At 65.3% G+C, this 57671-nt stretch carries 53 protein-coding genes and 1 pseudogene (2 of these 54 cut by a window edge); 23 read left to right on the top strand and 31 right to left on the bottom strand.

Translation table 11 applies throughout. The features are described 5' to 3' along the window. The 4 genes from EH209_RS06515 to EH209_RS06500 all read left to right on the top strand — a co-directional run. On the top strand, positions 1–28 hold the final stretch of the coding sequence (locus EH209_RS06515; RefSeq protein WP_126662084.1) for an endonuclease dU. Its footprint begins 560 nt before the window's first position; only the last 28 of its 588 coding nucleotides appear in the window; the start codon falls outside the window, past its left edge; its stop codon occupies positions 26–28. A 290-nt stretch (positions 29–318) separates the two neighbouring features. Next, positions 319–924, top strand: a complete 606-nt coding sequence (locus EH209_RS06510; protein WP_126662083.1) for a uracil-DNA glycosylase — start codon at positions 319–321, stop codon at positions 922–924. Between the two features lie 112 nt (positions 925–1036). Beyond that, positions 1037–1699 carry an imidazole glycerol phosphate synthase subunit HisH gene (gene hisH, locus EH209_RS06505; protein WP_126662082.1) on the top strand — a complete coding sequence of 221 codons (663 nt, stop codon included), beginning with the start codon at positions 1037–1039 and terminating at the stop codon, positions 1697–1699. A gap of 1398 nt (positions 1700–3097) precedes the next feature. Continuing rightward, positions 3098–4297 carry a Cdc6/Cdc18 family protein gene (locus EH209_RS06500; protein ID WP_049914409.1) on the top strand — a complete coding sequence of 400 codons (1200 nt, stop codon included), beginning with the start codon at positions 3098–3100 and terminating at the stop codon, positions 4295–4297. A gap of 347 nt (positions 4298–4644) precedes the next feature. On the opposite strand, the gene EH209_RS06495 is transcribed toward EH209_RS06500, so the two are convergent. Continuing rightward, positions 4645–5001: a zinc finger SWIM domain-containing protein gene (locus EH209_RS06495; protein ID WP_008893943.1), complete on the bottom strand. Its 357-nt coding sequence runs from the start codon at positions 4999–5001 to the stop codon at positions 4645–4647. A gap of 103 nt (positions 5002–5104) precedes the next feature. On the opposite strand from EH209_RS06495, the gene EH209_RS06490 reads away from it, so the two are divergent. Further along, positions 5105–6331, top strand: a complete 1227-nt coding sequence (locus EH209_RS06490; RefSeq protein WP_126662081.1) for a sensor histidine kinase — start codon at positions 5105–5107, stop codon at positions 6329–6331. A gap of 48 nt (positions 6332–6379) precedes the next feature. Here EH209_RS06490 and EH209_RS06485 read toward each other — a convergent pair whose 3' ends face one another. Beyond that, the gene (locus tag EH209_RS06485) at positions 6380–7204 is read right to left on the bottom strand and encodes a type 1 glutamine amidotransferase (RefSeq protein WP_126662080.1); all 825 of its coding nucleotides are present in this window, start codon (positions 7202–7204) and stop codon (positions 6380–6382) included. A gap of 356 nt (positions 7205–7560) precedes the next feature. Here EH209_RS06485 and EH209_RS06480 point away from each other — a divergent pair, with 356 nt between their 5' ends. Beyond that, on the top strand, positions 7561–8682 hold the full coding sequence (locus EH209_RS06480; RefSeq protein ID WP_126662079.1) for a tRNA (guanine(26)-N(2))-dimethyltransferase: 1122 nt from the start codon (positions 7561–7563) through the stop codon (positions 8680–8682). Between the two features lie 37 nt (positions 8683–8719). On the opposite strand, the gene EH209_RS06475 is transcribed toward EH209_RS06480, so the two are convergent. Continuing rightward, positions 8720–8920: a hypothetical protein gene (locus tag EH209_RS06475; protein ID WP_126662078.1), complete on the bottom strand. Its 201-nt coding sequence runs from the start codon at positions 8918–8920 to the stop codon at positions 8720–8722. Between the two features lie 66 nt (positions 8921–8986). Then, entirely contained in the window at positions 8987–13957 is a 4971-nt protein-coding gene (locus EH209_RS06470) for a multicopper oxidase domain-containing protein (RefSeq protein ID WP_249038756.1), read from the bottom strand. A gap of 692 nt (positions 13958–14649) precedes the next feature. Here EH209_RS06470 and EH209_RS06455 point away from each other — a divergent pair. Then, positions 14650–15966, top strand: coding sequence for a YihY/virulence factor BrkB family protein (locus tag EH209_RS06455; RefSeq protein WP_126662077.1), 1317 nt, complete (start codon positions 14650–14652; stop codon positions 15964–15966). 95 nt (positions 15967–16061) lie between these two features. Here the strand turns inward: EH209_RS06455 and EH209_RS06450 are convergent, their stop codons facing one another. From EH209_RS06450 to EH209_RS06430, 5 genes are all read right to left on the bottom strand, one after another. Then, entirely contained in the window at positions 16062–16859 is a 798-nt protein-coding gene (locus EH209_RS06450; RefSeq protein WP_126662076.1) for an alpha/beta fold hydrolase, read from the bottom strand. Positions 16860–16942: 83 nt separating this feature from the next. Then, entirely contained in the window at positions 16943–17839 is an 897-nt protein-coding gene (locus EH209_RS06445) for a hypothetical protein (RefSeq protein WP_126662075.1), read from the bottom strand. Positions 17840–17950: 111 nt separating this feature from the next. Then, positions 17951–18271, bottom strand: coding sequence for a hypothetical protein (locus EH209_RS06440; RefSeq protein ID WP_126662074.1), 321 nt, complete (start codon positions 18269–18271; stop codon positions 17951–17953). A gap of 81 nt (positions 18272–18352) precedes the next feature. After that, positions 18353–18769: a response regulator gene (locus EH209_RS06435; RefSeq protein WP_126662073.1), complete on the bottom strand. Its 417-nt coding sequence runs from the start codon at positions 18767–18769 to the stop codon at positions 18353–18355. A gap of 153 nt (positions 18770–18922) precedes the next feature. Then, on the bottom strand, positions 18923–19999 hold the full coding sequence (locus tag EH209_RS06430; RefSeq protein WP_126662072.1) for a Vms1/Ankzf1 family peptidyl-tRNA hydrolase: 1077 nt from the start codon (positions 19997–19999) through the stop codon (positions 18923–18925). 306 nt (positions 20000–20305) lie between these two features. On the opposite strand from EH209_RS06430, the gene EH209_RS06425 reads away from it, so the two are divergent. Both EH209_RS06425 and EH209_RS06420 read left to right on the top strand, forming a co-directional pair. Then, positions 20306–21829 (top strand): aldehyde dehydrogenase family protein, encoded by a 1524-nt coding sequence (locus tag EH209_RS06425; protein ID WP_126662071.1) that lies wholly within the window; start codon positions 20306–20308, stop codon positions 21827–21829. Between the two features lie 9 nt (positions 21830–21838). Then, positions 21839–22291, top strand: coding sequence for a hypothetical protein (locus EH209_RS06420; protein WP_126662070.1), 453 nt, complete (start codon positions 21839–21841; stop codon positions 22289–22291). A 45-nt stretch (positions 22292–22336) separates the two neighbouring features. Here EH209_RS06420 and EH209_RS06415 read toward each other — a convergent pair whose 3' ends face one another. Further along, the gene (locus EH209_RS06415; RefSeq protein WP_126662069.1) at positions 22337–23326 is read right to left on the bottom strand and encodes a DMT family transporter; all 990 of its coding nucleotides are present in this window, start codon (positions 23324–23326) and stop codon (positions 22337–22339) included. A gap of 270 nt (positions 23327–23596) precedes the next feature. Here EH209_RS06415 and EH209_RS06410 point away from each other — a divergent pair, with 270 nt between their 5' ends. The 3 genes from EH209_RS06410 (at position 23597) to EH209_RS06405 (ending at position 26258) form a co-directional block, all read left to right on the top strand. Continuing rightward, positions 23597–24394: a helix-turn-helix transcriptional regulator gene (locus EH209_RS06410; protein WP_126662068.1), complete on the top strand. Its 798-nt coding sequence runs from the start codon at positions 23597–23599 to the stop codon at positions 24392–24394. Positions 24395–24437: 43 nt separating this feature from the next. Further along, a complete protein-coding gene (locus EH209_RS24940) occupies positions 24438–24560 on the top strand; it encodes a hypothetical protein (RefSeq protein ID WP_282957085.1) in 123 nt (40 codons plus the stop codon). Between the two features lie 165 nt (positions 24561–24725). Next, on the top strand, positions 24726–26258 hold the full coding sequence (locus EH209_RS06405; protein ID WP_126662067.1) for a TrkH family potassium uptake protein: 1533 nt from the start codon (positions 24726–24728) through the stop codon (positions 26256–26258). 123 nt (positions 26259–26381) lie between these two features. Here the strand turns inward: EH209_RS06405 and EH209_RS06400 are convergent, their stop codons facing one another. Then, a complete protein-coding gene (locus EH209_RS06400) occupies positions 26382–27722 on the bottom strand; it encodes an FAD-dependent oxidoreductase (RefSeq protein ID WP_126662066.1) in 1341 nt (446 codons plus the stop codon). Positions 27723–28180: 458 nt separating this feature from the next. Here EH209_RS06400 and EH209_RS06395 point away from each other — a divergent pair, with 458 nt between their 5' ends. Further along, positions 28181–28747, top strand: a complete 567-nt coding sequence (locus tag EH209_RS06395; RefSeq protein ID WP_211338327.1) for a metal-dependent hydrolase — start codon at positions 28181–28183, stop codon at positions 28745–28747. Positions 28748–28952: 205 nt separating this feature from the next. On the opposite strand, the pseudogene EH209_RS06390 reads toward EH209_RS06395, so the two are convergent. Further along, positions 28953–29318 (bottom strand): annotated as a pseudogene (locus tag EH209_RS06390) (DUF389 domain-containing protein); the annotation flags it as partial. A gap of 217 nt (positions 29319–29535) precedes the next feature. Between EH209_RS06390 and EH209_RS06385 the strand changes: the two are divergent. Both EH209_RS06385 and EH209_RS06380 read left to right on the top strand, forming a co-directional pair. Then, positions 29536–30840 (top strand): aryl-sulfate sulfotransferase, encoded by a 1305-nt coding sequence (locus EH209_RS06385; protein ID WP_126662064.1) that lies wholly within the window; start codon positions 29536–29538, stop codon positions 30838–30840. A 314-nt stretch (positions 30841–31154) separates the two neighbouring features. Further along, positions 31155–32918, top strand: a complete 1764-nt coding sequence (locus tag EH209_RS06380; protein WP_164722005.1) for an ArnT family glycosyltransferase — start codon at positions 31155–31157, stop codon at positions 32916–32918. A gap of 389 nt (positions 32919–33307) precedes the next feature. Here EH209_RS06380 and EH209_RS06375 read toward each other — a convergent pair whose 3' ends face one another. Continuing rightward, positions 33308–33841 (bottom strand): hypothetical protein, encoded by a 534-nt coding sequence (locus EH209_RS06375; RefSeq protein WP_126662062.1) that lies wholly within the window; start codon positions 33839–33841, stop codon positions 33308–33310. A gap of 851 nt (positions 33842–34692) precedes the next feature. Then, positions 34693–34914: a hypothetical protein gene (locus tag EH209_RS06370; protein ID WP_126662061.1), complete on the bottom strand. Its 222-nt coding sequence runs from the start codon at positions 34912–34914 to the stop codon at positions 34693–34695. A gap of 254 nt (positions 34915–35168) precedes the next feature. Between EH209_RS06370 and EH209_RS06365 the strand changes: the two genes are divergently transcribed. After that, entirely contained in the window at positions 35169–35876 is a 708-nt protein-coding gene (locus EH209_RS06365; protein WP_126662060.1) for a glycosyltransferase, read from the top strand. A gap of 57 nt (positions 35877–35933) precedes the next feature. Here EH209_RS06365 and gvpA read toward each other — a convergent pair whose 3' ends face one another. Next, positions 35934–36221, bottom strand: coding sequence for a gas vesicle protein GvpA (gvpA, locus tag EH209_RS06360; RefSeq protein WP_008893968.1), 288 nt, complete (start codon positions 36219–36221; stop codon positions 35934–35936). Positions 36222–36420: 199 nt separating this feature from the next. On the opposite strand from gvpA, the gene EH209_RS06355 reads away from it, so the two are divergent. Continuing rightward, positions 36421–36819 carry a pyridoxamine 5'-phosphate oxidase family protein gene (locus EH209_RS06355; protein ID WP_126662059.1) on the top strand — a complete coding sequence of 133 codons (399 nt, stop codon included), beginning with the start codon at positions 36421–36423 and terminating at the stop codon, positions 36817–36819. A gap of 246 nt (positions 36820–37065) precedes the next feature. On the opposite strand, the gene EH209_RS06350 is transcribed toward EH209_RS06355, so the two are convergent. After that, positions 37066–38229, bottom strand: a complete 1164-nt coding sequence (locus EH209_RS06350) for an NAD(P)/FAD-dependent oxidoreductase (RefSeq protein WP_126662058.1) — start codon at positions 38227–38229, stop codon at positions 37066–37068. Positions 38230–38345: 116 nt separating this feature from the next. Here EH209_RS06350 and EH209_RS06345 point away from each other — a divergent pair, with 116 nt between their 5' ends. After that, positions 38346–39272, top strand: coding sequence for an MBL fold metallo-hydrolase (locus tag EH209_RS06345; protein WP_126662057.1), 927 nt, complete (start codon positions 38346–38348; stop codon positions 39270–39272). Between the two features lie 389 nt (positions 39273–39661). Then, complete coding sequence (locus EH209_RS06340; RefSeq protein WP_229380089.1) at positions 39662–39808, top strand: hypothetical protein; 147 nt, start codon at positions 39662–39664, stop codon at positions 39806–39808. Positions 39809–40003: 195 nt separating this feature from the next. On the opposite strand, the gene EH209_RS06335 is transcribed toward EH209_RS06340, so the two are convergent. The 10 genes from EH209_RS06335 to EH209_RS06290 form a co-directional block, all read right to left on the bottom strand. Further along, positions 40004–41077, bottom strand: a complete 1074-nt coding sequence (locus tag EH209_RS06335; protein WP_126662056.1) for a deoxyhypusine synthase — start codon at positions 41075–41077, stop codon at positions 40004–40006. Between the two features lie 118 nt (positions 41078–41195). Then, on the bottom strand, positions 41196–41480 hold the full coding sequence (locus tag EH209_RS06330; RefSeq protein WP_126662055.1) for a hypothetical protein: 285 nt from the start codon (positions 41478–41480) through the stop codon (positions 41196–41198). A 139-nt stretch (positions 41481–41619) separates the two neighbouring features. Continuing rightward, positions 41620–42387: a Nif3-like dinuclear metal center hexameric protein gene (locus tag EH209_RS06325; RefSeq protein ID WP_126662054.1), complete on the bottom strand. Its 768-nt coding sequence runs from the start codon at positions 42385–42387 to the stop codon at positions 41620–41622. A gap of 103 nt (positions 42388–42490) precedes the next feature. Then, entirely contained in the window at positions 42491–44950 is a 2460-nt protein-coding gene (locus tag EH209_RS06320) for a cbb3-type cytochrome c oxidase subunit I (RefSeq protein WP_126662053.1), read from the bottom strand. 176 nt (positions 44951–45126) lie between these two features. Further along, positions 45127–45906, bottom strand: a complete 780-nt coding sequence (locus EH209_RS23935) for a hypothetical protein (protein WP_164722004.1) — start codon at positions 45904–45906, stop codon at positions 45127–45129. 135 nt (positions 45907–46041) lie between these two features. Continuing rightward, positions 46042–46890: an agmatinase gene (gene speB, locus EH209_RS06310; protein WP_126662052.1), complete on the bottom strand. Its 849-nt coding sequence runs from the start codon at positions 46888–46890 to the stop codon at positions 46042–46044. Further along, positions 46890–47264 carry a translation initiation factor IF-5A gene (locus EH209_RS06305; RefSeq protein WP_126662051.1) on the bottom strand — a complete coding sequence of 125 codons (375 nt, stop codon included), beginning with the start codon at positions 47262–47264 and terminating at the stop codon, positions 46890–46892. Before EH209_RS06305 ends, speB begins: the two co-directional genes overlap by 1 nt. Before the next feature lie 157 nt (positions 47265–47421). Continuing rightward, positions 47422–48504, bottom strand: coding sequence for a hypothetical protein (locus EH209_RS06300; RefSeq protein ID WP_126662050.1), 1083 nt, complete (start codon positions 48502–48504; stop codon positions 47422–47424). Positions 48505–48546: 42 nt separating this feature from the next. Continuing rightward, entirely contained in the window at positions 48547–50241 is a 1695-nt protein-coding gene (locus EH209_RS06295) for an ABC1 kinase family protein (RefSeq protein ID WP_126662049.1), read from the bottom strand. Positions 50242–50317: 76 nt separating this feature from the next. Next, on the bottom strand, positions 50318–50680 hold the full coding sequence (locus EH209_RS06290) for an Hsp20/alpha crystallin family protein (protein ID WP_126662048.1): 363 nt from the start codon (positions 50678–50680) through the stop codon (positions 50318–50320). Positions 50681–50836: 156 nt separating this feature from the next. Here EH209_RS06290 and EH209_RS06285 point away from each other — a divergent pair, with 156 nt between their 5' ends. Both EH209_RS06285 and EH209_RS23930 read left to right on the top strand, forming a co-directional pair. Beyond that, positions 50837–52162, top strand: coding sequence for a molybdopterin molybdotransferase MoeA (locus EH209_RS06285; protein ID WP_126662047.1), 1326 nt, complete (start codon positions 50837–50839; stop codon positions 52160–52162). 55 nt (positions 52163–52217) lie between these two features. Further along, a complete protein-coding gene (locus EH209_RS23930; protein ID WP_008893985.1) occupies positions 52218–52361 on the top strand; it encodes a hypothetical protein in 144 nt (47 codons plus the stop codon). 14 nt (positions 52362–52375) lie between these two features. Here the strand turns inward: EH209_RS23930 and EH209_RS06280 are convergent, their stop codons facing one another. Next, positions 52376–53509, bottom strand: coding sequence for a serine hydrolase domain-containing protein (locus EH209_RS06280; RefSeq protein ID WP_126662046.1), 1134 nt, complete (start codon positions 53507–53509; stop codon positions 52376–52378). Positions 53510–53787: 278 nt separating this feature from the next. Further along, entirely contained in the window at positions 53788–54267 is a 480-nt protein-coding gene (locus tag EH209_RS06275; RefSeq protein ID WP_126662045.1) for an RNA-binding protein, read from the bottom strand. A 122-nt stretch (positions 54268–54389) separates the two neighbouring features. Between EH209_RS06275 and EH209_RS06270 the strand changes: the two genes are divergently transcribed. Further along, on the top strand, positions 54390–54683 hold the full coding sequence (locus EH209_RS06270; RefSeq protein WP_126662044.1) for a DUF7562 family protein: 294 nt from the start codon (positions 54390–54392) through the stop codon (positions 54681–54683). Between the two features lie 119 nt (positions 54684–54802). Continuing rightward, positions 54803–56101 (top strand): RNB domain-containing ribonuclease, encoded by a 1299-nt coding sequence (locus EH209_RS06265; protein WP_126662043.1) that lies wholly within the window; start codon positions 54803–54805, stop codon positions 56099–56101. Positions 56102–56377: 276 nt separating this feature from the next. Here the strand turns inward: EH209_RS06265 and EH209_RS06260 are convergent, their stop codons facing one another. The 3 genes from EH209_RS06260 to uvrA form a co-directional block, all read right to left on the bottom strand. Then, a complete protein-coding gene (locus EH209_RS06260; protein ID WP_126662042.1) occupies positions 56378–56971 on the bottom strand; it encodes a GNAT family N-acetyltransferase in 594 nt (197 codons plus the stop codon). 136 nt (positions 56972–57107) lie between these two features. Continuing rightward, positions 57108–57527 (bottom strand): hypothetical protein, encoded by a 420-nt coding sequence (locus tag EH209_RS06255; protein WP_126662041.1) that lies wholly within the window; start codon positions 57525–57527, stop codon positions 57108–57110. Positions 57528–57644: 117 nt separating this feature from the next. Further along, on the bottom strand, positions 57645–57671 hold the 3' end of the coding sequence (uvrA, locus tag EH209_RS06250; RefSeq protein WP_126662040.1) for an excinuclease ABC subunit UvrA. It continues 2937 nt past the right edge of the window; the window shows 27 of its 2964 coding nt (coding positions 2938–2964); its start codon lies off the right edge, out of view; its stop codon occupies positions 57645–57647.

Genomic DNA, 57671 nt, shown 5'->3' with positions numbered 1-57671 from the left:
CGAGACCGAGGAAGGGGACTCGACGTAGCTCGACTGAAATTGGACGTACGGTAGCAGCCGCGACTGGTCACCGCCGGTGGGACTGAAAGGGGCTTTTGCGCTGGACGAACCCGGACGACGGACGGACCGCAGGGAGCGAGTGAAACGAGCGACTGAGGACCGCAGCGAGTCCCGGGAATCGAGCGCAAAAGGGGCTTTCATCACGTTTACGGTCACGAATTCTACGATGACGGACCCCACGCGAGTGAACGAGCCGATAGCCTCGAGTACGAGGTGTATCCCGAAAGACGTAGGAGGCGACCGCCTGTCTCAGACCGTATGGACGAGTCGGAAGCGATGGACGGGCTCTGCGTGACCGAGTGTACGCGCTGTCCGAAACTCGTGGACTCACGGAGCCGGATCGTCAACGGCGTCGGGCCCGGGGACGCCGACCTGCTGTTCGTCGGCGAGGGGCCCGGCGCCAACGAGGACGAACAGGGCGAACCGTTCGTCGGACGCAGCGGCACCGTCCTCGACGACGGCCTGCGGACGGTCGGTCTGGATCGGACGGACATCCGCATCACCAACTGCGTGCGCTGTCGGCCGCCGGAGAACCGCGACCCCACGAAAGACGAACTCGCGAACTGTCGGGGCTACCTCGAGACCGAGATCGACCGGCTGGATCCCGACGTGATCGTCACACTGGGGAAGGTCCCCAGCGAACACCTGCTCGGGCGCTCGGTGGCGGTAACCAAGGAAGCCGGCTCGCTCGAGGAGGTCCGAATCAACGGGACGCCACAGCGAGTCCTCCTCTGTGTCCACCCGGCGGCGACGCTGTACGACCGCAGCCAGGAGGAGACCTTCGAGAACGCGCTCGAGCGGGCGGCGGAACTGGCGGACGTCGGCGACGGCGACAGCGGGCAGACGCGACTCGACGGCTTCTGAGCGGCTGTACTCCCGACCGCTGGAACAACACGCCAGCGTTCGAGCAGACGGAATTTGTACTCGAGACTGCGCGAACAGTAATTGACTTCAACGCGCCGCACCGAGTACCGGTATGAGCACGCTTTCGACTTCTAGCGAGCAGTCCCTCGCCTCGGTCGTCGTCGTCGACTACGGCCTGGGGAACCTCCGGAGCGTCACCCGCGGTCTCGAGCGCGCGGGCGCCGATGTCGAAATCACCGACGATCCGGTCGCCTTCGCCGACGCGGACGGCGTCGTCCTCCCTGGCGTCGGCGCGTTCCGCGAGGGCGTCGAGAACGCCGATCCGCTCCGCGAGGACCTCCTGGAGGTCGCCGAGGACGGTACCCCGCTGTTCGGGATCTGCCTCGGCATGCAGATGCTGCTGACGACCAGCGAGGAGGGCGAGAACGACGGCGAGTCGGCAGTCCAGGGACTGGATCTGATCCCGGGCACCAACGTCCGGTTCGCGGAGGGCCAGAAGGTGCCCCACATGGGCTGGAACGAACTGGATGTCCAGCGAGACCACCCACTCGTCGAGGGGGTCGACGGCCAGTACGCCTACTTCGTCCACTCCTATTACGCCGTCCCTGACGACGAGAACGCGGCGGTCGCGATGACCGACTACGAACGCGAGTTCCCCTCGATCGTCGCCAACGAGGAGGGGACCGTCTTCGGCACGCAGTTCCACCCCGAAAAGAGCGGTGAGACGGGGCTGCAGATCCTGCGGAACTTCGTCGAGATCTGCAGTCGAGAATAATCGGCCGCGAACAACCAGCGGGAGTGAGCGGTTTTTGGTCCAGATTTTTGCGCGAGTGGTGAGTGAGCAGCGCGAACGAACCCGAGCGGAAAAAGGTGGGCGGGCGAGACAGGGTTGCAGATCCTGCGGAACTTCGTCGAAATCTGCAGTCGAGGAGTAATCGCGACTCGACTGCTCGAGTTCTCTCGAGCGATTGTTGCTCGCTTGTCTGCTTGCCGGTCGGCTATCCGGTTGCCGTTCGTTGGTGTTTGGTCTCCGTTCTTGATCTACACGAGAGCAGTAGGTGGACTCGAGAGACACACCCCTCGTTGCCGCTGTATAGATCCGAGAGATCCCGCGTCGCTCGAGAAAATGCCGGAATCCGTTGAGAGCAACTGCTGGACCGCTTCCAGTTACTGTTCGAAGCCAAAGCTAATCACCACTACTAAATACTATATCTGTGTCAACGTCCATTGAGTGTATTGGACAAATTATCGTCCAATTGGTATTGGACGAGGGCTCGCCGCTCGAGGCGAACTCCACCCCTCGTTCTGGATCAGCCCCCCGTTCCGGATCAGCGCCCAGTTCTGAATCAGCCCCCAGTTCTGAATCAGCCCCCCGTTTTGAATCAGCGGCCGAGACCGTCGATCCTCTCGTTGTTTCGGGCACTGCCTCGAGCGGCGAGTTCGTCGCGGTACGTTGACCAGCAGTTCTGTGGGACGCTCTATGGTGGAGTCTCCCGGAACTGGCGCTGTCGAGTCGATTGTCATTCCCGTTGCCGTCCGTGTCGGCACGCTCGCCGCGCGTCAGTGACTGTCCCACACCGCGGTGGGTCCGTGAGTGCCCCCTCCCGACCTCCGCTTCGAGTCGACACCCACCGCCACACCGTTACAGCGGCACCGCGGGGTGTGTGTGTCCGCATACAGCGGCACCGCGGTCTGGAAACCGACCGGTGCAGTTCCTATAGAAACCCTTTTTATCCGATACAGCGGAACTACGGTATCCGCCCTGTTCGTCAGGTCGTTCCCGATCTTCCCGATAACGGCCGTGTGACTCCGTCTCCGTTCCGGTCGAGCGGGCGCCAGCCGTCGCGTGTGACCTACCGGCATACAGCGGCACTCCGGGGTCCCCCGACGGGTGACCCGGTAACTCGACGTGGCTATACAGCGGAACCGCGGGGTGTGGCCACAGCTATACAGCGGCACTCCGGGGTTCCCCGCGCGGCTGTCCCTCGACGGTCGCCCCGGGACGGTCCGAAATCGATACAGCGGAACCAAGCGATGTATCGCCGCCTATACAGCGGCACTCCGGGGTGTGATTGTTGCATTTCAGAAACGCTCTCGACGGAATCCTGTTTATACAGCGGCACTGCGGTTCCGAGCGTTTAAGGTGCTCCGGCGTCCTGTCCCTAGTACCTGAATGTCGGATTCGATGGATTACTTCGGCAGCGAGAACGAGATCTTCCGAAACAAGGAACTCCTGCAGGTCTCGCATCTCCCGGACGGCGACCGGATCATCGGCCGCGAGGACGAACTGACGAACCTCGCGAACGCGATCAAACCGGCCACGCGGGGGAACACGCCGAACAACGTGCTCGTCTACGGGAAGACGGGAACCGGGAAGTCCCTCTGTTCGAAATTCATCACGAACCAGGCCATCGAACGTGCGGAGGGTAACGACGTCTCGATCGGCGTCGCGTACGTCGACTGCCTGCAGGAATCGACGGAAACCCAGGCCGTCCAGTCGGCCGGCCATCAGCTCAACGACCACGCCGAGACCGACGTCTCGATCCCCCACTCGGGGCTGAGCACGGCTGAGTACTACCGGCGGCTGTGGCACATCGTCGACACCCGCTACGACGTCGCTCTGATAATCTTAGACGAGGTCGACAAGATCGAGGACGACGACATTCTGATGCAACTTTCGAGAGCCGTCGAATCCGGCAAGCTCACCGAGAGCACGGTCGGCGTCATCGGTATCTCGAACAAGGTTCGCTACAAGGACTCGTTAGACGAGCGGATCAAGTCCAGCCTCTGCGAACGCGAGTACGTCTTTTCGCCCTACGATGCGACCCAGATTCGCGAGATCCTCCGCTCCCGGTCGGACGCGTTCCACGAGGGCGTTCTCGAGGACGGCGTCATCCCGCGCGTGGCCGCGCTCGCTGCTCGCGAACACGGCGACGCGCGGAAGGCGATCGACATCCTCCGCTTCGCCGGCGAGATCGCCGAGGAGAACGCCCTCGAGACCGTCACGGAGTCCTGCGTCGATCAGGCCCACGAGCGCGAGGAGACCAGCCGGCTGGCCGAACTCATCTCCAAGAGCCCCAGCCACGCGAAACTCGTCCTCGAGGCGATGGCGCTGCTGACCCAGCAGAAGGAGGGCGACGACGCGCCCGTGACGACCAACGAGGTCTACGACCTCTACAAGCGCCTCTGCGACCGCGACGGCTCCGAACATCTGAAGCTGCGCCGCATCCGGGACATCCTCTCGGAACTCGAGTTCCTCTCGATCATCGACCAGGAGCGCAAGTGGGCCGGGAAGGGGAAGGGCAACTACATGGAAAACCGGTTGATCGACGACCCCGAGGTCATCATTGCCGCCTGTAACGAGTCCGATTAGCAGCGATTTTCGGCGGTACGTCTCGAGGCGAACGAAAACCTATCGGACGAGACTCGAGACGAACGGCGGATGACTCGAGAAGTATCCTACTACCGTGGCAACGGGGATTGCCACTTCCTCCCCAACCGATTCACTCACTGCTCACGGTTCCCGTTGGTCACCGTTCGCTTCCGAGGGATTCACTCCGTTCATCCCTCGCACCGCTCGCTCATCCCTCGCACGGCTTCGAACTGCGTCTCACCCTTCGTTCGACGCAGTTCAGCGCGCGCCACCGCACGGTAGTAAACCTGAGGCGATAGTGGGCGTCTGACAGGGTGCTCTGAGAGAAGACTAACTTGGCACGAGTTTCAGAGCAGTTCGCGAACCTCCGAGTACCACATGTCGTGGTAGTCGACGTGGCCGACCCGGCGGGCGATGGCGACGGCCAGGGCGTGCCAGCACTGCTCGGTCGGATCGTCGGCGTCTAAGTTGTACTCGCTGTCCTTGCAGGTACAGCCCCCGTCCTCGACGATGTACTCGTCGTCGTAGCCGACGACGATCGTAAAATCGCGGTAGGCCTTCACCCGATTCTCGCCGACCGCCTCGATCGCGCGGACCCCGCGGTCGCCGTGGACCCTGGAGATCCGGTCGACGATCTCGGGGGTGAGTTCGCCGGTCTCCTCGAGGTCCGCCTGCCATCGCTCGACTGGGTTGGCCTCCGGCACGACCGCAACTGTGCGCCCAACTGTAAAATCGGTTTGGTTGTCGCGCCGAGCGCCGAGAGACCTCGTCGCAAGCCAAAAATACCGTCCGACCCCAGTAGCACCAATGGGCAGTCGGACTAGGGTTCCGTCCGCAATCGGTGGCCGAGTGACGATCACACTCCTCGGCGCGCTGTACGTCGCCTTTGCGGTCGCGTGGGCGGCCCAGCGACTGACCGACGGCGGCTCGACGTCGAACGTCGCGCTCGTCGCCAGCTTCATCGGCGTCCCCGGGCTGGTGTTGCTCTACGCCGGCTATCGGTTGCCGCGGACCGACATCCGCCCCGAGTACTACCCCACGATCGGCCGCTGGGCGACCGGCGGAGCCGGACTGCTACTTGGCATCCTCGTGCTCTATCAGCTCGAGCCGGCCGAGAGCGTCAGCGAACCGTTTCGAGCGGCGCTGGTCCTCACGGCGTTCGGCAGCGTCGCCGGCTTCGGCGTCGGGATCCACGACGCACTGGCCAAAACCCGCGCGTTCGAGATTCAACGCCGCAACGGGGAGCTGCGACGGATCAAGGCGGAACTCGACGAAACGGTCGAACAACTCGAGACGGCCAACCGCGAGTTCGAAGCGTCGAACGAACGGCTCGAGCAGTTCGCCTACGCCGCCAGTCACGACTTACAGGAGCCCCTGCGGATGGTTACGAGCTACCTCTCGCTCGTCGAGCGCCGGTACGGCGATGACCTCGACGAGGACGGCGAGGAGTTCATCGCCTACGCGGTCGACGGCGCCGACCGCATGCGCGAGATGATCGACGCCCTCCTCGAGTACTCGCGGGTCGACACCCAGGGCGAGCCGTTCGAACCCGTCGATCTCGAGGCGGTGTTCGAGGACGTGCTGACGGATCTCGAAGTGCAGATCGCTGAAACCGACGCGACGGTCGGCGTCGGGGAGATGCCCCGCGTCGAGGGCGACGTCCATCAGTTGCGCCAACTCTTCCAGAACCTGCTGTCCAACGCGCTCGAGTACAGCGGTGACGAGCCGCCGCGGGTCCGCGTTACCGCGGAGCGAGCCGACGCGGAGCGGGAAAATCCGGAGCAGATCGACTCGGAATGGACGATCTCGGTCGCCGACGACGGCATCGGTATCGACCCGGCCGACACCGACCGCGTCTTCGACCTCTTCCAGCGCCTCCACGGCCGCGAGGAGTACGACGGGACCGGACTCGGACTCGCGCTCTGTGAGCGCATCGTCGAGCGCCACGGCGGGGAGATCTGGGTCGACTCCGAACCCGGCGAGGGGTCGACGTTCTCGGTGACGCTGCCGGCGGTCGACGATCGCGACGGGTGAGCTTGCGGCTGCGTCTCGGCTTGGCTCAGCTCGAAGCGAGGCGATGACTCAGGACGACCGGCTCGAGTCGGCCGACGACTCGATGGGAGATTCGGTCGCATCGGCGTCGACGAACGCCTCCCCGACGGTCGCAGCGGTATCCGTACCGGCGACGTCGGCGCCGCACTCGACGGACCGCTGTTCGCGGACGAACCCGACGAAGTTGTCGAACAGCCGTTTGGCCTCGCAGGCAGTCTCGTAGCGCTCGGCGTCGATGCCCTCCATGACGGACCGAATCCGCTCGGGCTCGAGGTCGCCATCCTTCCCGGCGGTCACGCGTTCGGCCGTCGTCATGTCGTACTCGGGGTGGAACTGGACGCCGAAGACGCGGTCTCGTCGGAAGCCGTGGATGCCGTACTCGTTTCTGGCGAACACCGTCGCGTCCGGCGGCGCCGCGGCCACGCGGTCGGAGTGGGTGGTGAAGACGGTGAACTCCTCGTCGACGCCGGTCAGCAGCCGGTTCGCTCCGTCGTGTTCGACGGCCCGGTAGCCGATCTCGTACTCGCCCATGTCCTCGACGCGGCCGCCGAGGACGTCCGCGAGCAGTTGGTGGCCATAACAGACGCCCAGAAACGGCAGTCCGGCCGCGACGGCCTCGCCGACCCACTCCGTTAACGCGCCGATCCACGGCCGATCCCAGTAGACGGAGGCGCTCGATCCGGTGACGACGCAGGCGTCGAAGTCGAACGTGTCGGGGAGTTCGCCGGAGGGACAGTGAAACTCGACGAGCTCCGCGTCGAGTTCCCGCTCGAAGTTCCGTCGCGTGCTCTCGCGTTTGTGCGCCGCGTTCAGCAGGGCGATCCGGAGCCGATCGTCGGCCGACGGATCGATCACGGACGGATCCGCTCCGTTTGATCCGTCGCGGTCGCGTCAGCGCGTGATCGCCCGCCACTTTGTGGTATGCTATCCCAAGACATCGTTGTTCGAACGACAGTACCGTCGGGTACAAAACGTTTTCCACTGAGTCGGTAACAAAACGCCACTTTCAACGACGGTTTCGCGGTTATATCGAGGGTTGATGGACGGGCGTATCTCGAAGAGGCGTCTCGAGAAAACCCGCAAAACAGCGGAGACGCCCGGTAAGCAGCGATTACTGCCGAGAGTGGATATTCGTCTCGAGTTTCGTTCCAGTGATCGGCGGCCCCGGCACAGACCACGGCGTTTTTCGCGGTCGCCCGTCGACAGGGGGTATGCGCGTCACCGAGGGCGGGATCGATCTCGAGGTCCCCGGCGAACAGACCGAGGGCATCGAGGAGTCGGTGTTCTACAACCCCAGACAGGAGTTGAACCGAGACCTGACGATCGCGACGCTGCGGACCTTCCGCGAGCGCGAGGAGCGCGCCGAGAGCTACCTGGACGCGATGACCGCCAGCGGCGTCCGCGGGATCCGCGCGGCCGCCGACGGCTGGGACGTCACCTGCTGCGATCTCGAGGCAGACGCCGTCGACCTCGCGCGGGAGAACCTCGAGCGAAACGACCTTGCGGACGAGGCGCGCGTCGAACACCGCAACGTCAATGCGCTCATGCACGACGAGATGTTCGATGTGATCGACCTCGATCCCTACGGGACGCCGATGCCCTTCGCCGACGCTGCCTTCGCCCGCTGTCGAGACCTCCTCTGCGTGACGGCGACCGACACCGCGCCGCTCTGTGGCGCTCACTTCAACAGCGGCGTCCGTTCCTACAGCGCGGTGCCCCAGAACACCGACTACCACCCCGAGATGGGCGTTCGGATCCTCGTCTCCGCGCTCGCCCGCAGCGGCGCCCGCTTCGACGTCGGCGTCGAGCCGATCCTGACCCACGCGACCAGCCACTACGTCCGGACCTACCTCGAACTCGACCGGAAGGCGAGCGCGGCCGACGCCGCCCTCGAGCACCTCGGGCACATCTACCACTGCGAGGACTGCCTCTACCGCGAGACCGAGCACGGACAGGTCGCCGATCCGCTCGAGAGCTGTCCCCACTGCGGCGGCAACCGCCTGCTCACCGCCGGCCCGGTCTGGCTCGGCCCCGTGCAGGACACTGAGTTCGTCGCCGCGGTCCGGTCGGCGATCCCCGACGCGTTCGGCACCGCCGAGAAGGCGCGGGAGCTCTGCGAGACCCTCGAGGCCGAGGTCGACGAACCGACCCACTACGACCAGCACAAACTCTGCAAGAACTGGGGGCTGCCCGCGAACGCGATGGACGAGTTCCTCGACGACCTCCGCGAGGCCGGCTACGCGGCCTCGCCGGCCCACTACGGCGGCACGACGTTCAAGACCGACGCGAGCGTCGGCGAAATTCGAGCGGCGACCGAAGGGAGCCTCGAGTAGTTCTGACTCGAGTCCCAGACCCGTCGACTCGAGCGCGTCACTCCTCCTCGGCGTACAACCGGACGAGCTGACATTCGGGACAGCAGACGCCCTGCAGTTTCGCCCGGTTCTTGAACCCGAGTTTGCCCAGCAGTCCCTCCCGCTCGCCGGTCGCGATCGAGAGCCCCATGCTTTCGCCGTCACGTACCGGAACCGGTTCCATCGTCACGCCGCAGTCGGGACAGCGTCGCTGTTTCATGGGTCTCGTTCGACGTGACAGCGAAAAATAGATTCGGGTCCCGGAGAGAGCCGACCGCGCGATTGATCAGTTCTTCCGGTCGGCGTCGTCGACACTGACCGATCCGCGGCGCGTCTTCGTTCCGTCGAAGGCGTACCGGGCCTTCTGCCCTTTCGAGTCGAGATAGATCGTCTCGTCGCCGATGTGGACATCGGTACCGACGCGCTTGCCCGGCTTGCCGACGAACTGGACGTCGGCATCGGAGAGATCCGTGATCGATTTCTCGTCGACCGGGCCGTAGAACAGGTACGCGGCTCCGGCGTCGACGCCGCCGACGTGGCTGTCGGGGACGCCGATCAAGATGTCCGTCTCGCCGTTGCCGTTACAGTCGCCGGAGGCGACCGTCCACCCCTGCCGATTCTTCGGATCGCGGCGTTTCTTCGGCACGCGGTCGGGCAGCGGCTGGACGAGGTCGGTGAAGTCGTCGTCGTCCTCTCCGACGCGGAAGATTCCCCAGGCGCCGGCCTCGAGGCGGCGTCGCATCTTCGTCTCCTGGTAGATGTGGTCGCCGACGCTGTCGACGAGACCGCCAGCACCACCGAGCGGGTCGACGCGGCGCGATTTGCCCGGCATGAACTGGTCGCTGACGCCGATGATCTCGGACTCGGGGACGTTCCGATGGCGGAGCCACTGGTGGCTGGCGAGGTGGAAGTCGACGCCCCGGGCCTTGTCGGCGGTGTGGTTGACGCGAATCCGGACGGGGTCGTCGAGGAACGCGTTCAACACCGGCGTGGCCGGGTCGCCGTGGACCTCGGAGTCGAAGACGAGGTGTTGTTCGTCGGATCCGGTCTGAAACCGTCTGATGAACGGCTCCGCACGGTTGTTGATCGCCATGTACCCCTGATCCTCGGGATCGTCCGGGATCTGATTACACGGCGCGTCGGAATCGTTGTCGGGACCCGGCGGCACCACGCAGTCGTCGGGATTCTGCCGGTTGATGATGTACCGCCCGTCGCTGATCGACAGCGGGAACTCGCGGAACGCCGGCCCGTCGCTCGGAACGATGATGCTCTCGGCCGTCGTCGCCGCCGCGAACCGGTCGCCGTGGTCGGCCAGCGGCTCGGCCGTGCGGGGATCGAGCCAGGTCGAGTCGTCGGGCTCGATGAGCAGCCGGCCGAAGGCGCCGTGGTGGCGGTGGCCGCGGATGTCCGCCATGTCCCACAGAATCGACGTACCCAGCTGCTGGTCGACGAACCAGCGGTAGGTGATCGTCTCGCCGGGCGCGATCGTCTGGTCGAAGTTGAAGCCGATCGTCGCTCCGTCGGAGCCCTGTACGTCGTATTCGAGGCGCTGCGGGTTCAGCGAGGCGCGGTTCGATTCGTCCCACTCGATGCCCAGGTCCTGCTCCCGGGTCCGCATCTCGGGGTGGGCGTGATCCGGGGTGAAGTCAGCCGGGAGTTCGTTCGTGAGGTTGATCTGGACGCAATCGCCCTCGTTGGCCCGGATCGTCAGCGGCGTCGCCGGCCGCTCGCCGGCGCGGATCTCGTCGACGTGTTCGTCGAGTGCGAAGACGATCCCGTGGGGATCGTGGTCGCCGTACTCGTTGAACTCGATGTCGGTCTGGAAGACCGTGACGTCGTACTCGCGGACGATCGCGTCGTCGGGACACTCGTCTCCCGGATCGGGCGCCTGCGGCGGGATCTCGCCGATGTTCGGGTTCCGGCGGGCCGGCCTGTCCGGCGGGAACGGCGGCTTGTCGACGCGGCCGATTCCGTCGAACTCGTCGAGGCGCTTCTGCAGTCGTTTCGGATCGATCCCCGTTCGGTCCTCGAACTCCTTCCGGCTGAACCCGAGGGCCTCGAGGAGGTCCTTCAGCGTGAGCTCGCCGCGCAGGAACTTCGAGAGCAGTCCCTGCTGTTTCGTCTGTTCGAACGCCTCGACGAGGTCGCGCTGCCACTCCTCGTCGAGGGCTTCCTTGCCGAGACCGTACTGCTGCTGGACGTCCTCGGGGTAGGTGAGCCACGCTTTGCGGCCCAGTTCCTCCCAGTCGAGGAACGGCGCGGGGTGACCCATCTCGCGAAGTTGCTCCTCGGTGATCTCGCCCTCCGGCGCGCTGCGGTCGGGCAGGGGCTGCAGGTGATCGACTTCGGCGTCGAAGACGCGGTGAATACCCCACATGCCGTCCCAGAGGTCGTCGACGACCCCCGAACCGTAGAGGTGGTCGTAGACCGGCAGTCCGTCCGGGTTCGGGAGGTCGTCGGCGTCGGCCTCGAGGAAGAAGGTAAACGCCTCCGAGATGTGGATCGCCTGGGAGACGGAGTCTTCCGGGTTCACGCCGGCCGGGTTCAGCTGAATGCCGTTGATGTGGAAGTTGTGCTGCTCCTCGTAGGGGCCCATGACCAGCCGGATCCGGACCGGATCGCCGTGGTAGGCCTCGAGCGTCGGCGTCTCGGGGTCGCCGTGGACGTAGGAGCTGTGGACGTACGCCGGATCGGGGTCGTTGCCGCGGCGATAGTACGGCGCGTTCCGGTAGTTCATCGCCATCACGCCGGCGTTCTGGTTGTGTTCCTCCTGCGGGTTGACGAAGTTCCCCTGCCGATTACGTAGCGGCGCGAAGTCGTGGTACAGCAGGGCGAACTCGCGGAAATCATCGCCGTCGGGCTGGGTGATGATCGCTTGCGATCCGGACTCGATCGGCTCGCCGGTGTGGGGATCGAGCCACTCGGAGTCCTCGGGTTCGACGATCAGCGCGGCGAAGTGACCCTTCATGACCTCCTCGATCCCGTTGATGTGGTCGTGGAAGAAGATCGTCCCTTCCTCGTCGGCGTACCAGCGGTAGGGCATCGTCTCGCCCGGGTACGCCGTCTGGTCGTAGTTGAAGCCGTTCGAGAGCGCGTCCGAGCCGAGGACGTCGTAGGAGACGAAGTGGATGTGGTTCGACCGACCGTCGGGCATCAGGTTCGTCAGGTTGATCTCCACGCAGTCGCCGACGTTGGCGCGGATCACCAGCGGCTCGGGGTTCATCTTCCCCGTCAGGACATCGACGAGGTTCTCCTCCAAGACGTACACCTGCCCCTCGGGGTCGTGGTCGCCGGCGTCGTTGTAGACCAGTTCGGACGGCACCGCGAAGATGTCGTACTCGCGTACCGGCGCGTCTTCACCGGACGCCGGCCCGCCGAACTCTTCGGTTCCGACCTCGGGGTCACACGGGTCGGTGTACGGCGCTCCCGGGATGATATCGCCGAGAGCCGCGGCCTCCTCGGGCGTCGGATCCCGGATGAAGTCGTACGGCGGCTGCGGCGGAATCTCCCCCTGCTCGCCGGGGATGAAGTCGGGGAAGCCGGGGGTCTCATCGTCCTCGTCCAGCGGCGGCGCGTTGTTCTCGAGCAGTTGGAGATCGTCCTGCTCCTTGTCGTAGACGCGCATACTGCCCCACATGCCCTCGGCATAGTGAGGGAAGAGGTGGCAGTGCAGTAGGAAGTCGCCGGCGCTGCGGTGGGCGCCGCCGGCGCCGACCTCGAATGCCTCCTCGAAGCTCATCTGTGGCCGCGCGGACGTGAGCGGATCGGCGACGCCGTCGGGATCCTCTCCGAGGGCCTCTCCCTCGAGGTTCAGGTCGTCCTCGACAAGGTTCAAGCCACCTTCGAGTCGATCGGGGACCTCCCCGGGACCGAAACCGAGCGGACGCACGTTGAAGAAGCCGACGCCGCCGTGAGCGACGACCAGCCGCGTTTCGTGGGTCCCGCCGAAGCCGAGGTTCTGGGCGTCGATCGTGTCGGCGTCCTCGCGCTCTGTCTCCTTCCAGCGGTGGCCGTGTTGGTGGTGGGCGTGGCGCTCCTCGTGGGAGGCACCAACGGCGACCATCTTCACCGGATCGCCGACGTACGTCCGGTAGACGTTGTCGCCACCGCCGGGGTCGCCGAACAGCCAGGAGTTGTAGAAGAACTCGGTGGCCTCCTCGAGGGTAATGTCCTCGTCGATCTGGGCCAGTCCCTCCGGCCCTAGTCGGCTGCCGGTCGGATCGGCACGGTAGTTGATCGCGTGTACGGTCTGTGGTTCGTCGGTCCCCGGCCACACTAACTCCCCGCCGTCCGCGGGATAGACGCCCTCGGGCGTGTGGTAGTGAAGGATGAACTCCCGGTGGGACGGCTCGTCGTCGCCGGGCACGTGAACGTCCGCGCGAACGCCGCTGCGGTGTTCCTCGCCGGTCTCGGGGTGGGTCCACGTCGCCTCCGGCGGCTCGACGACCACCGAACCGAACAGGCCGCGGGAGACGAGGTTGGCCTCCTCCGGCGGCGCGTCGGCGCTGTCGAACGCCGGATTGGCGAGGTCGTGGAAGAAGTGGGTCCCCTCGTGGGTCGCGTACCACTCGTAACCGACCGTCTCCCCAGGCGCCGCGGTCGTGTCCGTGTTGAAACCGACGTTCGCCCCGTCGGACTCCGTCACCTGGTAGGGCAGCGCCGTCTGGTGCATCGAAGCGTGCCGATCGAGGTGGTTGACGAACTCGATCTCGACTACGTCGCCCGCGTTCGCGCGGATCGTCAGCGGCTGGAGGACGGTCGTATCGACGTCGCCTAGCTTCCGCTTGGCCGTCGCTTTCTTCTCGCGTGCGTGATGGAGCGCCTTCCGCGCTTTCTTGCGCTCCTTGTCGTTTTTCGCCTTCTCCTTGCGCTTCTTCGCCTCCTCGATCTCCGCGTCAGCCGTCTCGAGTTTCTTCTTCGCTTTTTTCCGCTCTTTCTTGCTGAGATCGGCGCGGTGTTTGTCTTTCTTCTCGCGTTTCTTGTCGCGCGCGTCGTCGGGCAGGTCGGCGAAGGCGTCGTCCGGCGTGACGCCCGACGCGGCCAGCGCCTCCACGAGGTTCTCCTCGAGGACGTAGATTGCGGCCTTCGGTTGGTGGAGTCCGAACGCGTCGTAGACGATATCGGCCTCGATCGCGTGGACGGTGTACTGTCGGACCTGCCCGCCCGGTGCAGGCTCGCCGTCGCCGGGGGACATCCCCGTCGTCTCGTCCTCACCGGTGGCGGAGTTTTCCCCGAAGCAACCGGCCGTGGCCAGCATCCCAGCGGAGACCGCCGACCCCTTTAGAAACGTGCGTCGAGAGGAGCCGCCGATAGCGTTCTGTGGTCGATTCCCCGTGCAGTGTCGTGATTCTGGTTCGTCAGACATTAGTCGTGAGTAGAGCAGTCATCGAGCGCTACAGACTGGCGAAACAGAGTGTCAATTATTGTAATGCTCTAGCTCACGTTCGTAAGCTATTCTGTAGAGGGAGGTAGTTCAACTGTACAAATATTCTATCTCATTCCTTATTTCTGAGTGAGATACCTTCCAGAAAGGGAACCGTTACGACCCGCATTCGTCCCCGACGCAGTTGACCGTTCTGAACGGTAATAGTCACGAACACCGAACCGTTTCGACGGACGGTTTGAAGACGGCAGTTACCGGGACTGCGTCCGGTGTCGCGCGCGAAACGCCGCCGCTGACGAACACGTACGCCGCCCATATGTGTGCGAAGCAACACCCTTCGAGTAGATCGCCGACAGAAATGCGACGGTACAGTGTCGGAACGGACGCGTTCGTGTACCTATTCATCGAATACTGATGGGGCGTCCGCCCGCCGTCGGTAGTATGGCCCCGTTCCGATTCCGTGACGGACGGTACGCGCCGCCGTCGCGGCGCCCGTCGATGAGTCGTCTCGTGCAAGCCTGTGCTACACAACCACATATGTCGCTGGCTACCGCCATCTACGATCCGTGATCGACCGCAGGTTCGACTTCGAACTCGCCGGCGACGCCGTGCGCCTCGCTCGCAGCGAGCAGTTGACGCTGCTGGCGGCCGGCGTCGCCTTCTACGGGTTCATCTCGCTCGTGCCGCTGATGTTGCTCGCCCTGGGGCTTGCGGCTTCGATCGGCGGCGAGGCGCTGGCCGAACGGCTGACGTCCGCAGCCACCGACGTCCTCACGGAGTCTGCCCGGGAACTGCTCGCCGAGACGGTCCTCAACGACACCGGCCGGCAGAGCGCGACCGTCGCCGGCGCGCTCGGTCTGCTGTGGGGCTCGAGTCGCGTGCTCCGCGGCCTCGATCGGGCCTTCTCGCAGGTGTACGGCACCGCCGGCTCGAAGTCCTTGCTCGACACCGTCTGGGACGCGATGGTCGTCTTCCTCGTGATAACGGGCGGACTCGCGCTCGTCGCCGCCCTTGAGTTGCTGATCCGGTACGTGCCCTTCCTGGGGGCGACGATCGTCGGCCCGATCTTCGTCCTGCTTGGCCTCACCGTGACCTTCCTGCCGCTGTACGTCGTCTTCCCCGACGCTGACGTCGACCTCCGGGAGGCGCTTCCGGGGACGCTCGTCGCCGCCGTCGGCTGGTACGCTCTGAGCCGGACGTTCTCCCTCTATGCCGCGTTCGCCGGCGATTACGTCATCTACGGCGCACTCGGGGCCGTCTTTCTCGTGCTCGCCTGGCTGTACCTCGGCGCGATCATCCTCGTCTTCGGCGCCGTCCTCAATGCGGTCCTCGCCAACCGTGAAGTGGATCGGCAGCTACAAAGTCCCGGACATCGACAGTTTTCGACAGAAGCGATGACCGACGACGCCACGGGTGCCGACGAGGGGGCGACGGACGATCACGCAGGGACGGCTACGGAATCGGCGGAGGCGGGATCGAGCCGCCGTCGAAGCGCCCGCACGCGGGATCGATCGGAGGATCCCGAAGCGCTTCGCGAGGAGATCGAACGCCTGCGCGATCGAGTTGATTCGTTCGAGGACAACGTCGAACGCCGCACCGTCGAAAAGGAGTCCCTCGAGAGCGAACTCAAGCGCTACGTCCGCCGGAAGCAGCGACGGGGCCACGCCACCGACTGGGGGCCGTACCTCGTCTTGCTCTACGGGACGGCAATGTCCATCGGGGCGTTTTACTTCCTCGAGGGCGGCTGGGCGATCCTCGCGATGCTCGTCGTCTGGACCTCGACGCTCGGCGTCTACGTGCTGATGGTGCTGTTCGGCTTCGGGATCTCCGTCCTCGGTCTCCCCGGTCGTGTCCGCGATATAGTCGGCGAACGCCGTTCCTGATCGGTCCGTCCTCGTCTCTCCGACCCGTTTTCGATCGACTCCGTCTCTATCTCTGTCTTCGTCTTCGTTTTCAGCGCTGACCGCCGGCCGCCGACTCAGCGCCGCGCGGCGACGCGCTGTCGCACGAAGTTCCGGACGCGGTCCGTGTACGTCTCCGGCCGGTGGAGATTACAGATGTGGCCGACACCGGCGAGCACCTCGACGCGACCGTCCTGGGCCGCCGCCGCGTGCTTCTGCTCGCCGCGGCGCATGAGCTTGTCGTTCTCGCCGTTGAGCACGAGCGTCGGGCCGGGGTAGGTCGACAGCTTCCCCCGGAAGTCCTCGCCCGCGATGAACGGTCCCGCGTTGCCGAACTCCCGCGGGTAGATGCCCGAGTCGATGATCTCTCGCTCGATGTCCGCGGGGAGATCGCGGTTGCGAACCCAGCGGTAGCCGAGTTTTTCGACGACTCGACAGCCAATATCGGGCTTCGTGGCGAGCCGATGGATGGCCCCAGTCGCCCGCGTGAGCGTCTCCATCCCCCCGACGGGATTTACGCTCGAGCCAGACAGAATCAGCCCGTCGACCGTCTCGGGACGGCGTGTGGCGTACTCCGTCGCGACGTAGCCGCCCAGCGAGAGCCCGACCACGACCGCCGTGCCGCCGGCGTGCTCCTCGATGGCGCGCTCGAGGCGGTCGACCGCGGGCTCCATCCGGAACTGCTCGTCGCCGTAGACGCCGTGGCCCGGCAGGTCGAACGTGACGACTTGGTACTCAGTCGATAGCGCCCGCTGTTGGGGGAGCCACATCTTCCGCGTGAACATCGCGCCGTGGACGAACACGATCGACCGATCGTTTCCCGCGCCGGCGACGTCGATACCGTCGGTTCCGCGCTCGCTGTCTCGACCGAACATAGGCTTCCTATCAGCCGGCGACCCATAGTGTCCGGGCCGGCGAGACACGGCGTTCGAACCGCCACTCCCGATCGAGGTCCGCGTCAGTCTTCGCGCCGGTCGCCGTCGGCGTCCTCGTCCTCGTCCCGATCGCTCAGTCGCTCCGTCTCGGGGCCATCCTCGAGGTCCGTCTTCCCCGCGTCTTCGGTCGTCGGCCCGCCGCGCTCCGCCTCCGCGTCGCGGTCGGAGTCGGGCGCCGGATCGACGTCTGCTCCGCGGGGCTGTTCACCGGGATCGACCGCGGCGTCCGTCCGTCGCGGCTCGCCGGTTCGATCGACGGCGGCGTCGGTGGGTTCGAAATCGTCGTCACGGTCGACCGCAGCGTCGGTCGATTCCAGCTCCGCGTCCGGATCGACGGCGGCGTCGGTCAACTCGAAATCGTCGGTCGGTTCGACCGACGCCCCGGCCCGGGTACCGCCCTCGCGCTCTTGGCGGGCTAGCTCCGTCGGGTCCGCCTCGAGACCGCGATCGCTCGCCCGGTCGCGCCCCGATTCGGTCTCGTCGGGTGCGGTCGTGCCGCGCTCGTCGATCGCATCCGTCTCCTCGAGGGTGTCCTCGCCGGTCTCGTCGCGGAGGTCCTCGGCGATTTCGGTCTCCTCGGTCCCGGCCGAGCCGCCGGCGGGTTCGGTCCGTTCCTCGCCCGCGACGTCGCCGGTGTTCGAATCGACGGCCGCCTCGAGATCCTGCTGGTCGACGGACGGGAGTTCGCCCTCGAGGTGGACGGCGTCGTCGGTGATTTCGCGGACGGAATCGGTATCGAGTGGGTGCGCGGCGTCGGCGACGCCCTCCCAGCCGATCGAGGACTTGACCGAGTCGACGGCGGCCGTTTCGGGTCTGACGTGAGCGACGTCCCCTTCGACCGACGTGACGACGCCGACCTCCTCGCCGTTGCCGTTCACGACGGACTTGCCGACGTCGCCGTTCGAAAACGTTGCACACATGCGTGAGGCTACCACCACCCGCGGGAAGCCAGTGGTGCCTGCATTCGTCAGGGCCACTAGTGGCTGCGCTCGGCGAGTGTGGCGTCCGTCGGACGGGTCCGGTTTACTCCCTTACTGATCCGGGCGGTTCTGTGGGTTATCCTGGCGGCTCCCGGATCGTTCGTCCGCGGCCGTCGTCCCCGTCTCCCCGGTCGAAAACTCCTCCGTCAGATGGATCCGGGTATCGGTGACCGCGTCGACGGCGTCGGCCTCGAGGACGAAGGGATCGATGGTGTCACCCCAGCCGAACCGGGCCATGATCGAGTCAAGCGCGTCGGGAGCCGGCTCGACCCGAGCTCGGTCCCCCTCGATCGCTTCGACGGTCCCGATCACCTTCCCGTCGGCCCGCTCGACGGGTTTTCCGACGTCGTCGTCGGTGAAGGTCGCACACATACTGAACGATCTCCGGCTGCGAGTAAAGCGCGTAGTGCCTGCATTCGCGCGGATTTTAGGGCGCGCGGGTACCGGACGCGGTTACTCGGCGGGCTGTTCCGACAGCGACTGCACGATCGCGTTGAACTCGTCCGGATCGAGCGGCTTCTGCACGCGAGCGTCGACGACGGCTTCGACCTCGTCGGATTCGAACGCTCGGTCTTGCTGTGCGCCCGAGAGGACGATCACTAGAACATCCCTGACATCGTCGTCCATCCGCTCGAGTACGTCCGTCCCGTCCATCCGCGGGAGGTGAAGATCGAGGAGGATCGCGTCCGGCCGCGGGGCGTCGGCGTACTCGCCGCATTGAGAGAGAAAATCCAGCGCGTCGGACCCGTTGGAGACGACGTGGACGGTTGGTTCGAGCCCGGTCTCTTTCAACAGCTCCTTGGTCAACCGGACGTCACCGGGATTATCTTCCACTAAAAGTATTTCCCCAAAGGGATTTGGGCCATCCATTACTCTCTCAATGGTGACTCCGGTAGTTAAGAATTCGGTCTCTCGAGAGTCTAGCTCATCGTTGTCTGAACGTTCCGTTCGAAAACACGCCGGAATCTGCGACCGAATCGTTTCAGCTCCGGACGTCCCGCCAGCCGCGCCTTCTACGAGCCGTCAGTCGATCGGGAATCGCAACAGCGCTCCGACCCCGTCGAACGCCTCGGCGAACCGGGTGCCGTCGGGGAAGTCGTCGGGAACGACGACGGTTTCGCCGCCCTGCTGTTCGGTTCGCTCCCCGAGCTCCTGCAGGTCCGCGCCATCCAGACCCGTCGAGAGCAGCAGCGTCTCGACCGCGTCGAACTCGAGGGCGTCGTCGACTGCCTCGCGGCCGTAGGTGACAGGATCATCGTCGCCGACCCGATCGAAGAACTCGCCGAGCGTCTCGCGAACGTCGTCCCGATCGCGTTCTTCGAGGGCCACCTGTCCCTTCTCGGCGAGTTGCTCGAGGCCCTGCTGGGTGGCGTACTCGACGGCGAACTCGTCGACGATCCGGTCCTCGAGGCGGTGATCGAGGTCGGCCTCATCTCGGAACGTCTCGACGGTGCCGGTCGTTCCGCCCAGCAGGACGCTGTCGACGGGCTCGTCGCCGAGGAACGTCCGCTCGGCGCGGTCGGCGACCTCGTCGAAGAACTCTCGCTTCTGGCGCTCGCGGTCGCGTTCGAACCGCTCGGCGGACTGGCCGCCGGCGCTCGACTTCCCGGGGACCTCGCTCTCGAAGCTCTCGAGGGGTTCGACGCCCTCGTCGTCGAGCACGCCCAACGCGGCGCCGCCGCGTTCGACGACCAGCAGGCCGTGGGTCGACTCGGGCTCGGTGACGTCTTCGAGGGGCTCGAGGTCGAACTCGTTGGCGTGGCGGTAGATCGAGTCGTCGATGGGGACCGGTAGATCGTCGAAGACGACCGTCACGAGGTCGCCGTCGGGAACGCCGGCGTAGATCGCCAGCCCGCTCTCGGGGATCTCGTCGTACTCGTTCAGTTCGCTCCGGACGGTCTCCAGCGCGTCGGTGAGCGGTTTCGGAAACGACCGCTTGTCGAGCTGGTTCGCCTCCGCGTAGTCGGTCTCGACGGGTTGGCGAGCCTCGCCGATCGTCTCCTCTGGCGGGACGGCGAGGCTGACGAGGATATCCCGGTCGGCGCTTGCGGACGAGAGTCGGTCGAGCCGTTCGTGGAGTTCGTAGGATGCGAGTGCCATGGATCGGGTAGGGCGCCGGCGCCTCCGAACGCGAAAACGGGCGGTCGCAGGGGCGGCGAGCGTCCTCGCTACGAGAACCGCGAGGTTGAGCGACCTGCCGGCGTTCTCATGCAGATCGGCCGCTCGAGTGTCTCGAGTATGGGGACTCGAGACGGTACTCGCGCACGACTCTCGGGGAGGAACCAATAGAAGTTACGTTACCTCCGGAATTAAATGAAGATTTCTTTATAATAAACCTTGTGTGGTTATCGTGTCAGATTTCCGTCTACTAGTCTTATTACGTACTGTGTGGAACGGCGACGTAGAATGGCCACCGAATCGCAGCCGAGCGGCGACCGGACGGATAGTATCAGCCAGCGCCATCAGGAGACCGCAGCGGACGTCATTCCGCCGAATTTGAAACTGTATATCGGCGGCGACTGGGTCTCCAGTTCCGCTGGCGAAACGTTCGAAACGCGAGATCCGACGACGGGCGAGACGCTCGCGACGGTGCAGGCGGGTACCCACGAGGACATCGACCGGGCAGTGGAGGCCGCCTGGACTGCCTACGACGAGACGTGGTCGGGCTACTCGGCCGCCGAGCGCCAGCGCGTCCTCGAGGAGATCGCGGCCCGCGTCGAGGAGAACCAGGAGGCGTTCGCCCGCCTCGAGACCCTCGACAACGGGAAGCCGATCAGCGAGGCCAGAATCGACATGGAACTGGTCGCGGACCACTTCCGGTACTTCGCCGGGGCGACCCGCGTCAACGGCGGCGAGACGATCCCGAGCGGCGACGGGCAACACGTTCAGACGCTTCGCGAGCCCTACGGCGTCGTCGGACAGATCATCCCGTGGAACTTCCCGCTGTTGATGGCCGCCTGGAAGCTCGGCCCGGCGCTCGCCGCCGGCAACTGTTCAGTCCTCAAACCCGCCGAGGAAACCCCGCTCACAGTCCTCAAGCTCATGAACGAGATCGACGACGTCCTTCCGGACGGCGTCGTCAACGTCGTCACCGGATTCGGGCCCGACGCGGGCGAGCCGCTGGCGAAACATCCCGACATCCGAAAGATCGCCTTCACCGGATCGACCGAGGTCGGCAAGCAGGTGATGACCCAGGCCGCCGAGCACGTCCACGACATCACGCTTGAGCTGGGCGGGAAGAGCCCGCTGATCATCTATCCGGACGCGGATCTGGAGAAGGCGGTCGCCACGACGATCACGGCCATCTTCTACAACACCGGCGAGTGCTGTTCCGCGGGTTCGCGGCTGTTCGTTCACAGCGACATCAAAGACGAGTTCGTAGAGGCGTTAGCGTCGACCGCCGAGGACCTCACCGTCGACGACCCGCTGTTAGAGGAGACGACGCTGGGGCCGAAAGTCACCGAAGAGCAGGCCGAACGCACGCTCGAGTACATCGAGGAGGCCCGCGACGCCGGCGCCGACTTCCTGACCGGCGGTGACGTGCCCGACGACGAGGCGCTCGCGGAGGGGAGTTTCGTCTCCCCGACGCTGATCGACGACATCGACCACGACAACCGCGCCGTCCAGGAGGAGATCTTCGGGCCCGTCCAGGAGGTGTTCGAGTGGACCGACTACGAGACGATGATCGAACTGGCCAACGACGTCGACTACGGCTTGGCAGCGGGTATCATCACGAACGACATTACGAAGGCCTACGAGACGGCGAAGGACATCGAAGCGGGGAACGTCTGGATCAACCAGTACAACGCGTTCCCGGCCGGGATGCCCTTCGGCGGCTACAAACAGTCGGGAATCGGCCGCGAAGTCGGCTACGAGGCGCTGGCCGAACACTACACCCAGACGAAGACGATCAATCTCGCACTCGAGTGAGAGAGTGAGATGACCGACGCTGCGGCGGTGCCGTTTCCGTTTCCCCGGTGGGAGGGCGAGCGCGCGACCCACCTCACCGTCGCGCCCGACGACAGTATCTACGTCGTCCCCTCGGGGGCACACGAACGCCTTCACCGGATCGTGATCGGCGACCGAGACGTCACCGAGCGGTTCGATGGACTCCGAGGGACCAAGGTCGAACTCGCGCTCACCGGTTGGGTGCAGTTACAGAGCGATCGGCTGACCGATCGCGTCAACGTCGACGCGCCGGACGGGTTCGACGACGCGGCCCTCCTCGAGCGGTTCGCTCGGATGCACGACGCCGGGTCGGTCGCGGTCGCACGGTATCCGTCGGGGACCGTCGTCGCGAGTCCGCCGGCCGAACTGACGCTCCCCGGGCGCGGCGCTCGCGTCCCGGTTTCCGTACCCGACGGTCGGACGTCGACCGACGACTCCCGGTAGTCATCGCTGCCATCGTGGGCTGAGAAGACAGTTGCGTCGGGCCGATCAGTCCGAGCGGTACCCGCGCGGTTCCTCGGTGACGGACGCTCCCTCCTCGCAGGCGGGCGCTTCGGCCGTCGGGCCGGGCAGCCGTGAACGGATGTCGATCGAGTCGCTGCCAATGACAGCGAAGCCGGCGAAGATCGTCAGGAAGCCGACGATCGCCGACGTCGCGACGGCCTCGTCCAAGATCGCCCAGCCGCCCAGCGTCGAGACGACGGGTACGACGTAGAAGATCAGGTTCGCCGTGGTCGCCTCGGTCGCCTCGAGCAGCCCGAAGTAGGCGATGTACGCGAGAACGCCGGCGACGATGCTGACGTAGCCCAGCGCGACGAGCGCGTCGGTCGTCCACGTGATGGCACTCATCGACTCGCCGGTCGAGTAGGCGAAGCCGTGACAGAGGGCCGCCGCGATCGGGAGTCCCCACGCGATCCGGACCGTACTCGAGAGCGTGGCCGTCGAGCCGGCCCGGCGGATGAGGACCGCGCCCAGCGCGGCGCTGATCGCGCCGGCGAAGAGGATCGCTCGCCCGAACGCGTCGCCGCCCAGCAGGGCCGTGGGGTCGGGGCTGACCACGAGCACGACGCCGATCAGTCCAAGTCCCATCCCGATCGCACCGCGCCGCGAGAGCCGTTCGTCCGAGAGAAGAACGGCCGCGAACACCGGCGTCAGAATCGGGTTGAGACTGAAGACGATCGAGCCGACGGCGCTGGTCGCGTACTGCTGGCCGACGAACAGGAGGGCGTTCGCTAGTCCGATCACGAGGCCGCCGGTCGCGAGGATCGCGACGACGTCGCCCCGCGTTTCGGGCAGGAGGTCGTCGCCCGACGCGGTGAGCGCGACGTACCCCAGCATGACCAGCGCGGCGACGTCGAATCGAATCGCGACGAACAGCAGCGGCGGGAAGTACTCGAGGCCGGCCTTCGCCGCGACGAACGTTCCCCCGAAGAACACGCTCGAGCAGACGAAGAACGCGAGCGTTCGACGGTCGATCACTGGTCGATCACCACCGCACTCGTGCGATCGTACAGAGAAGTTGCCGACGGATCGTCAGTCGGCAGAAATTCTTCGAGGATCATCATACATCTACGTAGGGGGCCAGGGCATATAGTTTCCTTCAGAAAATATTTCACGGCAAGAAAGATCGCAGCCGGCGAGAGCGGACCGACGACGTGGGAAAGCCGTGCACCCTCGATGCACTTGATCAAGGTGTGAAATGATTTCACGGTGCGAAACGGCTTTCCCAAAGGGTGTCGAACGGAGCGTATGGAATCGGCACTCGAGGAGATCGAGTTCCTCGCGCTCTCGGCCAACCGTGTCGAGGTGCTCGAGTCCCTCGCCGAGGAGGGCCACACCCGCAACGAACTGGCCGCGGCGACCGGGGCCTCGCAGGCGACGCTGGGGCGCATTCTCGGCGATTTTCGGGAGCGGTCGTGGATCCGCCGCGAAGGCAGCGAGTACGTCGCGACGGCGACGGGCCGACTCGTCGCGTCGGGGATCACCGACCTCCAGCGGATCATCGAGACCGAACGGCGACTCCGCGAGGTCGTCGACTACCTGCCGCGTACGGAATTGACCTTCGACCTCCGACGGCTAGCCGACGCGACGATCACCACGCCCAGCCAGACCCGACCGAACGCGCCGCTGTCGCGGCTGCTCGAGTTGCTTGAGGGCGCCGACGACGTTCGGACGGTCTCCCACGCCTTCAATGAACAGACGCTATCGCTCGTCCAGGACCGGGCGGAAACGAGTGAGCAGACGTTTCGGGGCGTCTTCTCCCGAAGCGCGATCGAGGCCCTCGTCGACGACGCGGCGCTCCGGGACCGACTCGAGGCGCTGCTAGCGACCGACGGGACGGCGATCAGGGTCCGCGACGGGTCGGTTCCGCTCGCGGTGATGCTCCTCGACGACGTCGTCTACCTGCTCTTGCGCGACGAGCAGGGCGTCCTGCGGGCGTCGATCGACACCGACGACGAGGCGGTCCGGTCGTGGGCCGAGAAGACTATCGCGGAGTACTGGACGAACGCCGACTCGCTGTCGGACGCCGGATTCTCGCTCGAGTGACGGCGGCGGTACGCTTACGGGGCCGCCCGTGGGAGCGTCGACCATGAGCGCGGAGTGGCCTCGAGAGATCGGCGATCACACGGTGTCCGACGAGTGGATCTGCGAGGACTGCGGCGCCAGCTACGCCTGTCTCGACCAGTTCCGGGAGTCCCTGTGCGAGGCGTAGTAATCGCCGCGGGTCTGCGGTCCCGCGTGGACGCATCGAACGCCGACCCGGAACGCGTCTCGACCGCCAGCGGCGCGACTCGACGAGCGACGGGTCTCTGACGACTCCTCGCACACCGTCGATTTGCGGTAGCGTACCCGAAACCCAGTCCCACACTCAGTAACGATGGATCTCCACGTCGACTACCGCGTTTCGGTGAGTCTCGTCGGTACCGTCCTGAAGTACACGACAGTCCCGTTGTTTCTGCCGCTGGCGATCGCGGTCATCTACGGGGAGTCCGCCCTCCCGTTCGTCGTCACGATCCTCGTCGCGCTCGCCGTCGGCCTTGGTCTCGAGGAACTCCATTCGGAGCCGAAACTCGGACGGCGCGAGGGCTTTCTCTTCGTCGCGCTGACGTGGCTCGCCGTCCCGCTGATCGGCATGCTCCCCTATCTCGTCGCCGGTCAGGGGACGATCGCCTCCCCCGCGAACGCGCTCTTCGAGTCGATGTCCGGGTTCACGACGACGGGGTCGACCGTCCTCGGTGAGATTTCCGTCGAGCGCCACTCCCGATCGATCCTCATGTGGCGCCAGCTGACCCAGTGGCTCGGCGGGATGGGGATCATCGTCCTGATGGTCGCGATCCTCCCGCAGCTATCGGTCGGCGGCGCGCAACTGATGGAAGAGGAAGCCCCCGGCTTCAGCCTCGAGCGACTCACGCCCGGAATCAGGGAGACCGCGCGTGCGCTGTGGCGGATCTACATCGGCTTCACCGTCCTGGCCGTCGGCCTCTACTACGCCCTCCACGCGGGCGGACTCGCCCCGAACATGGACCTCTACAACGCCGTCGCTCACGCGCTCACGACGATGCCAACCGGAGGCTTCTCGCCCGAAGCGCGCAGCGTCGAGGCGTTCAGCCCCGCCGTCCAGTGGGCGGTGATGCCGTTCATGCTGATCGCCGGCACCAACTTCGCGCTCTTCTGGCACGCGTTCAACGGCCGCTCGGACCGGCTGTTCGAGAACTCGGAGTTTCGCTCGTACGTCGGGACGGTCGGGCTCGTCGGGGCGATCCTAACCGTTTTTCTGGTGACCGGCCTCGGACTGGCGGAGCCTCCCGAGTTCGTCGGCACCATCCCCGGCAACCTCGAGGCGTCGACCCGCCACGCGCTGTTCCAGTCGCTGGCGTTCATCACGACGACCGGCTACGCCAGCATGGACTTCAACACGTGGAGCGAGCCGACCCAGACCGTCCTCCTGTTCGCGATGTTCCTCGGCGGCTCCGTCGGCTCCGCCGCGGGCTCGATCAAGATCGTCCGCTGGTACGTCATCCAGCGGGTCGTCCGCCGCGAACTACTCACCGACGTCCACCCCAACGCGGTGGTCCCGATCCGCGTCTCCGACGAGGTCATCGACGAGGAAACGATCCACGGGCTGCTCGCCTTCACGCTGCTGTTTCTGATCCTGTTCGCCGTCTCGACGATCCTCATCTACTTCGACACCCATCGGATCGAGGAGAACCTGACCGCCTTCGAGGTGATGAGTGCGACGGTCGCCACGCTGGGGAACGTCGGTCCAGGGTTCGGTATCGTCGGGCCGATGAACAGCTTCCTGCCGTTCTCGGACGCCGCGAAGCTCTATATGGTGTTTCTCATGTGGATCGGTCGGCTCGAGATCCTCACCGTGCTGGTCGTGCTCACGCCGTCGTACTGGTGGGACTGACGTCCGCCGGGCAGTCACGCGACACGGGAGGTCGGTGACGCGGCGACTCGGTCTGGCTACGCCTCGAGTGCGAAATCGCGGACGGGGTCGAAAACGAGGTCCGAACGACGGCGATCGCCGTCGTCAGTTCGCGCGCGGGAAGTTGTCGATCGTCTCCGCGCGGAACGCCTCCTCGTCGAACTCGTAGTCGCCGTCGAGGAACTCGAGGACCTGCCGGGTGTCCTGCACGGCGTTTTTCAGACAGGTCGAGGCGCCCGGCGACGGCGTGATGTTGAAGATGATGTCGTCGCCGACGATCTTCGCCTCGCCCATGTCGAGGGATTTCTTGGTCGTGTCGACGATCTGCGGCCGAACGCCGCCGTACCCCTTCGCGCGCTCGATGTCCTCGAGTTCGACGCTCGGGACGACCTTCTGGACGTGCGGGAGGAACTGTCGCGGGCCGACCTCGGGGACGTCGTAGACGAGATTCCGGAGGACGTACGGCAGGAGGATCCGGTCGGACAGGATGTTCGCGTAACTGAGGAACGCCGCCGCGTTCAGCCCGAACACGTCGAGGAAGTCCTTTACGGTCGAGATGCGACCGCGCTCGAGGGTCGGGACGAGCTTCGCGGTCGGGCCGAACCGCGTGAGAGAGTCGTCGTGGACGTCCGCGTCGCCGTGGACCGCGGCGAAGGGGAGCTTCTTCATCTGGAGTGTGTAGACCTTCCCGTTGAGCAGATCGTCCGCGAGGAAGAAACTGCCCGCGATGGGGAGCAACACTTTGCCCTCGCCGTAGCCGAGTTCCTTGGCGATCTGGAGGCTGTGCGAGCCGGCGGCGACGACGGTGGCCTCACAGTCGAACCGGCCGTCGGTCGTCTCGATCGTGTAGCCGTCGAGCGTCGGCGTGATGTCCTCGACTTTCGTCCCGGTGAAGACGTCGACGTTGGATTCGTCCTTGACCTGTCGGACCAACGACTGTGTCACCGCACCGTAGTCGACGACGTAGCCGTCCGGCGTCTGTAACGCGCGCATCTCCTTCGAGGGGTCCCGACCCTCCACGACCTTCGGCTCGTAGTCGGCGATCTCCTCGCGCTCGATCATCTGGAGTTTTGGGAAGAGGTCGCCGAACCCCTCGCCCTCGTAGCGCTGCTCGAGTTCCGCGACTTCCGCCTTGCCGACGCCCAGCACCATCTTGCTGCGCTTGTCGTGCATCTCGCGGTCGTCGTCGTGGTTCTCGAGATAGCCCGCGAGGAGCTCTGCCCCTTCTTTGACTTCTTCGGCCTTCTCGAGGGTGTAGTTGGTCTCGATATCGCCGAAGTGGAGCGTCTGGGAGTTGTTCGTGTGGTTCGTATTGATCGCGGCGATCTCCCGTTCTTTCTCGATCAGTGCGATGGAGTCGACGTCCGAGAATTTCGCGGTGGTGTATAGAAGCGACGCACCGCTGATCCCACCGCCGACGATAACGAGGTCATATTTGCCAGACATGGTTGGTTTCGGTAGGTACCCGTTTCGACCGCTGTACTCCGAACGGATAACTCATATTCTTTCGATTGAACTTTCGTCGATCGACGAACGCGCTCTCGACGGGGCGAGAATCCAATAGTCAGCTTCGTTTCGACGAAACCGCTCGACGGATACCGTCCCCGTTCGATCGTTCCGTGCAGTTCGAACACATTGACTCGGTCCGTACGGTCGGTACGGAGCCGTCTTCCCCCGATCGTGTTTCGGCAGCTGTCGACAGGAACCGTCCGAGTGGGATGGCAGGGTGGTTTCGCCGTACTGGGAGTCGCAGCCATCTATCAGTTTAATTTGTGGCTTAAATATTCTCCTGGTGTCGTTGTTCTGACGGACCGTCGGCTGTCGGTAAAGAATTTCAATCGGCGCCTCTATCATCAATACGTGAAGATCGAGCTCGATCTGATGACGTTGGTGATGCCGTCGTGATGCCATGGGGACACGCGGCATTCGGCTACGTCCTGTACTCCCTCGGCCACCGGTTCGTGACGCGCGAGCCGCCGAACGGTCCGATCGTCGTTCTGGCTCTCCTGTTCGGCACGCAGCTCCCGGATCTCGTGGACAAAACGCTCTCGTGGGGTCTCCATCTCTTTCCGCAGGGGTATTCGGTTGCACACTCCATACTCGTCGCCATCCCGATCGGGTTGCTCGTCCTCGGGGCGACGGCGTCTGGACGCCGCGATATCGGCATCGCGTTCACCGTAGGCTATTGGTCGCACCTCCTCGGCGACGCGATTCTGGCGGTTCCGAAACTCGGCGTGTCGCCGAGCGATCGGCTCCTCTGGCCGGTCGTTACGCTGCCGCCGTACGACTCCGAGGTGACGCTGATCGGACGCGTCACTGCGATCTTCGGCGAACTCTCGGGCGAGATGCTGACCGGAGAGCACCTCGTCTTTCTCGCCATCTACTCGATACCGTATCTGCTGGTATTCTTGCTCTGGATCGTCGACGGAGCACCCGGCGTCGCGCAGTTTCTGCGCACGGATAACCGCTAGTCTCCTCTACCCGAGCACACCTCGCGAACCGGTCTCTCGGCGGCGAACGATTTCACTGAACGCGAGGGCACCGATGACCGTGCTCGAGCGGACGTCCCGTTTTGACTCGCGGTGTCCTACGTGCCGGTAGATGGACGCCGAACGCTGGTGGCCGCCGTTCGTCGAGGTCGCGGCGCTCCTGTGGATCGGCCTGCTCGTCGTCGCCGATCGCCGCGGCGACGGCGACGCCGGCGAGGGAGACGGGGAGGTCGGTCGCGAGCGCGAGCGCCCCGGCGAACCCGGCCGCAATGGCGATGACGATGACGAGCGTCAGGAGGTTCGGCGTGGCGAACCCGCTCACCTGCCCGACGAGACCGATGTCCAGCGTCGACGGCACGAACCTGGTCTGTTAGAGGAACACACTCATCACGACCGCGCCGACGAGCCCCGTTACCTGCGACGTAGCACTGTCGACGACTATTTCGCGGTCGCTGATGACGGCGCCGGCGCTCGCGGAGAGCGTCGACCCCGCAAAGGGCGCGATCACCATCGCACCGACGATGACGATGGCCGAATCCAGCAAGAGCCCGCCGCGATCGGGTCGTCGAGACCGGTCGGATCACGTTGCAGGCGTGTAGATCGATCGTCGCGAGTCACTGGTCGAGGATCGTCGCCGGTGGACGATCGTATTCGAACGCCCTCGCCGCTCCGACGTCATAGAAATCCTGACTTCCAACGGAGACGCCGATTAGCGCTAAGAGTCTCTTCACTGTACAGTTCCGTACGACTCCCTCCGTGGATCGAATCGTATGAACCAGCGAACCCGCGTCACCGTCGCCGCCGTAGTTATCGCCCTTCTGATCGCATCGCTCGGGGTCCAGGCGGTCGTTATCGAACGCGAACACAGAGTCGTCAACGACGACGGGCGGTATCCCGGGAACACGCTCGTCGGCGTCCATTCGTACGACGAGACCGGCCGGATCGTCGAACTGACGCCCGACGGTGAGGTCGCCTGGGAGTGGTCGGTACCGGAATCGAGAGTGTTCGGGGTCGAACAGCTCGACGAGGGGACGGTGCTGGCAGCCGTCGCCGTCAAGCGGCTCGCCGAAGACTGCGACGAGGAATACCTCGAGTACGAGGAGAAAGACGGCCACTGCGTCCGCAATCGCGTCGTCGAGATCGACAAGGAGTCGGGCGAGGTCGTCTGGGAGTACGACTGGTACGACGAGTTCATCGCCTGGCACGAGGTCCACGACGTCGAGCGACTCGAGAACGGCGAGACGGCGATCGTCGATATGGGGAACGATCGCGCGTTCACCGTCGACCACGACGGCGAGATCACCTGGGAGTGGCACGCCGAAGACCACCTGACGCCCGGCACGCCGTTCTACGAGGAGTACGGCGGCCCCGAAAAAGCGGGTGAACACGACGACTGGACCCACATGAACGACATCGACCGCCTCGAGAACGGCAACTTCCAGCTGAGCATCCGCAACTTCGACGTGATCATCGAGGTCGATCCGGAGACCGACGAGGTGGTCGACGTCATCGGCGAGCCCGGAAACCACGACGTATTGGACAAACAGCACAACCCCCACCGCATCGAAGATCAGGGGACGATGGTCGTCGCCGACAGCGAGAACGGCCGCATCGTCGAACTCGACGTCGAGTCCGAGGAACGCATCTGGCGCTACACCGGTCCCGCGACCGATCCCCTCCAGTGGCCTCGAGACGCCGACCGACTGCCCAACGGCAACACGCTCATCACCGACTCCCGAAACAACCGCGTGCTCGAGGTCGATCCCGACGGCGAGATCGTCTGGCAGTTCGGCGATCCCGACGGGACGGTCATTCCGCTGGCGTACGAAGCCGATCGCATCGGCGCCGGCGAACAGTCGGACGTCCCGCCGGGGAGCGAACTGACCGCGGTCGAGGACGAACCCGGCGCCATCACGGCGACGATTCGCGAGTGGGAGGCCATGGCCCAGTACGTCTTCCCGACGTGGATGCACCTCCCGCAGATACTGCACGTCGTCGGCATCGCCTTCGGGGTCCTGTGGCTCTGTGCGGAGGGAGTCGTCTTCGGCTGGCGGCGGTTCACTGGCAGTCGGTGAGTGGATTCGGATGCGTCGGGGTTGGGACCGACTCGAGTTCGGCAGGGCTGCTCCAGAAGACACCGCAGCTTCGGACTCTCTTGCGTCTCGAAGATGTTCTGCAGGGAGGAGAGGGCATCCACGGCGTCTTCGAGCGCGTTCGTTGGGATGATCGAGTACTCGGGACCGAATCGCTTCGTACCGTTTTCTTCACTCCGCGTCGATTACTGAATTAGTTGAATAGAACCAATAGCATAGGATACGACCGAGAATAGGCAGGGACAGGATCTTTTCGATCGGATCGCGGTTATCGGCGAATGAGGATATCGTCTCGAGTGCGTACCGGACCTCGAATCGCCGCATCGATGCTGATCGACTCGGTCAGAACCCTCCGCCCGACCGATCGGGACCGAACCCCGATCGCCGTCCTCCTCGCCGCCGGCGCGTACATCTACTACGTCGACCTTGGCGGGTCGACGCTCCAGTCCTTCGACGAAGCGATCTACGCGTCGATCGCGCGGCGGCTGAGCCGCGGCGGGTCGTGGGTCGTCCCTCGCGTCGACTGGGCCGCCGACGGGGCCGTCGTCGCCGAGATGCTCTTCCTGCAGAAGCCCCCGGGTGCGTTCTGGCTGCAGGCGATCTCGATGCGCGTCTTCGGTGCCACCGCGTTCGGCGCCCGCTTTCCGTCGGCGACGTTCGCGATCGCGACCGGCGTGCTCACCTACGTTTTCGGTCGGGACCTCTTCGACCGCAGGGCGGGATTCGTGGCCGGGCTGGTCTGGCTGACGACGCCGCAGGTGTTCGCGGGGATGAACGGCGGTCGGAACGGCGGAACCGATATCCCGCTCGTGTTCTTCGGCACCCTGTTCGTCTACCTCGTCTGGAAGGGCGTCGCCGACGATCGACGATACCTCGCGTACGCGGGGTTCCCGGCGGCGGGCGCACTCCTCGTCAAAGGACTGGCGGCCGGCACGTACCCGCTGGCGCTCCTCGGGCTGGTCCCCTTCGATCTGCTCGGGCGTCGACGGCTCCTCTCGCGAGAGGCGGCGATCGGTGCGGCGGTAACGCTCGCACTGGCGTTGCCGTGGCCGATCCTCGCCTGGCGCCGTCACGGTGGCCTGTTCCTCGAGGAACTCGTTTTCAAGCACGTGATCGCTCGGGCGAGCGGCTCGTTCCCACCGTATCACGAAACGACGTTCGGCTTCATGTCCTATCCGTACTTCCGACACCTTCCCTCGTACTTCGATCCGTGGCTGTACTTTCTGCTCCCGGCGGTCGGCGTCGTCGCCGTCGTCGCGGTTCGTGTTCGGGTTACTGAGGGGCGCTCGCAACCGCTGCGCGATACGACGTTCCTGCTGTGGTGGGCCGCGAGCGTCTTCACCTTCTTTTCGGTCACCGGGAACCAGGCCTGGTACATCCTGCCACTGTACGTTCCGGCGGGGCTGCTGGTCGGTCGCTCGGTCTCGCTGGTCGCGTCGCCCCGATCGATCGACCGTTCACTCGCGGTCGGCGGCGTCGTCACGGGCTGCGTCCTCGCGCTGGTCTTTACGTTTCGACTCGACGTGACCTCGCTCGTCCAGTACCGACTGCAGGATCACGTTCCCGGCGGCGTCGCGTTCGCACTCGTCCTCGTCGCCGCTGCGATCGCGGTTATCGCCGAGCGGCCGCTCGACGCGACGCTGCGGCGGCGGTGGCGCGACGTCGACGTCTCGCGGCTCCGGACCGTCGCGTTCGTAGCCCTCGCGCTCCTGCTCGTGTCCACGACCGCCGCACCGGTCGAAATGGGCGGCTCGGCGTTGGACGAGCAACAGGAGGCCGCGGGGACGCTGATCGACCACCAGATTCCCCCGGACGCGACGATCTTCGTCGTCCCCGAATCCACGCGGGCCGGCGGGTTTCACTCGCTGGTGTTCTACTCCGATCGGTCGATCGAGCCGGTCGAGGAGACGCGGGTCGAATCGAACGATCGAATCAGGTACCTGTTCGTCCACCAGGAAGCGGCGGCCAACTTCGATCGGGAGCACCGCGTCGTCGCCACGCTCCGCGACGAGGACGAGCGGTACTACGTCCTCGAGTTGGGGCTGCCCGACGGCAGATAGGGCCACGGTCGTGCCTTGGACACCGACGATCAATCCGTCTGATTCCGACCGGCGATCGAATGTCTCACACTGGTTGTGGATGCTCCGCTATGCATCTGTTCAGTAACGATACCATCCCTTCGTAAGTGATGCAGACCTCGGCACTCCTGTTGCGATCTCTTACGTCCAGCTCTCTCGAGTACCTTTTCGGATCAAGGAAGGGGATATGTAAATCGAAGGCCCCGGCACTCGAACAGGTACGGCGTACCGCTGGATTAGCTTAAAAGGGACTAGAACTCCGGGAGTTGGTGGGGATATCGAATCCATTCGCCTGTTTCAGCGATTTCTCCTCGATACCCGACTCGACGAGTTCGACACGGCACGCGACGCCGAAAACCGCACCAGCGGTTCTACGACCGGCCGCTCCGTTGCAGGAGTTCGTCACGAAGCCGTGCCAGGGTATGTCGCACCGTCCGTGTGACGATCGACTCGCGGGTGTAATCGACGTCCCACGCCTCGAGCACCCGCTGCATCGTCGCAGCGCCGTCCGATCGCCGAATCGCTTTCTCTTCGGCGTGTTTGAGCGGATGACGAAGCCAACTGTATTCGGCGTGTGCGTAGACGTCGGTCCGACCGCGGCGCCGCTCGAAGAGGACGACGTGGAGTTGTCGATTGGCGAGCCGGGACGATCGGTACGTCCAGCTCCCGTCCGATTTGTTGCCGACCAGCGTGTAGTGGTACAGGCTCAACGGGTCCCAGGTGAAGCCCTCATCGTGTAGCTTCGTCTCTACCTCCGCGATCGGAACCGAGACCGTCGCGACGTATCCTTTTGGCCAGACGCGGTACTCCGGCTGGCCGAACCGTTTCGCGACTCTATCGATCGTGGGTCCCATCTGCCGTCGAAGCCGGTGAGACATCATCGGTCGAACGTCGTCGTCGAGCATCGATGCGAGTTACTCGACTGAGAGCAAAAGGAATCGCTCGGCAGTTGCACCCACTATAACGAGCTCCTCCTCCGGGACGACAGCGCGGTCCGCTCGGATCGAGAGCGTTACCAGCACGAACTGAACGACGGTCGACGACGTGGCCACGGAACCGGTTTCGACGGGACCGAGTTCGGGACGGTCGCGTCACTGCAGCGGTGTCTCGAGGGCTGACTAGTACCTGTAAATCAGTGGCCTCGGCATTCGAACAGGAACGACTTACGAGTGTCACTGTATTAGAACCTCTGCGCATAGAAATCGAGGTTGATCTACTCGGATCTACTCCAGACAAGTCCATCTCGGTTCAGGAGTCGAGTGACAGATAGCAGCTGACCACATTTTGGGTAGAAAAATACCCCGTCTCCCTCCACACACTTATTGTCCCACGTTACCAACCATCATTCATGGAACGGAGGCGATTTCTCACAACGTCTGTGGTCGCCACAACGGTTGTGCTTGCTGGATGTAGTAGTCCAGACGACGATGGCGATGGAGGTGGTGGCGGATACCACCTCGATGAACCGCAGCAGTTGCGCTCTCGAGATAACTCCTGAATCTTGAGGTGACAGGCACCCGTGACATGCCCCGGTTTACTGATTCCTCTCCCCGCCTACCTGTGACTTCTCGGAATGTCTTAGATACCGTGAAAGATGAGACATGTTACCTGTAAATCGATGGCCTCGGCACTCATAGGGCTCGTCACGACCGGGTGCCGAGTCCGGCTCGGAGCGAGTGAATCGTCATCGGCCACTCGAGGCTACCACTGCGGCTCCTAAGACGGTTTGGATCGCGCCGAGAAACGCAGTCGCAGTCTACGACCTGCTCGCGGAATCGCCCGTCGCCGCGAAGGCAGTGTTGAACTCGTCCATCAGATTCTGGAGCTGGGCCGTGTTCCGGTGGGAGAACGTTTGCGGCGAGCGCTCGACGGCCGTCCGCGAGTCGGCTCGCTCGCTCGAGGCCGGACGGGGTCGCGCGTCGATGTGGTTTGGCTGCGGTTCTGGCTCAGATCGGGTCTGCAGGCGTTGTGTGCTCATGTCGGTCGGGTGTAGTGAGGTCGTCGAACGGTACGGGAACTTGTCGAAAGAGAGGCGAGTTTACGCTGCTACGTGTACGACCGACATCTGTACTCACCCGTAGCGCCTCCGAGGTAATAAAAGTTCATGATAGATAATATGTTTGGTAGTGAGTGTCTACCATGATTTCCGCTCCGTCTCGAACCCATACTACGTCATCGGTGCAATCGAGCGCCGAGACGTTATGCCGGTCGGTGAGAGAGAATCAGATCTCGATGGACGAGGGTGACACGACCCGGGTGCACCGCGGCGACGGACCCGACGGCCGACCGGACGTGAGCTTCGTGATCCCGGCGCGCAACGAGGCCGACTACCTCCGCGGCGCGCTCGCGAGCATCGCCGGACTCGACACGGAGTACGCGATCGAGGTGATCGTCGTCGACGGCGACTCGAGCGACACGACGCCGGCGATCGCCCGCGAGTACGGCGCGACCGTCCTCGACGAGGGCGGCAGGAGCATCGCGGCGGCCCGCAACCTCGGTGCGGCCCACGCCGACGGCGAGTGGCTGGCATTCGTCGACGCCGACACGAAACTGCGAGCCAACTACCTCACCGAACTGCTCGGCTACCTCGAGGCGAACGGGCTGGCGGCCGGCAGTTCCTACTGTCGGATCACCGGCCCGCGCCGGGCGATGCTGATGGCAGCGACGATCAACCGCGTCTTCTCGCACCTCGAGTGGCCCATCCTCCCAGGGTTCAACTGCGTCGTCCACCGGCGGGCGTTCGACGACGTCGGCGGGTTCCCGGAGGTCCCCAACGAGGACACGGCGTTCAGCCGGCTGCTCGGCCGCCGGTATCCGACGGGCTACTGTCCCGCGGTGTTAGTCGAGAGTTCGGGTCGCCGGATCGCCGATTGCGGACTGACGGGGACGCTGTGGCACTATCTCCGACTCGACGTCGGACGACTCCGAGCCGACTACTGAACGGCCGCCGGCGGGCAGGCGGGGATGTCGCGATGGCGCTCCGGAAAAATCGTCGTGCTACTGGGCCGCCGACTCGGGCGACGACTCCGCCCGCGGCTCGATCTCGAGCTCCTCGAGATCCTCCATATTGCCCTCGGCCGTCGCCTGCTCAATTTTGGCGATCTCCTCCGCGTAGTGCAGGAAGGTGTCGACGCTCGCGACGACGACGCGGGCCTCGACCGTCAGGAGTTCGATCCCGACGACCGAGACGCGCGCCCAGACGTCGATGACGACGCCCTTGTCGAGGATGCGATCCAGTACCTCTGCGAGACTCGAGGAGTCGGGTCGTCGTTGTGGTGATGCCATTGTCCCTCACTCCCACACTCAGACTGGCGACCAATTCATTACTCGGACTGCATCGGCAAGCCGACGGTCGGCACCGCAGCGGAGCGCGCCGCTCGCCGGTGGAAACGACCGATAAACCGAATCCCGCGTTCCGTAGCGACCGTGCCGTTGTGTCCCGGCACCGTCATGGCGCCCGCTTTTCTTCCTTCCCGTCGGCGACATGACCGTGTCGACCGTCCCCGAAGAAGCCGAACGGTTGCTCGAGAGCGAACCGGTGATGGCCCATCTGGGCACCTGCGTCGAGGAACGACCGCACGTCGCTCCGGTCTGGTACCGGTACGTCCCCGAGATGGAGATCGTCGAGATCGTCACGACGGGGCGTAAGCTGGCGAACATCCGGAAAAACCCGCGTGTCTCGCTATCGATTCAGAAAGACGAGGCGGGCCAGACCCACTGGATGGTGTCGCTGCTCGGCACCGCCACGGTCGTCGACGACTGCGCGGAGACGGCCGCGGCGCGGCACCAGATCAACGCGAAGTACGACGCGGAGCCCGCGGCCTACGCCGAGAACACGCTCGTCCGAATCGAGGTGGCATCGGCGAGCTACCGGACGTATTGAGGGAGGGGCGATGTGAACGACTACTCGGTAGCGGCGTCTCACAGTGGGCTAGACTGGGTACCTGGCGCGCGCTGGCGACCGGCCGAGCGATAGTGAGGCCAGTCGCCGACTTCTTGCGAGGGATGAGCGAGCGACCAGAGGGAGTGAGCGAATCGGCTGGGGAGGGCGTGGCGATTCCCCGTTGCCACGATAGCGGGACGCTTGCCGATAGACTTCTGCTCGAGCCCCGGTCCCGAACGAGACCAGTCACTCCCGACCGGGCGACGGCCCGCGCAGCCCCGGATGCGTCTCGAGGTCTCGAACGCGTCGCATCTGGGCGCGCAGATCCGCCGCGCTGCCCGGCACCGCGTCCACGAGCCGTTCCTCGACCTCTCGGTCGCTGCCGCCGTCTCCCTCGAGGGCCTCGAGTTCGTCTACGGACTTCGGAAACGGCCGGAGGTCCTTGTGGATCGCCAGCCCCGCGTAGGCGCCGTCGCCGATGGCGATTGTGGTCTGGTTCTGGCCGTGGGTGACGTCGCCGACGGCGTAGACGCCGTCGACGCTGGCCTCCCGGTTCTCGTCGACCGCGATAGCGCCGTCCTCGCGTAGGTCGCAGCCGAGGTCCGCGGCCAGATCGACGTTGTAGGTGGAGCCGTACATCGCGAAGCCACCCAGATAGCCCCGTTCGGTCCCATCAGCGAGCTCGAAGCCGCCGAGCCACGGCGGCTCGTCGTCGGGAATCGTCTCGTCGCCGTAGGCGGAGACGACGGCCGTGTCGATCACGTCGACCGGGTGGGCCTGGAGCTGCGCGTCGGTCTCCTCGTCCCACTCGGGCTCGCGGTCGTCGAGCAGGAGATCGACGTCGGCGGTGAAGTTGAGCATCGTCATTGCGACGCGGGCCGCGTGCTCCCCGTGTCCGAGGACGAACACGGAGCCGTCGCCCAGCGAGTAGGCATCGCAGTGCAGACAGTAGTGCAACCCTCGGCCCGTGAAGCGCTCGAGTTCCGGGACGTCCGGACTCCGATCCCGGAAGCCGGTCGCGAAGACGACTCGCCGGGCGTCGACGGTCGCGTGGGAGGACTCGAGCCGAAAGCGCGGTCCGCCGGCGTCAGCGACAGCGACGTCCGTGCTGTCGGCGCCGTCGTCACCGCCGTCGCCGGAATTCAACCGGGCGACGGACTCGACCGCGTCCGGAAAGAAGTCGCCACCGTAGTGCTCGAGCTGGTCGACGGCGTGGGTCGACAGCTGCTCGCCGGAGACGTTCTCGGAGACGCCCAGCAGGTTGTGGACGTGGGAGACCGCCGCGTGGCGGCCGCCCTCCTTCTCGAAGACGGCCGTGCGGTGGCCAAGTCGCGTGGTGTAAATTGCCGTCGTCAGCCCGGCGGGACCGCCGCCGATGACGGCGACCTCGTACTCGAGGGGATCGGTCATACGCGTCGGAGGTCGCCCAGCGGGTTGAGGCTGGGCCGTGAATATGCGGCCGGGATCGCTGAATCACCGCCTCCAGTAATTCGTATCACGCGCCGTGTCAGTCCCGCGCGTTCCGAATGGGATTGAAAAGCGGGCGCGGTGGAGGCCCGGCCACGAGTCTCGACCACGCCGCCGACCTCGAGTTGCCGACCGCGGAGACCGACGACGCCGACCTCGAGCAGGGGTCGATCTTCTTCGTCGGAACCGCGACCGTCATCATCGAGTACGCCGGCTTCACAATCCTCACAGACCCGAACTTCCTCCACAGCGGCGATCACGTCCATCTTGGCTACGGGATCAAATCGCGACGGCGAACCGATCCCGCCCTCGAGATCGAGGACCTGCCGCCGATCGACTTCGTCCTCCTCTCGCACTACCACGGCGATCACTTCGACCGCGTCGCCGAGGCGAAACTCGATTCGGACCTCCCGATCGTCACGACCCCGCACGCGGCGTCCGAACTGGCCGACAAGGGCTTTCGCGAGACCCACGCCCTCGAGACGTGGGACGAGTTCCGGATCCGCAAGGGCGAGGCCGAACTGACGATCACCGCGATGCCCGGCCGCCACGGCCCGCCGGTCGTCTCGAAGGGACTGCCGCCGGTGATGGGGAGCACGCTCGAGTTCCGGCCCGCCGACGCGGCGGCGAGTCCGGACGATCCGCCGCTGATGCGGCTCTACGTCTCGGGCGATACCCTGGTCTACGACGCGCTCGAGGAGATTCCCGAGCGCTACCCCGACATCGACCTCGCGCTGCTCCATCTGGGCGGAACGCGAATTCTGGGCGTGCTCCTGACGATGGACGCCGCCCAGGGCGTCGAGGCGGTCGATCTGATCGACGCCGACACCGCGATTCCGATCCACTACAACGACTACGAGGTGTTCCGGTCGCCGCTCTCGAACTTCAAGCAGGCGATCCGGAAAGCGGGGCTCGAGGACCGGGTGGACTACCTCGAGCATGGGGAAACCTACTCGTTCCAGCCGCTCTCGAATCGAGAGAACTAGGTGATCACCGGAATGTGGACTACACAGACGTGATTCGATCGCACAGTCTTCCCAGCAGAGTAACGAGAAATTGTATGTCGTCTGCTCGGAAGTGGATTATCGTAATTGCGTACCAGAAACAAATCAGGTGCATTATTAGTCAAAACGATACCATATAATATCTATTAACGGGAATGTACTTTCAGATATAATATGTGGAATAAACGCACGGCCAGAGGCCCGACAGATAACTTTTCTCTTGGCCATTACATTTTTACAAGTAGCCTGTTTTGGACACCCGTATGGCACGAATACGTCGAGTTGATGACCAGAGAGATATGGAGAAAGTCATAGACGATTTCATAACGCAAGGATACAAGATCAAAAACCAGGGTGAACGAAGCACTCTGATGAAGAAGAAGTCGTGGGGAAGCGGCGGGATGCACGTCGTCGTCGCCGTTCTCACGCTTTGGTGGACGCTCGGTATCGGTAACGCTGCGTACGCCATCTACAAGTATATGACTGCGGAAGAAGTCCAGATCAAGATCGACGAGTAACCGATTACGTCAGCAGGCGTTCTTCCAATCTCTCGGAGAAACGCTGCGAATTCTACCTGAATACGCAACAAATCGACTTCTAAACGGCCTCTTCGACTGCTAGTCGTAACGCCGAAATGGTATCCAGTCAGTGACGTGCTTGCGTTGCGTGTGCACGGTCGATAAATCCTCGCTCGCTTCTCGAGCGCTGTCCGACTAGTTCTCGAGTCGATCGAGGGCTGCGGCCACCACTAGCGGGAAGGTGATCGTCGCGTCGGCGTAGACGGAGACGTTGTCGGCGTCCTTCTCGAGTTTGCCCCACGAGCGGGCCTCGTCTAAGGTGGCGCCGGAGAGGCCGCCGGTCTGTTTAGGGTCCATGGTCAACTGGACGGCGTAGTCGTAGGCGTCGGGGGCGACAAGCATCGTCTGGAGGGTGAAGTTCTTCGGGACGCCGCCGCCGACGACGAAGGCGCCGGCTTCCTCGGCGTGGAAGGCGATGTCGGTCAGCGGCGTCATATCCGCCAGCGCGTCCAGCGTGAACGCGCCCGTCTGGGAGTACATCCATGCCTGGAGTCCGAGCACGGAGTCCTGGACTGCGGGACAGTAGATCGGCACGTCGTTTTCGTAGGCCGCGGCGGCGATCCCGGGCCCTTCGTCGACGTCGTCGCGCTCGTTGACCGCGGCGTTCGCTCGCCCCAACTCCTCGGTGAGTCGCTGAATCGAGACCGCGCCCTCTTCCTCGCACTCTTCCTCGAGGACGGGGAAGACCTCCTCGCGGAGGTGGCTCTCGAAGTCGGCGAAGAACTCCTGGGGGAGGTAGACGTTGTAGATGCGGTCGACGCCCTCGTCGCGCAGCGTCTCGTCGTGTTCGCGCTCGGTCTTCCCCTCGGCGTGGACCTCGCCGTGGTGGTGTTTCCCGCCGATGGCCTCGATGGCGTCGTGGGTGAGGTTCGCGCCGGTCGTCACGAGGACGTCGATGTGGCCCTCGCGGATGAGGTCGGCGACGATGCGTCGCATTCCCGTGGGGACCATCGCGCCCGCAAGGCCGAAGAAGACCGTCACGTCGTCGTCGAACATCGACTCGGTCACGTCGACGGCCTTGTGGAGGTCCGCAGCGCCGACGCCGGCGTTCCCGTACTGATCGGCGAGTTCGCCGACGGTCATTCCCGCCCGGACCTCGGCGTGGCCGACCGGATCGTGCGAAAACGTCTCCCGCTCGGGCTCGTGGTGGCCCTCTCCGTCCGCCTCGCTGTCGCCGTCGTCGCTCCCGTGGTCGTGCTCGTCGCTCATGTCCCCGCATCCGCGAGCCAGCGGTTTGAACGCCGCGGTTCGGTTCGATCCGCCTGCCCTTCGTCACTCCCGTGAGAGATACTGCTGCAACGCATCTGCCGGACGACCCGGTCGACCATTACGATACCAGCGAACTGAGCGCTGTCGCGATCAGTGCGACAAGTATCGCGATCGCCGTTACCCGCAGGACGATCGCGGATCGCCGTCGGTTCTTCGGCAGCAGTTCTGCAATACCTGACAGACCCATCGCAGCACCCATGACCAGCAGCGGGAGCGAACCGCTGTCGTACAGGAGTTCGAAGTACGCATAGAGCCCGAAGAACGCGAGCGAACTCCCGAGGGATATCCGCGCAGCGCCCCATCCGCTCGGTTCGGAAAAGAACTCTCTAATATGAACGCTCATATGCTCGAATACTACCCGCTCGAGGAAAAACCTGACTCCGCGGACCGTGTTCGCCGCTGCCGAGTCGCAGAACAGATAGTCGACTCACGAATCGATTCCGACGGGTTCGAAACGACCGCTCGCCGGCCAGTGCTGGCCGTCAGAGCCCGGTCGGAACCTCGAGATACGTCGTCTCGAGACCCCAGTCCTCGACCAACTCCTGCAGCGACCGGACGCCGAAGGTCTCCGTCGCGTAGTGGCCCGCGAGGAAGACGTGGATGCCCGCCTCCTGCGCCTCGTGGTAGGCCTTCTGCTTCCCTTCGCCCGTTACCAGCGCGTCGGCGCCGGCGTCGACAGCCTCGTCGAGCCAGTCAACCCCGCTGCCGGTGACGATCGCCACGTCCTCGATCTCGTCGGGGCCGAACGCGAGGTGTTGGACGGGCTGGCCGTCGGTCTCGAGTTCGCGCTCGAGTCGACCCTGTAGCTCTTCGGGCGCGTACGGCTCGGCCGCCGTCCCGCGCTGGCCGATGTACTCGGGGCCGAGTTCGCCGAACGGTGTTCGTTCCTCGAGGTCGAGCACGTCGGCGACGCCGGCGGCGTTGCCCAGCTCCTGGTGGCCGTCCAGCGGGAGGTGAGCGACGTACAGCGCGAGGTCGTTCTCGATCAAAGGGGCGATCCGGTCGTAGGTCCGCCCCGTCACGCGCTCGAAGCCGCCCCACGAGAGCCCGTGGTGGACGACCAGCAGGTCCGCGTCGGCCTCGATCGCGCGATCGAACGTCTCGCGGACGCCGTCGACGGCGACGGCGACGCGCTCAATCTCGGCCTCGTCCGGCCCGATCTGCATGCCGTTCGCGCTGGCGTCGAGGTCGGCGTAGTCGGCGATTCGCAGCTCCTCGTCGAGTCGGTCGACGACCGTCGAGAGGTTCATGATCGGCCGTTCGGCAGCGGTCGCCTTGTATCCGGCTGGTTCCCGGTCGTCGACTCGTACTCAGTAACGAGTACGACAGAAATGAGACCGCAGGAAACGGGCGCTACATCAGGTAGAACAGCGGGAAGAGGATCACCCAGACGATGTCGACGAAGTGCCAGTAGAGCCCGAAGAACTCCACCGGTCGGTGGTCGCTCAAATAGGCGTCGACCGTGACGGTCCGATACAGCATGAACGCGGCGATCAGCATCCCGAGGATGACGTGGAGCGCGTGCAGCCCGGTCGTGACGAAGTACGTCGAGTAGTGGAGGTCGGTAAACCAGTAGATGCCGTGGGCGAACTCCTGGGTCCACTCCCAGCCCTTGACCCCGAGGAACGTCAGCCCGAGCACCAGCGTCGCCCCCATCGCGCCGAGCAGCCCCCGCTTGTTCCCGCGCTCGGCGAAGACCAGCGCCAGGATCACGGTGAAACTCGAGGTCAACAGGACGTACGTGTTGAAGAGGCCGACCGTCGCCGACGGCGGGACGGTGCCCCAGGACCCCCAGCCGGCGTGGAGTCGCGCGAAGACGTAGCTCCCGATGGCGGCACCGAAGACGACGACGTCGGAGGCCAGGAAGAACCAGACGCCGAGTTTCGTGGTGCCGACCCCTTCGAACGGCCAGCGGCTGGCGATCGCCATCTCCGGCGCATTGAATTCCTCGCGGCCGTACTCGAAGAGCGTGTAGCCGAGGATGCCGACGCCGAGGAGCGTCAGGATCGGGTAGATGATGGTCTGCTCGGCGCTCGTTCCGACGATTTCCTGGCTGATCTCGCCGGTCCCCCGCGCGAATTCGACCGTGTACGGCGTCAACCCGGTCAGCCCGAGGAAGAACACGAAGGTCCCGAAGCCGATCCCGACTGGCCAGATGCTGGCGTGATCGGCGTGTTCCGCCTGGCTCTCCACCGCGGTCGTCACGCCGCCGTCGGTCGTCGCCGCCGTGTCGTCGACGAACTCGAGGCGACCGCTGGCGTAGCTCGGCCGCCCGTCCCAGTTATCCAGCGGCGGGGGCGACGTGGTCGCCCACTCGGCGGTCCGGGAGTACTCCCAGGGGTTATCGGGTGCGTCGGGACCCGTGAGCAGGCTCTTCCCGAGCGTGAAGAACGTGATCAGGAACGACGCGCCGAAGACGAACGCGCCGACGGTCGCCGCCTGGTGATAGATGTGGATCGCCTCGCCGTAGTGGAAGACGCGGCGGGGCGTCTCCCAGGCGAGGAACATCGGGAAGTACAGCAGGTTGAAGCCGACGAAGTAGACCGCGAAGTTGAGCTTGCCGAGGGTCTCGGAGTACATCTTTCCGGTTATCTTCGGCCACCAGTAGTAGAGGCCGCCGACCAGCGCGGTTACCCCCGAGACCATCACGTAGTGAAAGTGCGCGACGACCCAGTAGGTGCCGCGGAACTCGTAGTCAAGCACGACGGCGCCGAGGAAGACTCCGGTGATGCCGCCGAGGATAAAGAGGACGAGCGCCCCGAGGCTGAACAAGAAGGGGGTAGTGAACCGAACTCGACCCTTGACCATCGTGTAGATCAGCGAGAAGATCATCAGGTCGAACGGCAGCGAGATCCCGATGGTCGTCGCCATGAACAGCGTCTTGATCTCGAGGTTGATCGTCGTCAGGAACATGTGATGGGCCCAGACGAGGAACGACTGGACCGCGACCAGGACCATCGCGATGATGACCCACTTGCGGCCGACCAGCCGCCTCCCCGTAAAGGTCTGGAACGTCTCGAACATGATTCCCAACGCCGGGAAGAAGACGATGTACACCTCCGGGTGTCCGAAGAACCAGAACAGGTGCGCCCATAACAGACTCGAGCCCTCGTCAGTCGCGAAGTACTGAGTCAGAAGGAGTCGATCGCTCGCGAGCAACAGCAGCGCGGCCAGCAGCGCCGCGAACGCGAACAGCATCATCCAGATCGTCAGCAGCCACGACCAGGTGAACAGCGGCATGTTCCACAGCCCCAGCCCCTCCGCGCGCGAGCGGTGGATCGTCGTAAGGAAGTTCACCGACCCGAGCGTGATCGACATCACGAACAGCATCAATCCGAGGATCGTCGCGTTTCCGCCGGTCGTCGCCTGCAGCGCGGGGTGGTACATCGGCACGTTCAACGGCGCGTACATGTACCAGCCGCCGGCGAACGCCCGCTCTTGGAAGAACGCGACGGCGAGAAGGATTCCCGAGAAGAGATAGAACCAGTAACTCAGCGCGTTTAGTCGCGGGAACGCTAGATCCTTCGCACCGATCTGTAGCGGGACGAAGTAGTTCGCGAAGCCGGCGGCGAACGGCGAGAGGAACCAGAAGACCATCAACAGTCCGTGGTTGGTAACCGCCTGATTGAACTCGTTGTTCTCGAGCAGCCCCGTCCCGCCGGGGACCCACAGGTGTAGACGGAACAGGAGTGCGAGCACCCCGCCGAGCAGGAGGAAAAACAGCGCCGTCGCCAGATAGAGGACGCCGATATCCTTGTGGTTGGTCGTCACCAGCCACCGTTTGACGGTCGTCCGCGGCGGAAGATCGCTCATGAACTCACCTCGTCTGCGCGGTATCGGAGTGATTCGATCCCACGTATCGGTTCGATTACGACTCCGCGAGCACGAGGCACCATTACCAGCGGATACCTCCACCAATTCCGCTAATCAATGTGTCCGGTGCATCTGCAAGGCAACAGGCCAGAAATCGGCGCCATCGGTCGATGACGCTATCGGAACCAGCGGCGGATGCGGCGACCGCGTCCGGGTCGACCCGGACACGGTTCGTCGGTCGCGCTGACGGCCGTATCGACGCGCTCGCCGTCGTAGAAGAGGTCGACCGCGACGGGGTCGTCGTCGACCGCCACCGAGAAGCACCGCGTCGACGACGGCGGAACTACCAGCCGGTTCCGATCGTCGGTCGTGGCCGCGGCCGTTGCCGACTCGTCGTCCGTCGCCGACTCCGTCCCCTCGACGACGATCTCGCCGAAGTACTCCTCCTGACAGGCGTCGTACTCCGGATTCGAGGCGACGACATCGCCGGCGCCCGGGACGGTCGCCCCCTCCTCGAACGCTTCGGCGGTTCCGATGATTCCGTCCGCCGGCCCCCGCTCGTGCTCGGTGATATCGATGACGCGGACGCCGTCGACGGAGCCGAAGTAGAGGAAGTCGTTACCGATCAACCCGGCCTCCGTGAGGAACGTCACCTCGGTGACGACCTCGACGAACGTCCCGACGACGCGGATGGTCCGACAGTCGATGAACTCGATCCCCGGTTCGAGGGGCCGGTGCTGCCACTCGAGGAAGGCGGGGCGGCGGCCGTCGTTGGTCGCACAGAAGACCGCTCGATCGTCGTCGGCGCAGTCAGCGGTTAGTCCGACGTCGTCGGGGTCGACCAGCGCGGGCCGTGCACTCCCGGTTCCCGAGAGGCCGATCGCACTCCCGCCCACTGCGATACCGGCGACGGAGGCCTTTCGAAGCCAGTCGCGTCTCGAATACTCTCGTGTCATGGACGAACGTAACCCGAGCCGGATACTACGTTAGTAGGTAACTTCCATCGTAATACAACGCATATTCTCGCTCCAAAAACAGCACTCGGAACGGTAGGAATCCGTTAAATGCTATGGACTGCCGGATCGGTGTTCCTACCGGCCGTCGGCGCGTGCGAACGCGAACTCCCGGACGAGCTTGCCGGCGAGCGCCGCGGTCTGTCCCTCGTCGCGGTCGTTGACTTCGACGACGTCGAAGCCGTCCGCGTACGGCGCGACCTCGCGGACGACATCGCGCAGCTCGCGGGACTCGAGACCGAACGGCTCCCTAGTGCCGGTCCCCGGCGCGTAGGCGGGATCGGCGGCGTCGATATCGACGCTCAGGTAGACGTCGCGCCCGTCGAGTCGGTCCGCGAGCGGCCAGTCGGCGACGTCTTCCGGCGGGACGACCGTCACGTCCGGCGCTCGGGCCCGCTCCCACTCCGTTTCGCTACCGGTGCGGGCACCGAGGACGAACACGTCCTCGACCGCGGACTCCTCGAGGATCCGTCGCGTGACGGAGGCGTGGGAGAGTTCGTTGCCGTCGTAGGCCTCGTAGAGATCGAGGTGGGCGTCGAGCACGACGACCGCCTCGGGTTCGACGGCGCGGACGCCCGCCAGCGAGACGGTGTGTTCCCCGCCCAGCATCAGCGGGACGGCGTCGTCCCAGACGACACCGCGGAGCGTCCCCTCGAGGTACTCGAGGTACTCCTTCGCGTTGTCCCACGCGCGGATGTCGCCGTGGTCTTCGACGCCGAGTTCGGAGAAGTACTGGTCCGTCCGGTGGTCGTAGTCGTCGAACGGTTCGGCAAACGATCGGATCCGTCGGGGACCGAATCGGGTCCCCGGTTGAAAGGTCGTCGATACGTCCAGGGGCGCACCGACGACCACGAAGTTCGCGCCGTCACGGTCGGCGTCGTCCGCCGTGTGGCTCCCCTCGCCGTCGTCGGTCGCCCCGGGAAACATCAGATGATCTTTCGCTGTTCTTCCATCTCGAGGTATTCGATGTTCTCGTCGGGGGAGACGTCGATGTCGTCGGGGACGCGCATCGTGATCGTCTCGTACGTTTCGAGGTCCATGACCTGCATGTCGTCGCCGTCGACGGAGACGACCTGCCCCTGTTTGCGCTCGATGATCGGAACCCAGATCTTCGCGTCGACCGGCTGGGAGAGCGATCGCTTCTTGCCGTCGAAGACGCCCTCGGCCTCGACGCGAGCCTTGGCGCTGCCGTGTTTGCCCGGCTTGGCCGTCGAGTAGGCGTTGATCTTACATGGCGTGTCCTCGATCATCACGTAGCTTCCTTCCTGGAGGTCGCGAACTTCGGTCTGCTGTTTCGCCATGTCCCGGCGTAATCAATCGACGTGCATAAACCGTTTGGAATGGCCGCTGGCACCGAGTCAGTCGGTGACACGGCGGACGCGGCTCGCGAGGTCGACGCCGGCCCGCCCCGCGATTCGAACCCAACGACGTGGAACCGAACCCGTCTCGAGTCGTTGCTTACGTCCCGTCCCAGCGGAACCCGCGGGGGTCGGTCGACGGCTCGAGCGGACTCGCCGGAAGCCCGTCCCCGACGGTCGGATCGTTGTAGGCCCGCGGCGCGACGTCGTTCGGTCCGTCGGGGTAGTACAGCGCGGCGAGGGTCTGTATCTGCCCCCGCCCGACGCCGAGTTCGAACTGGCCGCCGCCGTACAGCCGGATCTCGTTCGCCTCGCAGTAGGCCAGCGTCTCGAGCAGCGACTCGAGCGAGCCGAACCGGGAGGGCTTGATGTTGAGCCAGTCGGGGTCCCACGGGAGCGCCTCGACGTCCGCCAGGCCGTGGATCGGGGCGTCCCACGATACCCGCACGCGAACGTCGGCGTCCTCGAACAGCGGCCGTGTCCGAGCGGTCAGGGCGGGGTCCTCGACCACCGCGTCGGGGAAGTCCTCGAGCACCCGCTCGTACAGGTCGGGATCGGCGGGGGCGTCGACGTCGGTTCCCTCGTACTGGCCCTTAAGGTCGAGAATGCGGATCGCGTCGGCCCCGACGGCGTCGTCGATCGCCGCCACGAGGTCGTCGTCCCACGCCGGGATCGGATCCAGTTTGAACTCGAGGCCCGGAACCCGTTCGCGCAGGGCCTCGAGGCGATCGGTCGTCGGCGGCTCGCCCAGCCGGGTGCTGGCGACGAACCGGACGGGATCGAGCGATCGATCGAGCGCGCTCGCGACGTCGGTGTCGGCCTGCCGCAAGGCGAGATCCAGCGCTGCGCTCTCGAGCCCCCAGCGCCGGTAGCTGCGGAACACGTCGCGGTCCGGCGCGCCGGCGGGAAAGAGGTCGACCGACTCGAGGCGCGACGAAAACGAGTCGATCGTCCACTCGCCGACGAGGTCGGGCAGCCCCGACTCGGCCAGCGCGTCGTGATCCGCGGTCTCGTAGGTGACGTCCTCGCCGCGGCCGACGACCGGTTCGCCGTCCGGTCCCGGTCCCGACAGCGCGAATTCGGTCGTGACGCGCGTGAACTCGCTCGAGGTCTCGCGCTCGAGGCGCTCGGCCGCGACGTCGTCGATCGTCACCGACAGGTCGGCGATTCGCTCGTAGTCCATACCGGACACTCGAGCGCCAGTGAAAAGAACGTTTGACCCTGCCTACTCCTCGCCGCGGCGCTGGCGCATGCTCTGTCGCGTGAACTGCGGTTTGGCGCCGATCCCTTTCGGTTCACGGAACGAGCGGTAGAGCAGGACCGTCACGACCAGCGAGAAGACGGCTGCGACGATCGACGCTCGGGGCGCCTCGAGCGCGTAGAGGACGCCCATCGAGAACAGCGACATCGTGAGCAACATGCCGTAGATCAGCCGTTTCGCGAACGTGTCGAAGACATTCTCCTCGTCCTCGAGGCCGATGCGGACGTAGAGGTCGTCCCGATCGAGTCGGTCGAGGGCGCGCTCGGCTTTGGGCGCGAGTCGGGTCAGCGACTCGCCGGTTCTGCGGATATTCTCGCCGGTCTCCCGGGCGTACTGCCGAATCGATTCCTCGCGGTACCCCTCCTCGGTGAGGTAGTCGGTCGCGACCGAGATGAAGTCGAAGTCGGGATCGAGGGTGACGCAGACCCCCTCGACGACGGTCGCGACCCGCAAGACCAGCGCGAGGTTCTTGGGGAGTCGGAACGGGAAGACGTAGATCGAGTCCTCGATCTGGCCGACGATCTGGTTGACCCGATACTGTTCGACGTCCTCGCCGCGGGCGTCCTGGATGGCGATCTCCATCACCTCGGCCATCACGCCCCGGTCGGCGTCGGGGCTCAAGGTGCCGATTTCGATCAGCGCGTCGAGGATGCCGTCGATGTCCTGATTGGCAACGGCGACGTAGAAGTCGATGATCTTCTCCTGGACGAACGAGTCGACCCGGCCCGACATCCCGAAGTCGTAGAAGACGATCCGACCGTCGTCGGTCACCGCGAGGTTCCCAGGGTGCGGATCAGCGTGGAAGACCCCGTCGTCCATGATCATCTGCAGGTACGCCCGTTCCAAGTTCTCCGCGAGTCGCGTGCGGTCGATCCCCTTGCGCTCGAGTTCCCCGAGATCGTTGATCTTCGTCCCCTGGATGTACTCCATCGTGAGCACGCGCCGACCGGAGTGGCTCTCGATCACATCGGGGATGACGAACCGGTCGTCGCCCGCGAAGTTAGTCCGGATCTCCCGGAGCATTTCGGCCTCGCGCTCGTAGTCCATCTCCTCGCGGATCGTCTTCGAGAACTCGTCGGCGAGGTTCCGCAGGGAAAAGGCTCGGGATTCGTCGACGAAGTACAGCAGGATCGGCAGCGACCACTTGATCACCCGCAGGTCCGCGTTGACCAGTTCCTCGATGTCCGGCCGCCGGATCTTCACCGCGACCTCGCGGCCGGCGGAGTCGGGTCCTCCGGCGCCGTCCGCTCGAGTATCCCCCGATTCGGCCGTCGGGTCCGCCGTCCCGACGGCGTCGACGGCCTCGGGATCGACCCGCGCGTGATACACCTGCCCGAGGCTCGCGCCGCTGATCGCCTCGGTCTCGAACTCGACGAAGTTCTCGTCGACGGGGCCGATCTCTGCCTCGAGGACTCGTTTCGCGTCGGCCCAGTCGGCCGGCGGCACCTCGTCTTGCAGCGCCGCGAGGACGTCGATGTACGCCGGCGGGAGCACGTCGGGCCGGGTCGAGAGTAGTTGGCCGAGTTTGATGAACGTCGGTCCGAGGGTCAGCAGCGACTCGAGGAGGACCTCCGCCCGGTGGCGGTGGGTCTCGGCGTCGACCGATCGCGGCCGCCCGAATAGCAGGAATCGGCGGCGGTCACGGGCGTAGGCGAGCAACAGCGGGAGGAACTGCCACGCGACGAGGACGAACCGCTTGTACGCACGGAGGGAGCCCAGTCTGTGTCACCTCAGGTTAGGAGTCTTCCTCAACGACGTCGATCGTCGTCTCGCCCGTCGCCGATGTTTTGGGAAGGGTCAACTCGAGGACGCCGCGTTCGACGATCGCTTCCGTCTCCGTGCCGATCGCATCGGCGGGGAGGGGAAGCTCGATATCGAGAAAGAGCGAGCGGTTCTCCTCGAGGTACTGGTAGTCGCCCGCGGGGTCCTTCTCGCGGTGGGCCTCGATGGAGAGCCGGCCGTCGTCGACCGCCACCTCGAGGGAGTCGGCGGAGACGCCCGGAACGTCGAGGACGAGCAGGTAGGCGTCCTCACTCTCGAGCAGATCGAAGAAGACGTCTTCCGAGAGATCCTGCAGTGCGGCGCGAAGCGCTGACATGGCTACAGGTTCGAACGCCGATACGAAAAAGGCCGCGGTAGCGGCCGATTCGACTGTCGGACGGCGCTGCGACCGACGCGGGACGCGGCCGATCGCGGGGTCCGTCGACGGGGGCGGTCCCCCACGTTTTAGGCGCCCGGCGACCCGAGTGCAGGTATGGACGGAGCCGACAGCGAGCGCAAGCGGGCCGGGTTCAAGGAACGGACGCCGGTCGACGAGGCGCGACGGATACTCAGGGAGGCCGTCGCGGGAGCCGGCGACGCGGCCGCTGCGGACGGCGACGACGGCGACGGACTCTCGCCGCTGACGGGAACCGAACGGCTCGAGGTCGAGCGCGCGGACGGCCGTGTGCTGGCCGCTCCCGTCGCCTCGGCTCGGAGCGTGCCCCACTATGAGCGGGCCGCGATGGACGGCTACGCCGTCCGCGCCGCGGACACGTTCGGTGCCAGCGACCGCTCGCCCGAAGTGCTGCGGATCGCCGAGGGCGTCGGCGCCGACGCCGAGGTCAGGCCTGACACCGCCGCCCGCGTCCACACCGGCAGCGCCCTTCCGGAGGGCGCCGACGCCGTCGTCATGATCGAGCGCGTGACCGAACTCGAGTCGGCCGGCGAGGTCGAGATCGAGGACGCGGTCGCCGAGAGCGAGAACGTCGCGCCGGTCGGCGAGGACGTCGAGGCGGACCAGCACCTCTACGACGCCGGCCACCGGCTGCGGCCGTCGGATCTGGGCCTGCTGCGGTCGGCGGGCTACGCCCGCGTCGCGGTCGCCGAGCCCCCGACGGTCGGCGTGATCCCGACCGGCGAGGAACTCGTCGAGGCCGATCCGGGGCCGGGCGAGGTGATCGAGACCAACGGGCTCACCGTCTCGCGGCTCGCGAACCGCTGGGGGGGCCGCGCGACCTACCGCGACGTCGTCACCGACGAGTTCGAGTCGCTTCGCGTGGCGATCCAGCGCGATCTGACGAAGGACGTGATCGTCACCACCGGCGGCTCGTCCGTCGGCGAACGCGATCTCCTCCCCGAGGTGATCGACGAACTGGGCGAGGTACTCGTCCACGGCGTCGGCCTCAAACCCGGCCACCCCGTCTGTCTCGGGGTCGTCGAAGAGACCCCCGTCCTCGCGCTGCCGGGCTATCCCGTCGCCTGTATCGTCAACGCCGTCCAGTTCCTCCGACCCGTGATGCGCTGGCTCGAGGGGACCGAGCCCGACCCACACCCGTCGACCCTCGCTCGCCTCGAGCGCAAGATCCCCAGCGAGCCCGGAACGCGGACCTTCGCGCGGGTCCGACTCGAGGACCGCGAGGATGCCGCCGATCTCGCGGCCGACGAGCCGCGGTACGCGGCGACGCCGACCAGAGCGAGCGGCTCCGGCGTGCTTTCGAGCGTCGCGCTAGCCGACGGCTGGGTGGTCGTCGACGACGACCGCGAGGGGATCCCGGCGGGCGAGACCGTCGCCGTGCAGGACTGGGAGCCGAACACGTAAGTCGCCTCATCTCGTCTCGATACAGTTTTTTACCGTGACGATCGTACGCACAGTCATGGAACTGAACGAATTCCTCGAGGGGGAAGGACTGACCGGTCGGCAGGCTGCGATCGTGTTCTTCACCTTCCTGACGCTGATCATCGTGGCGGGGATCCTGCTGGTCACGTTCAGCGATGCCTTCTACAATCTGGTGAACTAGGCCGACCGACGGCCTCAGTCCGACCGTATCGCTAGTCGAACCGCGTCCGCGAGCGCGTTGACCCGGGCGACGTGCTCGTAGGAACCGTCCCGAACCCCGTTCGTGACGTACGAGAAGCCGACGTTCTCCTCGGGGTCGGCCCAGCCGACGCTACTGCCGAGTCCCGCATGGCCGAAGACGCGCTCCGGCGAGAGCGTCCCGTATGGGGCGACCGTCGTCCCGCCCTTCCAGAAGCCGAGCGCGAACCGGCCCTCCCGGCCGAGCGTGCCGTCCGCATCGGTCTCGGCCTCGAGGGCCGTCATCCGTTCGACGGTCTCCGCGGAGAGGATCCGGGTGCCCTCGAGTTCGCCCCCGTTGGCGAGGCAGGCGTAGAAGCGTGCCATGTCGCCGGCGGTTCCGATCCCGTTGGCCGCCGGGATCACGGCGTGGTGGATCTTCTCGGCGTTGAACGGCGCCGCGACCTCGGTGTTGTCCCCGAGCCCCTCGCCGGGGTCCCGACAGCGGTCGAACGCATCGAAGCCGACCAGCGTCGCCACGTCGTCGTCCTCGTCCTCCCGGAGGCCGATCCCGGTGTCGTCCATCTCGAGAGGGTCGAACACGCGCTCCTCGACAGCCTCCTCGATCGGCGAGCCGGACACCCGACGGACGAGTTCACCGACCAGCCACCCGAACGTGAGCGCGTGGTAGGCCGGCGTCTCGCCCGGCGGGAAGTTTGGCTCCATCGCTTCGAGCTGCGCGACTGCGGCCTCCCAGTCGGTCCAGAGATCGGGCCGGTCGTCGATCTCGCCCCGGTTGAGCCCCGCGGTGTGGCTGAGGACCTGTCGGACGGTGATCTCGGCCTTTTCGGTCCCCTCGTCGGCGAACTCCGGCCAGTGGTCGACCACTCGGTCGTCGTACGCGAGTTCCCCCTCGTCGACCAGCGTGTGCAGCGTCACGGCGGCGTAGGGCTTCGTACACGAGAACAGCACGTGTCGCGTCTCGGGGGTCTCGCGGCCGCCGTCGGGCCCCTCGCGGCCGCCCGCGAGGTCGAGCACCCGCTCGCCGTCGACGTAGACGGCCAGTTGCGCGCCGTGGTGGAGCCCGACCTCGAGGTGGCGGTCGAACAGGGCGGCGATCCGCTCGCGATCCGAATCGGGGAGTCGTGTCATACCACACCGCACCAGCGGAAGGACCGTAACGGTTGCCACCGACCTTTTTTAATGAGGTCCTCCCTCGCTCACTGCGCTCGCTCAGTCGAACCCCACCAAAAAACGTCGATGAAAAAAGGCCGCCGTCGCGGGGCGAAGCCCCGCTCCGGCGGTGAATCACTCACTCCGTTCGTGAATGCTGGGGTCACTGCGATTAATCAGCGTACCTGTCGAGTCACCGCGGTGCGGCACCGAAACCGAGAGCCACACAGCGCCGCGAAGAACAGTTTCTGGAGCCGTTAGCCGGAGAACTCGTAGAGGTCGTCGCCGACGTGGTGCAGCGAATCGATGACCTTCCCCTCGTTGCCGGCCATATCCTCGCCGTCGACGCGAGCGCGGCCGACCGCCAGCACCTTTCCGTGGGACTCCTCGGCGATGACGACCAGATCGTCGGGCGAGATGTCGTCGGTGGCCTCCGTGATCCCCGGTCGCATCACGTCCGCGCCGTCGCTGACGAACGAGATCGCGCCGGCGTCGACCGTGACCAGGCGCCTCTCGGGTTCGTAGGCATTAGCGCCTCTGACGGTCAGGAACGGTTCCTCGTCGAAGTACGCAACCTGTGGCTCCCCGTCGATGAGGACGACCTCCCAGTCGGTGTCCTCGAACTCGACGCGCTCGTAGGCGTCGCCCTCGGGCGAGACGCCGAGTTGCTCCTCGAGGGCCGTCTCGACGTCCGAGACGGCGTCGCTGCGGAGATGGTGTCTGGACTTGACCTGCATACCCGGTCCAACGGCCGAGCGAGAGATAAAAGGCCCGTTCGGCGACCGATCGGAGGCCCTGAGAGTCGCCGGCGATTAGGGGTGTGACAATCGCTAAGTACTAGCACGGTGTCCGGTTAGCTATGTGGCCCTCCCGGACGCGCACTGAGACGGTCACGTGTCTCGCCTGCGGCGACCAGGTCACCCGGTCGATGGCGCGCGAGTACGACAAACACGGCGATCGCTGGGATCGCGAGGACAAGGAGTTCGAACACCTGTGCAAATCCTGCCATGACGACCTCTGTCACTATCCGCGGGACGAACTCGAGGCCCTGCTCGTCGAGAATGGGGCCGGCGAAACGGATCGGGACGCCTTTCTCGCCGACTACCTCGAGACCGTCGAGGAGCGCTACGGGACGCTCGAGGAGGAGTCCTGACGGCGAACCGCGTCGAGTTCGAAGCTTCCATCGAGCGGCGCCAATTCGGGCTCCGGCCGCTCCAGCGGTCGCCTGCCCATCCCGACACGACTTTCACCTTCACGTCCGTAGGCTCCGATATGAGTAACGACGCACAGGCCGAGGCCGGGACGGCCGAGGCCCAGGGCCCGGTCGAAGTCTCGGAGGACCTCGCGCGCCACCTCGAGAATAAACGCGAGGAACTCTTCGAGAAGTTCGAACTCCGCGACGAGTTCCCCGCCGAGGTCCTCGAGGAGGCCGAAGCCCGAACTGAGGGCGTGACGGCCGAGATCAGCGACGAGATCGACGAACGGAAGGATCTGCGAGATCTGACGACCTGGACGACGGACCCGATCGACGCCCAAGACTTCGACGACGCGCTCTCGATCGAGGAGCGCGACGACGAATACGTCCTCTGGGTCCACATCGCCGACGTCACCCACTACGTCAATCCCGACACGGCGATGTGGGACGAGGCCGTCGAACGGGGCAACACGGTCTACCTACCCGGCTACACGGTCCACATGCTGCCGCCGGTGCTCGCCGAGACGGTCTGTTCGTTGGTCGCCAACGAGGACCGACTCGCCCACACCGTCGAGATGCACCTCGACAAGGAGAACCTCTCCTACGAGAACATCGAGATCTATAAGTCGGTCATCCAGTCCGACGAGCGCCTGACCTATTCGCAGGCCGAAAATCGACTCGAGGATCCCGACGCCGACCTCCACGAGGAGAACACACTGGTCTACGAGGTCGCGAATCAGATGCACGAACAGCGCAAGGAGGACGGCTCGCTCGTCCTGAACCCCGCCCGCGACCGAGCCCACACCATCATCGAGGAGTGCATGCTGAAGGCCAACAAAGCCGTCACGCACGAGCTCATGTGGAACCGCGGCGTCGAGGCGATGTACCGCGTCCACCCGCAGCCGAGCCCCGACGAGTGGTCCGAAGCCCTCCGGGAGATTCAGGACTTGGACGGCGTCTCGATCCCCGGCAGCACGTGGGACGACCCCCGGAAGGCCGTCAACGCGACGCTTGAGGAGGCGCCCGGCCGCCAACTCGACAAGATCCAGTGGGCGGTGATGAAGGTGATGCCCCGCGCGAAGTACATGAACGACCCGTTCGGCGGCCACCACGCGCTGAACTTCGAGATCTACGGCCACTTCACTAGCCCCATCCGCCGGCTCAGCGACCTGATCAACCACTGGATCGTCTACCAGAACGACGTCCCCGAGAACCTGATCGAACTCTGCGACCGCGCCAGCGACAAGCAGAAGGACGCCGAGCAGTGCGAACGCGAGTACAAGAACTTCCTCCAGGAGGTCGGTCTCGATCCGATGGCGGTCAACAACCGCGGGATCGAGGTCGTGGACGACGACGAAGCCGACAAGACGCTGTAACGATCGGCTATCGCGCGAGTGGTGTCGTCTGATTTTCCAGCCTGATCGAACCGCGTGCGGCGGCGCACACTCTATCCCGGTGAGCGTATCGGGAACCGTGCTCCGAAGCCGTGTGAGGTCTTCGCGAGTCGTGCGGGACCGGCGGTCCCACATCCCATGCGAACGCCGCCAGGGTCGCCGTGAGCAGACGGGTGCTTCGCGCCCGTGAGCAGCGTACTCGAGACTCACCGCTCTGCAAACCGCCGATATCGCGTTCGACTCGAGGAGCGTCGCTCGTCAGCCGCTATCTCTCTCATCCGCGCTCGCGATCGGTCGCTCGTAGACGTACTCCTTGAGGCCGGCGGCCAGATCGTTTTCCCGGGTCGCGACGCGTTCGAACCCCGCGGATTCGTAAAACGCGATCCCGACGTCGTTGGCAGCGAGGACGGCCAGTCGCAGGCGGTCGAACGCGTCCTCGAGGTCGGCCTCGAGTTGCGTTAACAACTGCGTCCCGGTCCCCTCACCCCAGATCTCGGGAGTGACGTACAGGCGCGCGAGGTAGCCGACCGCCGGGTCCTCGGGCCACGGGACGGCGTGGGCGAACCCGTCACACTCGCGGTCGAACTCGCCGATGCGGTCTGCGCGGTCGTCGGCCGAGTTCGCTCGAGCGCCGTCGTCGGCCGACTCGGCGACGAGGAAGGCCACGTCGGCCCGCTTGCTCGCGCCGTCGATCGACGACTCGAGGTCGCCGATCGCGTACCAGTCGTCGACGACCTCGTCGACACGGTCGGAGCCGAGGATCTCGTCGTAGGCGGCGTGCCAACTCTCGCGGGCCGTCTGGTGGATCGTCCAGACGTCGTCGCGCGTCGCCGGCCGGACGGCTCGACTCACGTGACATCGTACCAACTCCGTAACCAAAAGTTCGGGGCCGGACGTTGAACGGTTATACAGGTCCTGATACGTACGAATACGACTTTCTCGATTTCGTCGGTGTGCGCAAATCGGCGACGGGAGTCCCGTCGCCGATTCAGTCGACGACGAACGTTTCGGCCTCGATCACGCTGCCGCCGACCCAGCACTCGCGGGCGAACCACGCGAAGTAGCCCACGAGCCCGGCGGTGAGCACGCCCTCAATCGGCCCGAGTCCGGTGATGCCGTCGCCCCGGAGGAGGCTCGCGACGCTGATCGCGGCCCAGCCGACGGCCAGCAGGGCGATCGCGACGGCGGCGACGCGAGGCCACTCGAGAGTCGTCGTTCCGAGCGAGACCCGCTCCCGGCGGCCGGCGACGAGCATGCCGCCGCCGACGGCGAGCAGCCACGCGACGATGCCGAGCCTCGAGGGCGTCGTCGGGACGCCGAGCGCGGCGACGAAGGCGGCGGCCAACAGGAGCGTCGCGACGCCGCCGCCCGCGAGCCCGCGGCGGAGGACGGCCTTTCGGGTGTTCACGGGCGAGGGATTCGTCGGCGGCCGTCATTACCCGTTCGGATCGCCGTCGTCGGAACCGGCGGGACGGAAGCCAAACGAGGAGAACGGAGAACGGAGAAAACGGTCGTCGAACCGCGATCAGTCGTCGTCCATCGGCGCCGTCAC

The sequence above is a fragment of the Haloterrigena salifodinae genome (assembly GCF_003977755.1).
Lineage (GTDB): Archaea > Halobacteriota > Halobacteria > Halobacteriales > Natrialbaceae > Haloterrigena > Haloterrigena salifodinae.
Note: the sequence above shows the minus strand (reverse complement) of the source record. Positions and strands in the feature narration are given on the sequence as shown.

Bases quoted from the DNA above. Each gene is read 5' to 3' on its own strand.
- EH209_RS06510 (WP_126662083.1), top strand. From the start codon at position 319: ATGGACGAGTCGGAAGCGATGGACGGGCTCTGCGTGACCGAGTGTACG.
- hisH (WP_126662082.1), top strand. From the start codon at position 1,037: ATGAGCACGCTTTCGACTTCTAGCGAGCAGTCCCTCGCCTCGGTCGTC.
- EH209_RS06500 (WP_049914409.1), top strand. From the start codon at position 3,098: ATGTCGGATTCGATGGATTACTTCGGCAGCGAGAACGAGATCTTCCGA.
- EH209_RS06490 (WP_126662081.1), top strand. From the start codon at position 5,105: ATGGGCAGTCGGACTAGGGTTCCGTCCGCAATCGGTGGCCGAGTGACG.
- EH209_RS06480 (WP_126662079.1), top strand. From the start codon at position 7,561: ATGCGCGTCACCGAGGGCGGGATCGATCTCGAGGTCCCCGGCGAACAG.
- EH209_RS06475 (WP_126662078.1), bottom strand. From the start codon at position 8,920: ATGAAACAGCGACGCTGTCCCGACTGCGGCGTGACGATGGAACCGGTT.
- EH209_RS06470 (WP_249038756.1), bottom strand. From the start codon at position 13,957: ATGCTGGCCACGGCCGGTTGCTTCGGGGAAAACTCCGCCACCGGTGAG.
- EH209_RS06450 (WP_126662076.1), bottom strand. From the start codon at position 16,859: ATGTTCGGTCGAGACAGCGAGCGCGGAACCGACGGTATCGACGTCGCC.
- EH209_RS06445 (WP_126662075.1), bottom strand. From the start codon at position 17,839: ATGTGTGCAACGTTTTCGAACGGCGACGTCGGCAAGTCCGTCGTGAAC.
- EH209_RS06440 (WP_126662074.1), bottom strand. From the start codon at position 18,271: ATGTGTGCGACCTTCACCGACGACGACGTCGGAAAACCCGTCGAGCGG.
- EH209_RS06435 (WP_126662073.1), bottom strand. From the start codon at position 18,769: ATGGATGGCCCAAATCCCTTTGGGGAAATACTTTTAGTGGAAGATAAT.
- EH209_RS06430 (WP_126662072.1), bottom strand. From the start codon at position 19,999: ATGGCACTCGCATCCTACGAACTCCACGAACGGCTCGACCGACTCTCG.
- EH209_RS06425 (WP_126662071.1), top strand. From the start codon at position 20,306: ATGGCCACCGAATCGCAGCCGAGCGGCGACCGGACGGATAGTATCAGC.
- EH209_RS06420 (WP_126662070.1), top strand. From the start codon at position 21,839: ATGACCGACGCTGCGGCGGTGCCGTTTCCGTTTCCCCGGTGGGAGGGC.
- EH209_RS06410 (WP_126662068.1), top strand. From the start codon at position 23,597: ATGGAATCGGCACTCGAGGAGATCGAGTTCCTCGCGCTCTCGGCCAAC.
- EH209_RS24940 (WP_282957085.1), top strand. From the start codon at position 24,438: ATGAGCGCGGAGTGGCCTCGAGAGATCGGCGATCACACGGTGTCCGAC.
- EH209_RS06405 (WP_126662067.1), top strand. From the start codon at position 24,726: ATGGATCTCCACGTCGACTACCGCGTTTCGGTGAGTCTCGTCGGTACC.
- EH209_RS06400 (WP_126662066.1), bottom strand. From the start codon at position 27,722: ATGTCTGGCAAATATGACCTCGTTATCGTCGGCGGTGGGATCAGCGGT.
- EH209_RS06395 (WP_211338327.1), top strand. From the start codon at position 28,181: ATGCCATGGGGACACGCGGCATTCGGCTACGTCCTGTACTCCCTCGGC.
- EH209_RS06385 (WP_126662064.1), top strand. From the start codon at position 29,536: ATGAACCAGCGAACCCGCGTCACCGTCGCCGCCGTAGTTATCGCCCTT.
- EH209_RS06375 (WP_126662062.1), bottom strand. From the start codon at position 33,841: ATGCTCGACGACGACGTTCGACCGATGATGTCTCACCGGCTTCGACGG.
- EH209_RS06370 (WP_126662061.1), bottom strand. From the start codon at position 34,914: ATGAGCACACAACGCCTGCAGACCCGATCTGAGCCAGAACCGCAGCCA.
- EH209_RS06365 (WP_126662060.1), top strand. From the start codon at position 35,169: ATGGACGAGGGTGACACGACCCGGGTGCACCGCGGCGACGGACCCGAC.
- gvpA (WP_008893968.1), bottom strand. From the start codon at position 36,221: ATGGCATCACCACAACGACGACCCGACTCCTCGAGTCTCGCAGAGGTA.
- EH209_RS06355 (WP_126662059.1), top strand. From the start codon at position 36,421: ATGACCGTGTCGACCGTCCCCGAAGAAGCCGAACGGTTGCTCGAGAGC.
- EH209_RS06350 (WP_126662058.1), bottom strand. From the start codon at position 38,229: ATGACCGATCCCCTCGAGTACGAGGTCGCCGTCATCGGCGGCGGTCCC.
- EH209_RS06345 (WP_126662057.1), top strand. From the start codon at position 38,346: ATGGGATTGAAAAGCGGGCGCGGTGGAGGCCCGGCCACGAGTCTCGAC.
- EH209_RS06340 (WP_229380089.1), top strand. From the start codon at position 39,662: ATGAAGAAGAAGTCGTGGGGAAGCGGCGGGATGCACGTCGTCGTCGCC.
- EH209_RS06335 (WP_126662056.1), bottom strand. From the start codon at position 41,077: ATGAGCGACGAGCACGACCACGGGAGCGACGACGGCGACAGCGAGGCG.
- EH209_RS06330 (WP_126662055.1), bottom strand. From the start codon at position 41,480: ATGAGCGTTCATATTAGAGAGTTCTTTTCCGAACCGAGCGGATGGGGC.
- EH209_RS06325 (WP_126662054.1), bottom strand. From the start codon at position 42,387: ATGAACCTCTCGACGGTCGTCGACCGACTCGACGAGGAGCTGCGAATC.
- EH209_RS06320 (WP_126662053.1), bottom strand. From the start codon at position 44,950: ATGAGCGATCTTCCGCCGCGGACGACCGTCAAACGGTGGCTGGTGACG.
- EH209_RS23935 (WP_164722004.1), bottom strand. From the start codon at position 45,906: ATGACACGAGAGTATTCGAGACGCGACTGGCTTCGAAAGGCCTCCGTC.
- speB (WP_126662052.1), bottom strand. From the start codon at position 46,890: ATGTTTCCCGGGGCGACCGACGACGGCGAGGGGAGCCACACGGCGGAC.
- EH209_RS06305 (WP_126662051.1), bottom strand. From the start codon at position 47,264: ATGGCGAAACAGCAGACCGAAGTTCGCGACCTCCAGGAAGGAAGCTAC.
- EH209_RS06300 (WP_126662050.1), bottom strand. From the start codon at position 48,504: ATGGACTACGAGCGAATCGCCGACCTGTCGGTGACGATCGACGACGTC.
- EH209_RS06290 (WP_126662048.1), bottom strand. From the start codon at position 50,680: ATGTCAGCGCTTCGCGCCGCACTGCAGGATCTCTCGGAAGACGTCTTC.
- EH209_RS06285 (WP_126662047.1), top strand. From the start codon at position 50,837: ATGGACGGAGCCGACAGCGAGCGCAAGCGGGCCGGGTTCAAGGAACGG.
- EH209_RS23930 (WP_008893985.1), top strand. From the start codon at position 52,218: ATGGAACTGAACGAATTCCTCGAGGGGGAAGGACTGACCGGTCGGCAG.
- EH209_RS06280 (WP_126662046.1), bottom strand. From the start codon at position 53,509: ATGACACGACTCCCCGATTCGGATCGCGAGCGGATCGCCGCCCTGTTC.
- EH209_RS06275 (WP_126662045.1), bottom strand. From the start codon at position 54,267: ATGCAGGTCAAGTCCAGACACCATCTCCGCAGCGACGCCGTCTCGGAC.
- EH209_RS06270 (WP_126662044.1), top strand. From the start codon at position 54,390: ATGTGGCCCTCCCGGACGCGCACTGAGACGGTCACGTGTCTCGCCTGC.
- EH209_RS06265 (WP_126662043.1), top strand. From the start codon at position 54,803: ATGAGTAACGACGCACAGGCCGAGGCCGGGACGGCCGAGGCCCAGGGC.